This window comes from Ruegeria sp. H9, assembly GCF_056532915.1.
On the sequence record NZ_JBQFNX010000002.1, the window covers coordinates 109,086 to 165,030 of the forward strand.

Here is a 55,945-nt window from a genome sequence, read left to right on the forward strand (position 1 = left end):
TATGGATATGCGATCACGGGTGAACTCTGCCCTGAAGCAAGCTATGAAAGACAAAGCCGCCGAGCGTCTTTCGACACTGCGCCTGATCAATGCGGCGATCAAGGATCGTGATATTGCTTCGCGCGCCTCTGACAATGAAGAGACCAAAGGCTGCGGCGATGCCGAAGTGCTTGAAATTCTGGGTAAAATGACCAAGCAGCGCAAGGAAAGCGCACGCGCCTACGAAGAGGGTGGACGCCTTGATTTGGCCGAGCGGGAACTGCGCGAGGTTGAGGTGATTGAGGAATTCCTGCCCAAACAGCTGGACGACGACGAAGTTAGCAAGGCCATTCAGACCGCCATCACGTCTACTGGGGCGGGCTCAATCCGCGATATGGGCAAGGTGATGGGCGAGTTGAAGTCGCGCTATACCGGTCAGATGGATTTCGGCAAAGTAGGACCGATGGTCAAAGATCATCTTTGCGCTAACTCGAACGGCGCTTAATCACGTCGATTTGCGCAGTTTCTGACTCAGATCATCAAACAGCGCGATCCTCTCGTCTTCGGACAGGAACGCGCCGATCTCAACTTCGCGCCCATCGCCGATCAGCGTTACGTAGTGGGGTACCGGACCACCGCTGGTGTGCATTTCGGGACGGGCCCAATGGCGGTTGCAGGTCCATTCCTGATCGCCCTTGTCTGGGTGGTGGTGCACAAGGTGGGCTTGCGTCTGGCCTAAGGTCAGAACCTCGAACACGCTGCGCGCGCGATAGTTTGTCTGGATTGCCAACCAGAGGCCCAGAACCGTCAGCAGCAGGAACGGCAGCAGACCCCACAGGACGATCGAACCCAACATCGCCAGCAGCGGGATCAGTCCGAACAGGAACACCGACAAGATGACGGTCATTGCACCACGTGGTGGCAAGGAGTTGTGCGGCCAAAGCCGCAGTTCCTGTTCAGCGTCCGAGTTTTCTGTCCATTGATAAGGCATGGCGAGAACCTAGCTCAGACCGACGCAATGTCGAAGCAAAAATCAGTCAGACAACGTGGCCGACGCGGACCCATGACAGGGCATCGTCCAGCCGGTCATCGCCCCAGAACACTTCGTCGCGGACAACAAAGCTGGGTGCGCCGAAAACCCCCAGTTTGATGGCCTTGTTTGTCTCGTCCTCCAAGGCTGCAACAGCGTCCGGGCTGCGGGCACGGGCAAGCATCAGGCGTGGATCTTGTTGGCACCGAAGCAGGGCTTCGGAAATGGCGCTTTCGCTACCGGCTTCAATCCCGTCCTCGAACCAGATCCGATAAAGATTTTGCGTGAACCCCGCGCCCCAGCCGTCCTGCATGCCCAGCAAAGCCACCTGATTTGCCAGCGCCAGGTCAGAAATTGGATAGGGGGCGGGAAGTTTGGCGTGGATGTGATATTTCGCAGCGCGCCGCTCAATATCGCGCCACATATAGGCCGACTTCACCGGTTTGCCAGCGAAGGGAATATTTTGCTGTTCCGACATCACCGTGCGCACGTTGAACGGGCGCCAGGTTACCGTCGCATCGTTTTCTTCGCACCAGCCATCCAGGCGCGTGATGGTCAGAAAACTGTAAGTGCTGCCGATTGAATACCAAAAGTCGATCTCGGGCATAGCAAGGCTCCTGTCAAAAGGGGCTTTGCCAACCAGAATACCGCAAAACGGAGGTTTTTTCGATCTTTGCCCAATTTAAGTGGTCAAAGTAGCGCTTTATCGATGGGTTCTGTCGGCTGAGGGGCAGTGCCGCAGGAAGTCATCTGGCGCAGGTCGATTTCGATCATGCGGCAGATGGACGAGATCGGAACATCGGTTACGTCGCCTTCGAACGGGTCCTCCATCGAGGCGCTGACCCGCTCAGTCACGAAGAAAATCCAGCAAACCAACGCCCCGATCGGAGCAAAGACTGCCCAGTCAAGCAGAACGGATTTTGTTACCGAATAGCCCATCCCCGCGGTGATCGAGCGTTGGTCATTCAACGCCAGCGGTAACATGAAGATAAAAATATAGCTGAAGATGCGTCCGACCTCGGCGACCTGCCGTGGGAAGGGGGTATTCTTGATACGTTCGCTTTGGCCTTGCGCGTCTGCAAACCGTGCTAGCCGGTTCATCAGCGCCACATGCCAATAGGGGTCGATCTTGCCGGATTGCGCCAGTGATGAAAGCCGCTCACCCTGAAGAAACAACAGGTACGCGGCACGGTTGGATTTCCCTTCGAGCAGAGGCATATCAGCCGCCAGTTGGGTATCGCGCCAGCATTCGGGTTCCTGATGCAGCGCGATTTTGTCCACGACCGGTTTGTGTCCGAACATCCACGGGCGGCGGGCACGTCCATGCGTTGCGGGCTGGCGCAGTTGAAAGGCCAGCATGTTTAGCCAAGCGATATGACGCTCCAGCAACTCGCGGCGCATCTCGGGCGCAAGCGGCGTGCCGTCAGCCTGAACCAGATTGCTGATCGTATTGCCCCAATCGCGACTAGCGTTGACGATGTCCCCCCAAATCCTGCGGGCCTCGACCCAGCGGCCATAGGCCGAGGTGTTCTTGAAACCCAGAAAAAATGCCACTGCCAAACCCAGCATCGTGACCGGTGGGCTGGAGTTCGAGATCAACTCAAGCGGAGTTACTTCATCTACTAGTTCAAGCAGGAGTATCCAGGCCATGACGATGCAAATGAACCCGGCAGAGCCTTTGACCAGTTGCCGAAGTGTGATGCCGTGATGGAGAATCATGTGGCGCGCACCCGTCTTAGATTATGCTGTTTTCGCAAATACTAGCGGCCTGATCTTTGGTGCGTCTACGTGTTGGGTGCAGCAAGTTGCGGACTGGGGGCATAAAAAACACAAAGCCCCGCACGGGGCGGGGCTTTGCTGAGTTTGGTTTGGATGGCGGGATTAGTGCGCGTGGCCCTTGTCCCAGTCTTCCTGCTTGGGCAGCTGCTCGAACGTGTGTTCAGGCGGCGGCGTGGGCAGGGTCCATTCCAACGTATCCGCGTATTCGTTCCACGGGTTCGGGCGTGTCTCTTTCGCACCACGCAGCAGGGCGTAGATCACGATGCCGAAGAACAGCAGGAACGAGGCGAACGAGATGAACGCACCAATCGACGAAACGAAGTTCCACTGAGCAAACGCTTCAGGGTAGTCGATATAGCGGCGTGGCATGCCCTGACGGCCCAGGAAGTGCTGCGGGAAGAAGGTCAGGTTGGCGCCGATGAAGAACAGCCAGAAGTGAACCTTGCCCCAGAACTCGGAATACTGACGGCCCGTCATCTTCGAGAAGTAGAAGTACACGCCAGCGAAGATCGCGAAGACGGCACCCAAGCTCATCACGTAGTGGAAGTGCGCAACGACGTAGTAGGTGTCGTGATAGGCACGGTCCACGCCGGCCTGCGACAGCACAACGCCGGTCACACCACCAACGGTGAACAGGAACAGGAAGCCGAAGGCGAACAGCATCGGGGTTTTGAACTCGATCGAGCCGCCCCACATGGTCGCGATCCACGAGAAGACCTTAACGCCGGTCGGAACCGCGATGACCATCGTGGCCAGCATGAAGTAGGCCTGCTGGCGCAGCGACATGCCAACGGTGTACATGTGGTGCGCCCATACGACGAAGCCCAGCACACCGATCGCGATGATCGCCCAGACCATCGGCAGGTAGCCGAAGATTGGTTTGCGCGCGAAGGTCGCGATCACGTGGCTGATGATGCCAAAGCCGGGCAGGATCACAATGTACACTTCCGGGTGGCCAAAGAACCAAAGGATGTGCTGATACAGGATCGGATCACCACCACCAGCCGGATCAAAGAAGGTGAAGCCAAAGTTGCGGTCCATCAGCAGCATAGTGATTGCGCCTGCCAGAACCGGCAGCGACAGCAGAATCAGCCACGAAGTGACGAAGATCGACCAGCTGAACAGAGGCACCTTGAACAGTGTCATGCCCGGGGCACGCATGTTCAGGAAGGTGGTGATCATGTTGATCGCGCCGAGGATCGAGGAGGCGCCCGATACGTGCACGGCGAAGATCGCAAGGTCCATGGACATGCCGCCTTCGGTCGTCGACAGCGGTGGATACAGAACCCAGCCAACACCTGAACCAAGCTGGTCGTTACCACCGGGGCTGAGCAGCGAGGCGACGCCCAGCGAGGTGCCAGCGACATACAGCCAGAAGGACAGGTTGTTCATCCGCGGGAACGCCATATCCGGCGCACCGATCTGCAACGGCATGAAATAGTTGCCAAATCCGCCGAACAGGGCGGGGATGACAACGAAGAACATCATCAGAACACCGTGATAGGTGATCATCACGTTCCAGAGGTGACCGTTGGGGGTGCATGGATCGGCCATGAACCCTTCGAGGCACATATACTGAACACCGGGGTGCATCAGTTCGAGCCGCATATAGACAGTCATCAGAACCGAGATCAGACCGGCAAGGGCCGAAAAGACCAGGTAGAGAATCCCGATGTCCTTGTGGTTGGTCGACATGAACCAGCGGGTGAAAAAGCCGCGCTGATCTTCATGCTCGTGACCATGAATGGCTGCGTCTGCCATTAGGTGCCTCCTGTTGCAACTGTACCGCGCAGTCGGACCTCTCCAACGCGCGGGATTCATGCTGGTTTTAGATTGCGAAGGGGCGACCTTCAATGGTCGAGTTTGATCTGGATCAAGATTAATTGTCGCGGGCAGACTGTGCTGCGCGATAATCTGACCTCGGATGCGAGGGATTTGGGGATTCAGTCCGCGATTACAAGTGGTGACGGGGAAACCCGCTTGACCCGCATCAAGCGGCGGCTCAGAACAACGGGTAAGTCCAACACCGGAGGCCTGTAATGACCGCTTATGATCCCGAAAATGTCTTTGCCAAGATCCTGCGCGGAGAAATCCCGTCAAACCGTGTGTATGAAGACGACGACACCGTCGCGCTGATGGATATCATGCCCCGGGCGGACGGGCATTTGTTGGTGATCCCCAAAACCCCCTGTCGCAACATGCTGGATGCAACGCCCGAGCAACTGGCAGCGGTGATGGCGACGGTACAGAAGATGGCTCACGCTGTGAAAGAAGCGTTTGACGCTGATGGCGTCACCGTTCAGCAATTCAATGAGGCCGCAGGCGGGCAAGAGGTATTTCACCTTCATGTGCATGTATTGCCGCGCCACGAGGGCGTCTCGATACGCCCACCCGGTAAAATGGGCGATTTTGACCTGATTGCTCAACACGCCGACAAGATCCGCGCGGCACTGACCTGATCCACCTTCGAAGCGAGCTGTCGCAGGCGTCGTGATCACCAAACGCATGGAGCACGACACTTGCGTAACAGCGCTGCCCGTCGCAGACCTGAGGAATACGGATCAGTCTTGTTCCATTCATTTCATGCGTGCGATCCGGGCTCGTAAAACATCAGGCTGCTGTCCGGCGATTTCATTAGCCCGGTTCAAGTTTTTCCATTTGCACTTTCGAGTGTGAGCAAAGCCTCTAATTAGGCCAGCGGGTGGCCAGATCTTGGCCATGGCGTACGCATTGCAACCGCCGCAGCGCGGTTTCGTCATAGCGGCGCCGATTACCCGCAATAGGTTCGAACGGCGGTAGAAGTCCAGAACCGGATCGTAGGTGCTTTGAATCCAGTGCGAAATGAGGGAGCCCCGATTGCATTCATTTTCGAAAACACCCCCTTGAACCTCTAGTCACTAGAGGAATTATGTAGCATGGTGATTCAGTAAATAGGACACACTAAAATGGCTCATCAGCATTCCCACAAAGGGCACAGCCACGCGCATGTTGATCCGCAGGCCGGAGATGCGCGCGTTGCCTGGGCCATCGCGGTCAATATGTTCTTGACGCTGGCACAGATTGTGGGCGGGGTTATTTCAGGTTCGCTCGCCTTGATTGCGGACGCCTTGCACAACCTGTCAGATGCGATTGCGCTGGTCATCGCATTCTTTGCTCGCAAGATCGCTCGTCGACCCGCAAACGCGCGTATGAGTTTCGGGTATGGCCGGGCCGAGGTTGTAGCGGCGCTGGTTAACTACACAACACTGATCGTTCTGTCGGTCTATCTGCTGTACGAAGGCGTAATGCGGTTTGTCGAGCCCGAGCCGGTTAATGGCTGGATCGTTGTCTGGATCGCTGGGATCGCATTGGTCGTCGACCTTGTCACCGCTATGCTGACCTATTCCATGTCCAAGGACAGCATGAATATTCGTGCGGCATTCCTGCACAATGTGGCCGATGCATTGGGGTCCGTCGCCGTGATTGTCGCAGGTACCGCTGTAATTGTCTTCAACTGGACTTGGGTCGACCCAGCGGTCACCATCATGATCTCACTTTACATCCTTTGGCACGTCAAATCCGAGATCGGTGAAACCATACGCGTTCTGATGTTGGGCGCGCCAACAGAATTGGATCCGGAAGAGGTCGCCACAGCCATTGAAGGCGTATCGGGCGTGGCAGGAGTTCACCACATCCATCTGTGGAGCATGCAGGAGCGTGAGCCCGCGCTGTCGGCGCATCTGGTCATCAAACCCGACGCACAAGATAGTGCCGAGGATATCCGGGTGATGGTCAAGCAGGTTCTGCAGAACAAGTTTGGGCTTGGTCATGTTACGCTTGAAATCGAAGCCAGCGGGCACGCTTGCGTCGGATCAACCCGATTTGGGCATCAACAGATTTAGGGGCCTAAAACGAGAATTGCCGTTCCGATATGGGGTCGGAACGGCAGACTCGTAACCAAACACTTTCACGGATTTCGCAGGGCAGCCCTGAGATCACCGGTTAACACACCACTCACTCATGAACGGTCATTACATACTATGTGGTCAGATGGCGTTTGTAAGGAGAGGATGTGAAGAATCCCTGAATTTGAGGCGAATTGAGGCCATTCAAAGGAATTTTCTGAATGATTTTCGAAACAGAGTGCCCCAAATACTAGCATTGTCTTTTGCGTATTCTGGCCAGATCTATCCGAATACGTGGAATCACCTATAAACTAGGCGCCCTCGGTGGCGAAGACCTCATCAAAGGTCTTTTTTAGCGCAACATCGACGTCATCCATGGTCACCGGCAACCCAAGATCGACCAGTGAGGTCACCCCGTGTTCCTGAATTCCGCAGGGCACGATTCCGGTGAAATGTGACAGGTCCGGCTCGACATTGATTGAGATGCCGTGAAAGCTGATCCATTTCCGCAGGCGAATGCCGATGGCCGCGATCTTGTCCTCGGCTGGCTGGCCGGTGATCGTCAGCGGCTTGTCTTGCCGTTGCACCCAGACGCCCACGCGGCCGTCGCGGATCTCACCGGTGACATTGAACTCGGCCAGAGCCGCAATCACCCATGCCTCAAGCTGCTGCACAAAGCGGCGCACATCATGACCGCGTTTGCCCACATCAAGCATGACGTAAACAACGCGCTGACCGGGGCCGTGATAGGTGTACTGTCCACCGCGCTTGCTTTCATAGACCGGAAAGCGATCCGGATCGGTCAGATCTTCTCGCTTGGCAGAAGTCCCAGCGGTATAAAGCGGAGGGTGTTCCAACAGCCAAATGCATTCGTCCGCCTCACCCGCTGCAATCGCGGCAACGCGCGCCTCCATGAAGGCAGTGGCCTCGTCGTAGTCGATTAGCCCGTCGGTAGTCTTCCATTCCATGCTCGTTCCTTAGACCGTCTGCGGGGCAGGGGGAAGGGGTCAGGCGGCCTCGGCCAGGCAGCGTTGCAGGACTTGCGCATAAGTGTCCGTGCCCTGTGCGCCGGTCAGCAGATATTTCCCTCCAAACACCATCGAAGGCACGCCCGAGATGCCTCGGCTGGTCCAGAAATCTTGTTTTTCACGCACCGGTTGGGCATGCGCACCTGATTCAAGTGCGGTTCGCGCCGCCTCCGGGTCGAACCCGGCCGTCTCGACCGCGCCCATCAACACTTCGACGTCAGAGACATCCTGTTGCTTGGTGAAATAGGTTTCGAACAGGGTCAGTTTCAGCGGATGCTGACGCCCCTGTGTTTCCGCCCAGTCAAGCAGTTGATGCGCGGCAAAGGTGTTCACGATTCTGCTGTCATCAGTGAAATTGAAGGTGAACCCAAGTTCAGTGCCCAACGCAGTCAACCGCTCGCGCGCCTGCTGGCTTTGTTCGGGCGTCGAGCCATATTTCTCGGCAATATGCTCCCTCAGATTCTGTCCCTCTGGCCCCATGTTGGGGTTCAGTTCGAACGGATGCCAGCGCAATCTGGCCAGCACATTCTCTTGCTTCAGTGCGGCATCGAGTTGACGAAAGCCGACAATACACCACGGACAGACCACATCCGAGACGACATCAATCTGCACTGTAGGGCGGGGATCGGGCGAGGGCATGGCTGCTCCAGATTGCATTGTATCGCGGTTAGATATGGCTAAAGCACGTGATTTCAATCGGCTGTGTTTTTGCCTCTTCACATCGCGCGGCTCAGCGTCTATACGCCCCTCTACCAAGTCATTGGCAGTGCGGTCGTGGCGGAATTGGTAGACGCGCAGCGTTGAGGTCGCTGTGGGGTAACACCCGTGGAAGTTCGAGTCTTCTCGACCGCACCAACATCCTGAGATCTTTACCCGAAATTGTCAGGTGAGACGGGCGCCCTGTTGGTTGAAGCGATAGGTTCGATCATGGGCGTAGCCGAAATGGACGGATTCACCAGCGTTGACCTGATGCTGGCCGAACAGGCGCGCGGTTATCTGGTGGTCTTGCATCATCGCGATCACGTTTGTGTCTCCACCCAGATGCTCAACATGGGTCACGTTTGCGGTCAGGGGGCCTTCGTCGGATAAGTACAAGTCCTCTGGGCGGATGCCCAATGTTGTGTCCGCGCTGTCGCCGATTACGCTGGCGGGGAAGAAATTCATCGACGGAGCGCCAAGGAAACCCGCGACGAACTGGTTGGCGGGGTTATTATATAGCTCCATCGGGCTGCCAACCTGTTCAACGCGCCCGTCGCGCAGGACGACGATCTTGTCGGCGAGTGTCATCGCCTCGGTCTGGTCGTGGGTGACGTAGATCATCGATGCATCGAGCTGCTGATGCAGGTTGGCGATTTCCAGTCGCGTATTCATACGCAGGGCGGCGTCCAGATTGGATAAAGGTTCGTCAAACAGAAACAGTTTGGGTTCACGCACGATGGCACGCCCGATGGCGACACGTTGGCGCTGGCCGCCTGACAGTTCTGAGGGGTAACGGTCGATATAGGGCTCAAGGTTCAGCATCTTGCTGGCCTTGGCGACGCGTTCTTCGATGACCTGCTTGCTCTGGCCTTCCTGTTTCAGTGCCAGCGACATGTTCTTGCGCACATTCAGGTGGGGATAGAGTGCATAGCTTTGGAACACCATCGCGATGCCGCGTTTCGAGGGGGGCGTAAGGTTCATCACCTCTTCGCCAATGCGCACTTCGCCCGAGGTCACGTCCTCCAGCCCCGCGATCACGCGTAGCAGGGTGGACTTGCCGCAACCCGAGGGGCCGACGAAAACGACGAACTCGCCATCTTCCACTTCGATGTTGATATCCTTAAGGACTTCGACTGTTCCGAAGGACTTGTTCACGTTTGTCAGCGTCAGGGCGGTCATGTGCGTGCCTCTTTCAGCGAAATGGGTTGGCCAGTGCGGATGCTTTCATCGGCAGCTAGACAGATGGCCAGCGATTGCACGGCGTCGTTCATATGGCGGGTCAGGTCGATGTCTTCAGTGATCGCACGCAACATATAGGCTTGCTCGGCGTCACAGAGTTCCTGATGGCCGGGTTCATCGGGCATGTCGATTGTCTGATCGCCTTCAGGGCGGTGAACCAGAAGGCCGCCGACCTTGGTGTGTCCGTCGATATCGGCGGATGCGCCCTTGTTTCCATCGGTGATCGAGACCGAGCCGTTGGGCGACACGATGTCTTTCACGAAGAACGCAGTTTCGGACATCATCGGGCCCCAACCAGCCTCATACCAGCCGACCGAGCCGTCCTCGAAGACCACCTGAAACTGGCCGTAGTTGTACATGTCTTCGGCGATCTCATCGCTTAGGCGCAGGCCCATGCCGTGGACTCGCACGGGGTCGGAGTCAGTGATCTGACACATCACGTCGACATAATGCACACCGCAATCGACGATGGGCGAGGTGGTCTGCATCAGAGCTTTGTGTGTTTCCCACTCGGCCCCGCTGCTTTGTTGGTTGAGATTCAGTCGGAAGACGTAAGGCCCGCCAAGGTCGCGCGCCTCGGCGATCAGGCGCATCCACGAAGGATGGTGGCGCAGGATGTAACCGATCACCAGTTTGCGGTCGGTTTCAATGGCCTTTTCGACAACGCGCTTGGCATCTGCCACAGTGGTCGCTAGCGGCTTTTCGACAAATACATGCGCCCCGGCCTCCATCGCCGCGCAGGCGAAATCGGCGTGGCTGTCGGAGTAGGTCGCCACGACCACCAGATCGGGCTTGGTCTCTGCCAGAGCGGTGTGAAAATCCGAATAGGCCGGATAGATCGACAGATCTGGATGATCCACGCGACCGGATCGGTTCACCAACCCAACAATCTGCGCGTCCGGGTGATGATGGTGGGCCAAAGCGTGGCTCAGCCCCATATTGCCGAGGCCAGCGATCAGAACTTTGGTCATTTGACTGCTCCTGAAGTAATGCCGCGGATCAGCTGGCGCGAGAAGATGACGTAGAGCACTAGTACCGGCAGGATTGCCATGCTGAGTGCCGACAGAACCGCGTTCCAGTCAGTGACGAACTGGCCGATGAAGACCTGGCTGCCCAGTGTCAGGGTTTTAGTCTCCTCAGCGGGCGCGAGGATCAGCGGGAACCAGAGGTCGTTCCAGATGGGGATCATGTTGAAAACGGCGACCGTTGCCATGGCGGGGCGGACCAGCGGCAGAACCAACCGGAAGAAGATGGTGTATTCGGACAGCCCATCGACGCGGCCTGCGTTCTTCAGGTCGTCTGAGACCTGTCGCATGAATTCGGACAGTATGAACACGGCTAGCGGCAGCCCTTGTGCAGTATAGACAAGGATCAGCGCCCAGAGGGTGTTCACCAACCCGGTGGCAACCATCATCTCAAGTATCGCAACAGTGCCGATGCGGATCGGGATCATGATCCCAAGGGCCAGATAGAGGCCCATCAGGGTGTTGCCTTTGAACTTGTACTCGCTCAGGGCAAAGGCAGCCATGGCGCCAAATAGCAGAACGAAGGCCAGCGACACCACGGTCACGATCAGCGAGTTCTGGAAATAAAGGAAGAAATCCCCTTGTTTCATCACCGTCTGGTAACCGATCAGCGAGAAGCTTTCGGCATCGGGCAGGGCGAGTGGCTCGCGGAAAATCGAGCGTCGGGTTTTGAAGCTGTTGATGATGATCACGAAGACCGGGAAGAGGGCAATCAACGTGTAGAGGATCAGCGCCCCGTGCATGGCGGCCGTGTTCAGCGGGTTATGGCGTGCTTTGTTCATGCGTTCACCCTCACAGCTGATACCGGCGCATCCGGGTCTGGATGCCGAAGAGGTAGATGCAGACACCCACAAGGATGATCGCGAACATGGCGCCAGCGATGGCGGAGCCCATATGCGGGTCGCCCAGTTGCAGTTGGAAGCCAAAGAAGGTGCGGTACATGAAGGTGCCTAGGATATCGGTTGAGAAATCCGGCCCTGCCAGCGCACCTTGCGAGACGTAGATCAGGTCGAACGCGTTGAAATTGCCGACGAATGTCAGGATCGAGATGATGCCAATCGAGGGAATGATCAACGGCAGCTTGATCTTCCAGAACGCCGAAGCGCCAGTGATGCCGTCTATTTCTCCAGCTTCAAGGATCTCTTCGGGGATCGACAGCAGGGCGGCGTAGATCAACATCATCGGGATGCCGACGAATTGCCAGACCGAGACAAGTGCCAGTGTCGTCAGCGCGTATTCTTCCTTGCCCAGCCATGGTGCAAACAGCGACTTCAGACCAATGGCGTCCAGCATTGAAGGTGCGATGCCCCAAAGCGGGGACAATATCAGCTTCCACGCGAAACCGACGATCACAAAGCTCAGAATGGTCGGAATGAAGATCGCGGACCGATAGAGCGCGGCAAACCGCAAGCGTGGATGCGACAGAAGCGCGGCCAAAGCGATGCCGATGGGGTTCTGAACCAGCATGTGGATCAGGAAGAACCAGAAGTTGTTGCCCAAAGCGTTCCAGAACTGCTCGGACCAGATCGGATCGAAGAACAGGGTGCGGAAATTCTGCAAGCCCACGTAGATACGTGTCTGATCAACCTCGGAGAACAGTGCGAGGCGCAGTGTGTTGAACAAGGGGAAGATCATCACTGCCGTGTAGACCAGCACCGCAGGGGCGAGGAAAACGGCAATGTGCCAGCGTATGCGGCGGGTCTGCATGGGAATCTCCGGGGGAAAGGTCCGGACGCGACGCGGTAGCCGCGTCCGGTGTGAGTGGCCTAGTTGTTACTGATGCGGTGCGTACCAGCTGGCCAGACCGTCTTGCAGTTGCTGACCCAGCGCTTCGGGTGTCTCGGCACCCTTGATGGCTGCAACGGATGCACCCCAAGTCTCGTTTTCTAGGTTCGGTGTGCCGCGCGACAGGATTTGGTAGGTCGAGCGGATTGTGCTTTCGCACTCATCCCGCCAACCGACGATTTCCTTGGCCAGTGGGTCTTCCAACTCGACCGGAGTGCTGGACAGCGGGAAGAAGCCGGGTAGGGCGTTACCGAAGATGCTGGCGAACTCCGGGCTTGCGACCCAAGCCAGGAAGGTGCGCGCAGCTTCCTGGTTCTCGCTCGCCGCGTTCATGCCGATGCCGATATCGGTGTGGTCCGAAATATAGCAGGTGTCGCCCGCGTTCTGGACCGGTGGCTTAAAGGCGCCCATTTCGAAATCGGCCTGCGTGTTGAAGCCCGAGATTTCCCAGCTGCCTGCTGGATAGACCGCTGCACGACCCAGCGTGAACAGGTTCTGGCTGTCGGGATAGGTTTGCGCTTCATACCCGTCGCCGAGATAGTCGGCCCACTTGGCCAGTGTCGCATACGGGGCGACCCACTGGGGGTCGGTCAGCTTCTGCTCGCCCTTGATCAGCGCCTGACGGCCTTCTTCACCTTTCCAGTAGTTCGGGCCGATATTGTTATAGCCCATCGTTGCGGCTTCCCACTGGTCATTGGTGCCCATCGCCATCGGGATATAGGTACCGTCTTCCTTGATCTTATCGAGGGCGGCAAAGAACTCAGCTTCGGTAGTTGGAACTTCGATGCCCAACTCATTGAACGCATCCTTGTTGTAGATGAAGCCGTGAATCACTGACGCCATCGGGACGCAGAAACTGGCCGAACCGTCATCGGTTTGCCACGCAGATTTGGCCACGTCCGAGAAATTTCCCATGGCCTCAAGATCAGACAGATCGGTCAGGTGCCCCGACTCGTATAGCGCAAGCGAGGCATCAAACGGACGGCAGGTAATCAGATCGCCAGCCGAACCGGCCTCGAGCTTCGAGTTCAAGACAGCGTTGTATTCTGCCGGTGCTGAGGGCGAGAAGATCACTTTGATGCCGGGATTCTCGGCCTCGAACGCTGGAATGATCTTTTCCTGCCACAACGCCAGATCGTCGTTTCGCCAACTTTCGATGGTCAAAGTGGCCTCTTGCGCATAGGCGCTTGTGACCAGCGCCGTGCTCATCAAGGCAAGGCTAAGAACTTTGCGTGTCATTTGATATCTCCCAGGTTGATGGTTTCTTGGTTTTGTTTCATCCGCTCCAGCGCAGGGCGGAGGTGATCGTCGGTGTTGTTTAGCATTGCTTGCGCCGCGTCCAGGGACCCTGCGCCTACAGCCAAAAGGGCCGCGCATTTGAGGTTGCCCTCTGCCGCAGTCAACGCCTTTGTAGCCTGCGCCGAGGAAACGCCGGTCAACTGACAGACGATCCCGTTGGCTCGGGCGCGTAGCTTGTCATTGTCAGCGCGCAAATTGATCATCATGCCGTCCTGAATATGCCCCAGCTCCATCGCCATCAGCGTCGAAAGCATGTTCAGTGCGATTTTCTGCGCTGTACCAGCACCCATGCGGGTAGAGCCCGAGATCAGTTCAGGTGGTGTCGAAAGCAGGATTGGATGGTCAGAAAGCTGCAACAGTTCGGTGCCCCCGTTATTGGCAATGCCGATAACTGTGGCGCCTCTGTCCCGCGCGATCCGCGCTGCTGCGGTTGTGTACGGTGTGGTTCCGCTGGCCGAGACGGTGATCAAGGTGTCTTTGGCAGAAAGATCGGCCAGGTCTCGGGCAAGGCTGTCGGTGGCATCTTCGACATCTCCCGGCATCTCAACTCCTGAGGGCAATCCACCTGCCATGTGGATGCGAATCTGGCGGGCTGGTATCGAAAAAGTTCCCCCGAGTTCCAGCGCATCCGAGGCGGCCATCAAGCCGGAAGAGCCTGCCGCCAAATAGCGCAAAACCCCGCCCGATCGGATGGATTGCGCCATAGCTTTTGCGCCTGCGCAGAGGGTGGGCAGCGAGGAAAGCGGGGCAGCGGCAGCGTCGGCTTGCGAGCGGGCCAGCAGCTCGGCCACTTCAGTCAGCGGTCGGGCGTCAAGTCCGATCGCGTCTTGATGTAGCTGTTCGGTAACTGGCTTGGTCACGTGATTCTCCCCCGAGATTTTGAATATCATACCTTTTAGATACCATTAGTCTACCATTTTATTTTTACGCCCACTATTTTCAAGATTTAGATGAATATTACTGCGTTATAGCGTAATTTGGTCTTCAAAATTAGAAATAGGTATTATAAAGGTATCTCCATGAGTCGTCCTTCTGATACCATTGTGCTGGCCGCTGATGGCGGTGGAACACGCTGCCGTCTTGCTGTTTCAGACGGCTCTGCGGTTCAGTGTGTCGAGGTTGGTGCGGCAAATGTATCAACCGATTTTGACGCAGCCTGCGCTGAGTTGATGCAAGGAATTGCTGCTTTGGCCCGACGTGCCGGACTAGAGGCAACTCAAATCGCTCGTGCGCCAGCCTACTTGGGGCTGGCCGGTATCACGGGGCGCGCGCTGGCTGATCGGCTGGCAGAAAAGCTGCCATTTGACCATGTTCTGATTGAAGATGACAGGCCCGCCGCATTACGTGGTGCGTTGGGTTCGAAAGACGGTTTCGTAGCGCATTGCGGAACGGGTTCTTTTCTGGCGGTCCAGAATGGGGATCGCAGGTCATTTGCCGGGGGCTGGGGACCTGTTCTCGGAGATCAGGCCTCGGCGCAATGGGTTGGGCGGCAGGCTTTGGCCCGTACGCTTGACTGTGTGGACGCTCTGAAGCCTGCGTCTGAATTGGCGGACAGCCTGTTGTCGCGTTTTGATGGCGCTGCTGGGATTGTCAGGGCCGCCTCCAAGATGTCGCCTACCGAGTTCGGAGCGCTGGCGCCTGTTGTCACGCAACACGCAAAGCAAGGGGATGCGCTTGCGCTGTCGATCATGGAGGATAGTGCGCAGTATTTGGCGGATCAGATGTTGGCGATGGGCTGGTTGCCCGGCCTTTCGATCTGCCTGACCGGCGGCATCGGCCCGCAATATGCGGAATTTCTGCCTGCGCCAATGCAACTGGAATTGACCGCCCCACTAGGTGATCCGTTATCCGGTGCCATCGCGTTGGCCCACGCCTTTCAAAAGGAGACCCGACATGAGCGTTGCTGACTTCCTGCGGCCCGAGGGTTGGCTGGGTCAGACTGCCGGTCCGCGTTACGTGCAGTTGCGGCAGCGGCTGGAGCAGGGGATCGAAGAGGGTATTCTGGCCCCGAACAGTTCGCTTCCGCCCGAGCGCGAGATTGCCGAACTGACGGACCTGTCGCGGGTGACGGTCCGCAAGGCGATTCAGGAACTTGTGCGCAAAGGCGCGATTGAACAGCGGCAAGGCTCGGGGTCATTCGTGCGTCAAGCGGTTGCACGGGTTGAGCAGTCGCTGTCGCACCTGACCTCGTTTACCGAAGACATGGAGAGGCGCGGTTTTGAAACGACATCAACCTGGTTGGAGCGCGGAATATTCCTGCCGTCACCTGATGAAATGCTGGCGCTGGGCCTATCGGCGAGTGATCAGGTCGCCCGCATTCATCGTCTGCGCGCGGCTGGCGGGCGACCGATGGCGCTGGAACGCGCGGCGTTGCCGCTGGATATATTACCTAACCCGACTGAGGTTACCGGATCGCTCTACGCCTTTCTCGAACACTCGGGCAATCGCCCGGTGCGTGCGATCCAGAAAATCTCGGCCATCAATCTCGAAGCAACCGAGGCTGGATTGCTGGACGTTGCTGAAGGTACGGCGGGGCTGCGCATTCAGCGGACCTCGTATCTAGAAAGCGGGCGCGTTGCTGAACTGACCCGATCCATCTATCACGGCGATGCCTACGATTTCGTAGCAGAGCTGCGTCTGTCAACCTGAAAGGCGGGGCTCATGTCCAGCGATACAACTCAAATGCGGCAGGAAATCAATGAGATACCTTTTGCCGTTGATCGGCTTCTCACTGATGGGACCACGGCGATTACAAAGACCGCAAGCGCGATCCGCGCGCACGATCCCGGCTTCCTGATTTCGGTTGCGCGAGGTTCGTCGGACCATGCCTGCAGCTATCTGAAATACGCTTCGGAACTGCTGCTGGGCCTGCCCATGGCCTCGGTTGGGCCGAGCGTGAAATCGATCTACGGGGTCGATATGCGATGCCCCGGGGCGCTGTGTATTTCGGTATCCCAATCGGGTCAAAGCCCCGATATCGTACAGCTGACGAAGTCCCTGACAGAAGGCGGCGCGTATTCGGTGGCGATCACGAACGATACCACGTCTGCACTGGCCCAGAACGCCACCTCGGCTCTGCCCATCCTTGCAGGCCCCGAGCTTAGCGTGGCTGCCACCAAGACTTTCGTCACCTCTCTGGTCGCCGGGCTTTGGTTGCTGGCCGAGGTCAAGGGCGACGATACCTTGCTGGCTGCAATTCACAAATTGCCGGAAGATTTATCGCGGGCGATCACCTGCGATTGGAGCGCGGTGGTCGAGGCAGTCGATGGCCAATCCCTGTTCACTTTGGGACGTGGGATGTCCTGGGCAATTTCGAATGAGGCGGCGCTGAAATTCAAGGAAACCTGCCAGATTCATGCGGAAAGCTATTCCTCGGCCGAAGTTCTGCATGGCCCGGTTTCGATCGTGGATCAGGGCTTTCCGGTGATTGCGTTCTCGTCCGGAGACGCGGCTGAGGCCAACATCGCCGAAATCGCCGATGCGCTCGCAGCCAAGGGCGCAAAAGTCTTCGCAACGACCAATCAGGTGTCTGATGCCGTGAGGCTACCACATGTCCGCACCACGCACTGGATGACAGATCCGGTAGCCTCAATCGCTTCGTTCTACGGTATGGTCGAAACTGTGGCCACGCGCCGGGGCATCAATCCCGATGCACCGCGTCACCTGCGGAAAGTGACGGAGACGGTATGACCGATGCGACGATCACCTTCGCGGGCGGGCCTATCTTTGATGGTAAAACCCTGAAGGACGGCCACGCCGCCCGTTTCGTCGGCGGGCTGCTCGACAGTATTTTGCCCGAAGCCGAGTTGCCTTCGGATGAGATGGTTCAGGATCTGTCGGGCGATATTTTAAGCCCCGGCTATGTAGATTTGCAGGTGAATGGCGGCGGAGGCGTTATGTTCAACGACGATCCATCGGTCGAGACATTACAGCGTATTGCGGCGGCTCATCGCAAGCTTGGCGCGACGTCGATCCTTCCGACGCTGATCACGGACACGCCCGAAAAGACAACGGCTGCCATTTCTGCTGCTTCTCAGGCCATTCAGCGCGGAGTTCAGGGGATTGTCGGCTTGCATCTTGAGGGGCCGCATCTCTCGGTGCGACGCAAGGGCGCGCATGACGGCGGGCTGATCCGCCGGATGCAGGACGCTGATCTTGCACAGCTGATAGAAGCGGCAGGGGCGTTGCCTGCATTGATGGTTACGCTTGCGCCTGAAAGTGTCACGATTGCTCAGGTCGAAACGCTCAGCAAGGCGGGGGTCATCGTGTCGTTGGGGCACAGTGATGCCGAGTTTCAGACCTGCGTGGCTTACGCACAGGCGGGCGCGCACTGCGCCACCCATTTGTTTAACGCGATGAGTCAGTTGGGCAACCGCGAACCGGGGCTGGTTGGCGCAGTCTTGTCCAGCGGTGCGATGTCTGCCGGGTTGATAGCGGATGCAATCCATGTTCACCCGCAGACGATGCGCGCCGCCTTTGCAGCTAAACAGGGGCCGGGGCATCTGTTTCTGGTGAGCGACGCGATGGCCGTTGCTGGAACGGATCTGCAGGAATTCAAGTTGGAAGGGCGTGTCATCCAACGTGAAAACAGCAGGCTGACCTTACCGGATGGAACCCTGGCCGGGGCCGATCTGAACCTGACCACCGCGCTGCGCGTGTTGACAACGGATGTCGGCGTTTCACTGACGGACGCCTTGGCAGCGGCCACACGCATTCCGGCGGATATCATTTCCCAGCGCTCAATCGCGCGCCTGAACTTGATCTCGCAGGCCATTCGCATTTCTCCGGATTTGTCGCAGGCCCGTCCGGCGGTTGCTTAACCTTGTGTTGCAACAAATTGCGAAACACCGCGTTTTTCACATCTCGCCTCAACTGTAGCGGTTGTGTAAGACCTTAGGCGAACGTGGTTTGGGAATGTCTGTATGTATCAGATAATTGGAATAGTTGGCAGGGCATCGACCACCCGGATCGCGCAATGATCCAAACGCGTGGCGTTTTCATTGGTCAGCGTACGGATTGTTTGGGCGCGCGCCTGCTGATGATCCTGACCTGTATCCGTCTGGCCGAAGACTTTGGGACAGACTACCGGGTGAATTGGTTCCCGCAAGGCGCCGATGCGCCGGAGTTGGATCATCCCGAGGAGTTATTCACCAAAGACTGGATGGATGCGCATTTCCTTGATCAGGCAGAGTTCGACGCGATAAGCGCGACCGCTCTGCCAATTTGGGCCTTCCAGAACGATCCATCGCCCGAGCGGCTGATCGACCATTTGGCGTCTGGCCGTTCGGTTCTGGTCGAAGAAGCGAGCGAGATATTGGCCTTCCTGTGGGAAGAGATCGAAACCATCCGTCCCCGCTATCGCGATTTCATACATAGCGTAGGATTTGTGGATGAGGTTCGTCAGATCATGGATCGCGCGGATCAGAAGCTCTCGGGGCAGGGGGGTTCGGCTTACCACATTCGGCGCGGAGAAATCCTGAACGGATTACCATGGAAGCATTCGATCTGGCCCGCCAAGATCGAACCTGACGAGTTTTACGAGGCCCATCTGGAGAAATCCAAGGGCCAGACGGCGATCATGTTTTCGGATCAGCCAGAGGTGATAGACCGTTTCAAGCAACGGTTTCCGGAGCTCATGCAGATGTCGGATATCGCTGATCTGTCGGCTCTGACCCGGGCGCAGCGGGACTTTCTGGAGCTTTTTGCGATGTCACGGGCGGATCAGGTGATCGCGCCACACATATCTGGCTTTTCAATGGCTTCAGCCCGGATTTCGGGGCAGCAGCGTAAAGTGTTCCGCGATGTATTGTCCAAGGATGAGATGCAAGCGGCCAATGCGCGGTTCATCGAACGGGTTGCGAAGGGGCCATCGGTCTTTCCAAATCCCTCAGAGGCGGCGCATATCTATTCAAAGGCGGTGCAATATCTGTCAGCGCAGGATCGCTGCGAAGAGGCGTATGATAATGCGAAACCTATTCTGGACGCCGGGGCCGACAACGCCTTTATGCCACTTCTGCAATCCCTGAACTGTTTTTACCTGTCGAAGTGGCAGGAAAGCGAGGCACTTGCCAAAGAGGGATTGCAGAACCCGCATCTCTGGCCCGAAGACTATTCTGTTTTGTGCGCCTTGCGTGGCGCTGTTCTCGGCATGCAAGGCAAGCGTGTTGCGGCGACGCTGCACTTTGCTAAAGCGTTCTGGTCCAAACCCTTACGGCCGGATGTTGTGGTGCTGGGGTCCAGAATGCTCTACCGCGCCCAACTTGCGCTTAGGCTAATGCCGCCTGTGGATTGGTCGTTGCAGAAGGTCGTTCGGCAACGCCGATTTCCACCGTTCAATAACCTGTATCTGGTTCAGCGCAATGTTGTTGTCAGGCGTCCTTGCAACTTCGATTTCATACTCTTGGATTGGGCCGAGTTGGCGCTGGATCAACGCGCAAGTCGTATCTTTGATCACCAACAAAGATTGGAAGCGCTTTCTACCTCACTCGATGAGGTTCACGACGTACCAGCAGACGACCCGCGATTCTTGGGCGCCAGGGTGATACTACAGAGACATCTGGGGGAATTGTCCGGGGCCCAAGCCATTGATAAAACCCGCCAGATCGTAGCTGGTGTGCCGGAAAGTGCCTTGTACCAAAAGCGGCTGTCCGAACTTTACGAAGCAGAAGGCGATACCGTAGCTGCGCATCGAACGATGTCAGAGGCGCTAGCTTGTGACCCGGAAAGCCCGTTTCTTCTGTTTGCCATGGGGCGCTTGCTAGAGCGGACGGGCAAGATCGGGCAGGGCGAGAAGCTTATTCTGAAAGCTGCCGATCTTGATGACGTGACCGTCGTTATTCAGGGCATGGCGGGCCAGATACACATGCGGCGCGGGAACAAGAACAAGGCACGTCCCTATCTTGAGAAAGCGCGCGATCTCTATCCGCCCCACAAGCGGTTTACCAATCAACTGAATCGACTTTCGGGTCAGGCGTAAACTAGTTCAGCGTAACCTCTTGGCGCAGTTTTCCGGTCGTCTTGTCGAAGATCAGAATGCGATTATCGTCGGTCACGATCGCATACCAGTTGTTGCCTATAGTCACGGCCTGGGCCTTTGCACCATCCGGCAGGTCTATCTGATCCGGCAGAGTCGGAGTTCGGTCCGATAGGCGGATGACAATCAAGGCGAATGTCACTAGAACCCCGCCAATCATTACCGCGGTCAACAGCATGACCATCCGCCGCAGCAGTCGAAGCTGCGGTGTTTCCTGCGGTTCCTGAGGTTCGGAAGGGACAGTCATGGGCACCCGCCTGATAGAGTTTCATATCGCGGCCGCTCCGCCGCCCCGCCTTGATAAGGCGCTTGCGCGGGATGTGCCAGCGGAAGTGAACCTGTCGCGCACCCGGCTGGCCCGACTGATCAATGAAGGGGCCGTGACTGTCGATGGTGCGGTAGTCGAAGACCCCAAAGCCAAGATTGCCGAAGGTGCGCAGATCGGGATCACCGTGGCCGAGGCTGAGGACAGCCACATCGGTCCCGAAGATATCCCGCTGGAGGTCGTCTATGAGGATGACGATCTGATCGTGATCAATAAACCTGCGGGAATGGTGGTGCATCCGGCACCGGGCTCGCCGAACGGGACGCTGGTCAATGCGTTGCTGCATCACTGTGGTGATGATCTTTCAGGCGTGGGCGGCGTCAAGCGTCCGGGCATCGTGCACCGGATCGATAAGGAGACCAGCGGATTGCTGGTGGTGGCCAAGTCAGATGCGGCGCATCACGGGCTGGCCGCTCAGTTCGAGGCGCATAGTGTCGAGCGTTATTATCGCGCGATTTGCTATGGCGTGCCTGATGCCAATGATCCACGTCTGCGCGGGATCAAGGGTGTCAGCTTTGAGCCGGGCAACATCATGCGTCTGACGACACAGCTGGCACGGCACAAGACCGATCGACAAAAGCAGGCTGTGTTGTTTCACGGTGGGCGCCATGCGGTAACGCGCGCACGGATTGTCGAGGTTTTTGGAACGCCGGGCAGCCTCTCTCTGATCGAATGCTGGCTTGAGACGGGCCGAACGCATCAAATCCGTGTCCATATGGCCCATGCCGGCCACGGGCTTGTCGGAGACCCGGTTTACGGCGGAAAGCGCAAACTGGCTGCGCGGTCATTCACGCCCGAGGCCGCCGAGGTGGTGCAGGCTTTCCCCCGCCAAGCTCTGCACGCAGCAGTGTTAGGCTTCGAACACCCGGTTTCGGGCCAGGCATTACGTTTTGAAGCCCCGCTGCCGCAGGATATGGCGGACCTGCTGGAAAATCTCAGAAAACCACTGAAATAAACTGCAAAGGCTTGTGAAAAAGGCCTTTTCAGCTTTCCTTTACATAGGGTTAATCTCAGACTGTTAACAGATCCTCTTGAATGTATTGGGTCTGGTACCCATATCCCATGTTAAGGGCTTAAACATTTGTCCAAGGGGCAGAAATAAATGGCAAATTACTCAAATCTTCCAGCGCCGACACCCGAGGGTGGGCTGAACCGCTATATGCAGGAGATTCGCAAGTTTCCTCTGCTGGAGCCGGAGGAAGAATATATGCTGGCCAAGCGCTGGGTCGAGGAACAGGATACCGAGGCCGCGCATAAAATGGTCACGTCACACCTGCGTCTGGCGGCCAAGATCGCCATGGGATATCGCGGTTATGGCCTGCCGCAGGCAGAGGTGATTTCCGAAGCCAATGTGGGCTTGATGCAGGCGGTCAAGAAATTTGACCCCGAAAAAGGCTTCCGGCTGGCGACCTATGCCATGTGGTGGATCCGCGCTTCGATCCAGGAATACGTCCTTCGGTCGTGGTCGATGGTGAAACTGGGTACAACATCGGCGCAGAAAAAGCTGTTCTTCAACCTGCGTAAAGCAAAGGCACGCATTGGCGCGCTGGAAGAGGGTGATTTGCGTCCTGAAAACGTGGCCAAGATTGCAGAAGACCTCGGAGTGACCGAGGAAGAAGTGATCAGCATGAACCGTCGGATGTCCGGTGGCGATGCGTCGCTGAACGCGACCGTGGGGTCCGAAGGCGAAGGCACCATGCAGTGGCAGGATTGGCTGGAAGATGAAGATGCCGATCAGGCTGGTGACTACGAGGCGCGCGATGAATTGGAAGCCCGGCGCGAATTGCTCGCTGCTGCGCTGGATGTTCTGAACGATCGCGAGAAAGACATCCTGACTCAGCGCCGTCTGATGGACCAGGCTGTTACGCTGGAAGAGCTGAGCACGCAGTACAATGTCAGCCGTGAACGTATTCGTCAGATCGAAGTGCGCGCGTTTGAGAAGCTGCAAAAGAAGATGCGAGAGCTTGCGCGCGAAAAAGGTATGCTGGCTTCAAACTAACCCCAAACTGATATCAGCCCGCCATATGAGCGGGCTGATTTTTTTTGTTATGCGAAAATGAAATCGGACTCGGACAGGTGGCTTGCCCAGACGCCTGATAGATAGATGCTGTCTCCGTCGTCCAACTCGATCTTGGTCCCGAAGAACTTTCCGTCGATATCGTCTTCGATGTCCTCAAAGCTGGTGATGCCATCGTATTCGGACAGGTCGATCTTGTCCTTGCCGACGCGGAAATCGACAATCCAGTCGTGACCGTCGCCTTCATCGAATACAAACGTATCCTTACCGCGCCCACCAAAGAGTTTGTCATTGCCTTCGCCACCGTCGATGATGTCTTTCCCTCGGCCTCCGAAGATTTTGTCATGGCCTTCATCGCCACGCAGAATATCCTTTCCGCGCCCCCCGAAGATTATGTCGTTCCCGGCACCGCCAAGCGCCACATCATTGCCCGAGCCGGTGTTGATCACGTCATTGCCACCATCACCGTGAACAAAGTCTTTGCCGCGTCCGGTAAAGATGAATTCATCGCTGCTGTCACCCAGGATAAAGTCCGTGTTCTTTTTGCCCAGAATGCCCGACACCGAGACGGGTAGAAGTACGCCGTCAAGTACGTGAATGATACCGTTTGACGCATCCACGTCGAACGCGATCAAGCCGGGATCGTCGATGCCCGGATCGGCATCGCCCAAACTGGGGGGATCGCTTTCAAGGTTCAGTTCGACTGACGACCCAAGCAGAGTTTGGATTTCAGCCCCGTCGCCTAGACCGACCACTGTGGTGCTGTCGAACTCACCATCGACCACGTGATACTTCAAAATGTTGGTTAGCAAAGGGATAGGGTCTCCGCCGCCAAGCAGGGTGAGCGCCTTGATGATGTGGCCCAAAGCCCCGGCCTCGTCATCCCCTTGATACCCAAGTGTTTGTGCCAGAGTAATAAAGGCAGCGTCATTTGGGGCAAAGACAGTCAGTTCTGCCTCAGGATTGTCCAGCGTTTCCGCCAGCCCGGCTGCAATAACCGCTTCGCGGAGAATGTCGAAATCCTGATTGTCGCTGTCAAACGTTCCGGGATCACCGCTTTTCAGTACTGTTCCTGTAATCGTATGTGTTGCTGGCATTTCAGTAAGCCTCCCACCCTGTTTGCCGTTGCTTCGGATATTGCCAGAGCTCGATCCGAGCATGATTCAGTCGATGTTTGAGCTACGGCGGCAGCATCAGACTGGATCAACAAAACTGATTTGCGAGGGCAGGATTGGCGCCGATCGGTTTTTGATTATCGATATAAAGTATAAGGTTATCGGGGTTTTTTAATCTCATCAAAAAATTTGCCGAGGCGTATGATATTCAAATAGATAGAGAAAGGACTGACTTATTGGCAGGTGGTTGATAGACAGATCAGGAACTGAATTACATAGAACTCGCCCTGGGCGGGTTACATCAATTTTTAGGGGGCGCGCATGCATAAACCGGTCAATTGGGGTGTTCTGGGTGCAGCCAGATTCGCACGACAACACATGGCGCCCGCCATCCATGCGGCAGAGGGCGCGCGGCTGGCGGGGTTGGCGACCTCGGATCCGGCTAAGGCCGAGCCCTTTGCCAGATATTGCCCTGATCTGAATGTCTACAACAGCTATGAGGCATTGCTAGCCGATCCTGAGATTGAGGCGGTGTACATCCCGCTGCCCAACCATCTTCATGTCGAATGGAGCCTGAAGGCGCTGGATGCGGGCAAGCATGTGCTGTGCGAAAAGCCGATGACCATGCGGGCTGATGAATTTGACGCGCTGATCGCAAAGAGGGACCAGACGGGTTTACTGGCTGCCGAAGCATATATGATCGTGCATCACCCTCAGTGGCATCTGACCCATAAACTGATCGCGGACGGAGCGATCGGCCGGCTGGTCCATGTCACCGGGGCGTTCAGCTATGACAACCGGGCGGACACGGGCAACATCCGCAACCGTGCGGAAACCGGTGGGGGCGGGCTGCGTGACATCGGGGTGTATGTTATCGGCAGCGCTCGGTTTGCGACTGGGCAAGAGCCGGTCTCGGTCAGCGGTGCGATCCGGTGGGAAAATGACGTGGATGTATTCACCGAGATACGCGCGCAGTTTCCCGAATTTACCTATTCCGCCTATGTCTCGACACGCATGCATCCACATCAGGAAATGGTGTTTCACGGAGAAGGTGGCATGATCCGTCTAACCGCTCCGTTCAATGCGCGCGTGTTCGGCGAGGCGCGGGTTGAACTGCACCGACCGGGCCTTGAAGTTCTGGTGCCCCGGTTTCCAGCGGACAACCACTATCAATTGCAGGTCGAAGCGTTCTGCCGATCGGTTCGCGAAGGGGTTGAATATCCCTGTTCGTTGGAATTCGTGAGGGGCACACAAGAGGTTATCGATCAGGTCTTTGACGCCGCCGTTTCGCTCTAGCTTGCCACGCCTGTGGTGTCTCGCGTATCCTGTCCCGACCGGATCAGGAGGGCTAAATGGCGGGCGGCTGGGCGCGCGATGGCGCGGTGAGTGAACAGATCGAAGCGTCGATTTCAGATGAACTGGCGCGGATGCAGGCGCAAAAGCGACCTGTGGGCGAAAGCCTGACCCATTGTGCCGAATGCGAAGAACCGATCCCCGAAAAACGCCGCCTTGCTCTGCCCGGCGTAAAGCTGTGCCTGGATTGCCAGCAAGAGCGTGACAGCAGCTTCAAGTCCCGCGGCGGGATCAATCGGCGGGGTTCGAAAGACAGTCAGTTGAAATAACGCGAGGAGCACCCGGTGAAGGATCAGCCGCAGAGATCAGTACTGCAAAACGGGTTGGTTCTTGGGTTCCTAGCCGCGTTTCTATGGGGCACGCACAGCGTTATCGTGCGATATTTGACTAGTGATCTCGGCGGGTTACAGATTGCCGTGTCTCGCCTGTTCATTGCTGCTTTTGCGATTTACTGCATGTTGCGGGTGATGGGCGCACGGGTTTCAATCCAGTACAGGGATTGGAACTTCCGGCTGGCGGTGTTGTCGACGGTGGTGAACTATATCCTGTTCCACATAGGTTTGGAACATACAGGTGCTGCTAATGCGATGGTGCTTGAGAATACCGCGCCGTTCTTCGTGTTGATATTTCTGTATTTCTTCGCGGATACCACCGTTGGCCGGACTGATGTATTGGCAACCCTGCTGGCGATCCTCGGTGTGTTTCTAACCGTCTATCGGGATTTTCAAGGCGGGGGAGAACCCCTGCTGGGCGATCTGATGGAAATCGGGGCGGGACTTAGCTGGGCGGTGTTCCTGATTTCCAGCAGCCGCGCGATGCAGTCATCGGAGACCACTGCCGAAAGGTTGAACTTCCTGTTTGGCATCTTTTTGTGTTCGGGCGTTTTGCTGGTGCCACTGGCGGCTTTTTCTATTCAGATGCCGACCGCTAACGACGTGATCTTCTTGATCCTTCTGGGCGTTTTGCCGACCGCGCTTGCCTATTATCTTTGGTACGAGGCCGCCGCCCGCGTGTCGACTTTGACGGCGACGTTGCTATTCGCCGCCTCGGTTGTGTTTACCTTTGTCAACTCGGCACTGTTTCTGGGCGCAACGATCACACCGCTTTCGATTGTTGGCGCGGTATTGATTGTCACGGCCATTTTCGTGACGACGATGAAATCAGCCAAAGAGAAATGAGGCAGCCATACAGGCTGCCTTTCAACTTTAGCTTTCCATCGCTTCCAGTTCGTCAATAAATCCCGAGATCATCGACAGGCCTTTGTCCCAGAACTCAGGGTCGCTGGCGTCCAGTCCGAACGGAGCCAGAAGCTCTTTATGGTGCTTGGAGCCACCGGCACGCAGCATTTCGAAATACTTGTCCTCGAACCCGTCTGCACCGCTTTCGTAGACCGAATAGAGCGCGTTCACGAGGCCATCACCGAAGGCATAGGCATAGACGTAGAACGGCGAGTGGACGAAGTGCGGGATATAGGCCCAGAAGGTCTCGTACCCGTCCATGAATTCGAATGCGGGGCCAAGGCTTTCAGCCTGAACGCTCATCCAAAGGGCGTTGATGTCGTCTGGTGTCAGCTCGCCCTCACGACGGGCGGCGTGCAGTTTGCATTCGAAGTCGTAGAAGGCGATCTGGCGGACGACTGTGTTGATCATGTCCTCGACCTTACCGGCCAGAAGCACCTTGCGCTGTTCCGCTGTCTCGGCCTGATCCAGCATTTTGCGGAAGGTCAGCATTTCACCAAAGACCGAAGCAGTTTCGGCCAAGGTCAGTGGGGTCGATGAAAGCATCTCGCCCTGATTGGCGGCCAATACCTGATGCACCCCGTGGCCCAATTCATGCGCCAAGGTCATCACATCGCGCGGTTTGCCCAGATAGTTGAGCATCACGTAGGGATGAACTTCGGTCACGGTGGGATGCGCAAAGGCGCCAGGCGCTTTGCCGGGCTTCACGGCCGCATCGATCCAACCCTTCGAGAAGAAGGGAGCTGCGATCTCACCCATCCGAGGATCAAACGCGTTATAGGCGTCCATCACCGTCTTCTCGGCCTCGGACCAATCGACGATGCGGGTGTCCTCCATCGGCAACGGAGCATTACGGTCCCACACTTGCATCACGTCCAGACCAAGCCATTTGCGTTTCAGTTCGTAGTAACGATGGCTCAGCTTGGGGTAGGCGGCCACAACGGCCTCGCGCAGGGCTTCGACCACTTCGGGCTCGACATCGTTCGACAGGTGGCGACCAGTCTGAGCAGTTGGCATGTTGCGCCAGCGGTCAACGATTTCTTTTTCCTTGGCCTGCGTATTGTGCACGCGCGCGAAGGTTTTGATATTGCTTTGGAAAACGCTGGCCAGTTCGCGCGCGGCAGCTTCACGTTTGGCACGATCCTGCTCGGTCAAATGGTTCAGCGTACCTTCGATATTCAACTCTTCGCCATCAACGGTAAAGGTCAGGCCCGCAATTGTCTCGTCGAACAGGCGCTCCCATGCATCGCCGACCACGCCGAGATCGTGCAGAAATTTCTCAAGCTCGTCGGATAGTTGATAAGGCTTCATCGCGCGGATACGGCGGAACACGGGCTCGTATCGCGCCAGATCGGCATTGGCGACAAAATGAGCAGCCAGCGCGTCATCGTCGATGCGATTCAGTTCCAGCGTGAAGAACACCAGAGGCGTGGTGAAGACGGTGATCTTCTCCTGCATGTCAGACAGGAACTTGGCGCGATCCGCGTCGGTGGTCAGTTGGTAATAGCGCAATCCGGCAAAGGACATGATCCGCCCGGCGATGGCGTTGATCTTTTCGTTGCGCAGCACGCAGGTCAGTAGTCCAGCTGCGTCCAATTCGGCCAGCTTACCCTCATAATCTGCGGCAAAGGACGCACATTCGCCCTCCAACCAGTCCAGATCGCGGGCCAGTTCGGGTGCATCTTCCGAGGCATAGAGGTCCGTCAGATCCCATTCCGGCAAATTGCCCAGATCATCGGCACCGCCGCCTGCATTTGCATCACGGACGGGAAAGGGAAGGTCGCGCATGGAACACCTCGAATAAACTGCGTTGGCAAACATTTAGGCGCGGCACGTCCGGATCACAAGCAAGCTGTCTGGTCAAACCTTAATGACAGGGCTCGGGTTTTGGTTTCGCCGCGGCTGCCGCGAAATGTGCAGCAAGTTGATCAAAGACCGGCCCGCGCACCTCGGGTGCCTCCATCAGAACTTCGTGTTCGCCGTCGGGGATCTCGATCAGAGTACCGCTAGGCCAGTTGGCCATACGTGCCCGAATGGCCTTGCGGTCCACGATCTGTTCGTGGCTGCCCAAGAAGGTCAGGGCAGGGATCTCGGGCGCGGTCTGTTCCATCAGCCAGGTGCATTCATCCAGCGCCTCGCGCAGCCAGATGGTAGACGGTGCGCCCAACGCAAGTTCAGGGTGTGCGGCCAACTGATCCTGCATCATTCGGTACATCGCCGGATCGCGTGTCAGCACGTTTCCTTCGAAGGGCTGTGAGGCCACATAGCTCTCCAGCGTGGTGGTGGGCGGTGTTTTCTCGCCCAAGCCCAAGCGTGGCCCCCAATAGGCAGTTAGCTGGCTGAGCGGCTTCATGATTGGTGTAAAGAAAATCCCCCACATCGGGCCCGTAAAGGCGCAGGCCGCAAAATCAGCCCCCTCCAGAACGGCGCGAAGCCCGATAGCCCCGCCCATGGAATGGCCTATGACGTACCAAGGCTTGGGCAACTCCAGTTTTTCGGCCAGTTTCAGTATTGAGCGAACGTCGTGCTGGTAATCGGTAAATTGTTCGACATGACCGATCCGCGGATCATCCAGCAGGCGATCTGCAAGCCCTTGCCCGCGCCAATCGACCGCGAGGCTTGCAAAGCCCCGGTTCACAAATTCCTTGGCGGTATCACCATATTTTTCGATGTATTCCGTGCGACCGGGGAACAGCATCACCGTGCCGCGCGCATCGCCGTCGGGCAGCCAATGTGCCACGCGGATACGTTTGCCATCTTCGGTGATCAGCCAATGCGCCGCACCATCGGCAGGGCCGCCGGCCACGTCTTCGAATAAGGGGGCCGGCGAAAACTCCATCAGGCCAGCACCGAGGCGAGTTTCATGGCGATACCCATGTCTCCGTCAACGCTCAGCTTGCCGGACATAAACGCGCCGGTTGGGTTCAGGTCGCCGCTGAGGATCTGTTCAAAGGTGTCCGCATCGGCGCTGAGGGTCACATCAGCATCTTCGTCGCTTACCCGCGCACCGCTTGCATCCAGAATGATAGAACCCAGATCGGCAATGGCAAATTTGGCTGACGCATCGAAATCGCCGCCCGACAGTTTCTCATTCAATGCCGCCGCGGCTTTTTCCAGAATATCGCTCATGGTCTTCCTCATATTGTTCATGCGCCGTGAATGGACATCCCCGGTCGCTACGCTACACTGACCATTGTTATGGGTATTGCAATCACCAATCTCAAACGTACCGTCGCGGCACTTGCCGTCATAGTCACGTTTTCCACCAGATGCATCGCGCAGCAGGCGGATTCGCGGGACGAGGCATCATTGTTGCAGCAACTGGCGCAATCGACGCCCGAACAGGCCATCGGATTGGATCGGCAGTTGCAGGCGCTGTGGTCACAATCAGGTTCGGCTTCAGCGGATTTGCTGTTGGAACGCGGACGCGATGCGCTGGATGACGGGGATGTCGAGGCAGCGCTTGATCATTTGACGGCGCTTACCGATCACGCACCCGAATTTGCCGAGGGTTGGCATGTGCGCGCTTCGGTTTTCTTCGGCATTGACAGGTTTGGCATGGCTGCGGCGGATCTTGAACAGGCATTGACGCTGAATCCGAACAACTACGACGCTATCTACGGCCTTGGCCTCATCTTTGAGATCGTGGGCAAGCCAGAACAAGCACTTGAGGCTTATTCACGTGCGCTGGCTATACATCCCCATCATGAAGAAGTAACCAATGCCGTGAATCGGCTGAAGCCTCAGGTTGAAGGCAAGGCGCTGTAAGTCTTAGGGCGCAGGGGGCAAAGGTGAGCGGGTCATCCCGAATCGTGGCCGTACTTGGCCCGACGAACACAGGTAAAACTCACTACGCGATTGAACGTATGCTGGGGTACCGGACCGGTGTCATCGGTCTGCCGCTGCGGCTGCTCGCGCGCGAAGTCTATGACAAGATTGTCGCTATTCGCGGTCCGTCTGTGGTGGCGCTGGTGACAGGCGAGGAACGGATCGTACCGCCGCGCACCCAATACTGGGTCTGTACAGTTGAGGCGATGCCAGAAGGCATGGGCACTGATTTTGTGGCGATTGACGAAATTCAGCTTTGCGTGGACCCCGAACGCGGCCATGTCTTTACTGACCGCCTGTTGCGGTCGCGCGGCACCAATGAAACGCTATTCCTCGGCTCTGACACCATGCGCGGCCCCATCGCGGCCCTTGTGCCCGAAGCGCAGTTCATCCGGCGTGAACGGATGTCTCAGCTGGTCTATTCCGGTTCGAAAAAGATCAGCCGAATGCCTGCGCGCAGTGCGATCGTCGGATTCTCGGTCGACAATGTCTATGCCATCGCCGAGCTGCTTCGTCGCCAAAAGGGCGGGGCGGCGGTCGTCATGGGGGCGCTTAGCCCTCGCACGCGGAATGCGCAGGTTGACCTCTATCAAAACGGTGAGGTTGATTATCTGGTGGCTACGGATGCCATCGGAATGGGGTTGAACCTGGATGTGAACCATGTGGCGTTCTCATCTCTGACCAAATTTGATGGCCGCCGAATGCGGCCTCTGGCCCCCAACGAGTTGGCCCAGATCGCAGGACGGGCCGGGCGCGGAATGTCGGATGGCACGTTTGGTGTGACGGGCGAGGCTCCGCCGCTGGATGAGGGCGTAGCCCAAGCCATTATGGACAGCCGGTTCACGCCTATGAAAAAGTTGAATTGGCGGAATGCCGCTTTGCGGTTCGGCTCAATCGACGCACTAATCGACTCGCTTGAGGTCAGCCCAGACAATGAGCACCTGATCAAAGCGCGGCCAGCTGACGATCTGAACGTCCTGAAATCTCTGTCCCAAGTCACCGAAGTCGTTGCCCGTGCCAGCGATGGACCGTCGATCCGTTTGCTATGGGATGTGTGCAGAATCCCCGATTTTCGTGGCATCAGCCATGCCGAACATGCCAGCCTGCTTGAGGTGATCTATGGCCATCTGCATGAGCGCGGAAGTATCCCCGATGATTTCATGGCGCGGCAAATCCGCCGTATCGACCAAACCCATGGCGACATTGATGCATTGTCCAAAAGGTTGGCATATATTCGCACTTGGACATATGTTGCGCAACGAAACGGTTGGGTGCGTGACGAATCCCATTGGCGCGAGGAAACGCGCACTGTAGAAGACAGGCTGTCGGACGCTCTTCACGACCGTTTGACTCAGCGATTTGTGGACCGGCGCACGTCAGTGTTGCTGCGCCGGCTCAAACAGAAGGAGGCCCTTTTGGCCGAAGTAAATGATAAGGGTGAAGTGACCGTCGAAGGCGAATTCGTCGGTCGTCTGGAAGGGTTCCGGTTTACCCCGGACAAAAGCGCGCAGGGGACTGAAGCGAAAGCCTTGAAGTCAGCCTCTCTGCAAGCACTCGCGCCGCAATTCCATCTGCGTGCAGATCGCTTCTACAATGCGCCCGATACCGAAATTGATTTCACCGATCAGGGTGGCCTGATGTGGGGCGAGTATGCCGTGGGCAAACTTGTTGCCGGTGCCGAGCCTCTCAAGCCTGTGGTCGAGGTTTTTGTCGATGAGGCCGCCGGGCCGGACGTGGAACAGAAGGTTCAGCGCCGCCTGCAGCATTTCATCGACCGCAAAGTGGCAGCCCTGTTCGAGCCGCTGCTGAACCTGTCGCGGGATGAGGAGCTGAGCGGTCTGGCCAAAGGTTTTGCCTTCCGCATGGTCGAGGCGCTGGGCGTTCTGCCGCGCGCGCAGGTCGCGCAAGAGGTCAAGGATCTGGATCAGGATGCCCGTGGTGCACTGCGTAAACATGGCATCCGGTTCGGTCAATTCACCATCTTCATGCCGCTGCTGCTGAAACCCGCGCCAACGCGCCTGCGTCTGGTACTTTGGGCATTGTCCGGTGGCTTGCAGGAGTTCCCCGAAGCACCACCTCCGGGTCTGGTTACCGTTCCGGTCGCCAAGGACGCGCCGCAGGGCTATGACACCATGTGCGGCTACCGCGATGCGGGCGAACGCTCGATCCGGATCGATATGCTGGAACGGTTGGCCGACATGCTGCGGTCCGAGGATAGCCGCGGTGGGTTCGAAGCCAAACCCGACATGTTGTCAATTACCGGCATGACCTTGGAACAGTTTGCAGACCTGATGCAGGGACTGGGTTACAAGGCCGAACGCGGCGAACGTGAGAAGGCCAAACCGGTCCCCACGGAGCAGCCTGTGGCGGAAGCTGAGGAACAACCCGTCGTCGATGAGACGCCGACCGCAAATGCCGAAGCGGATGACGTCGGTATAACAGCCGAGGCCACCGAAAGCACCGAGGCGGCAGCCGAGGCTCCGGCCACTGAGAAATCAGCAGAGTCCAAATCGGATGAGCCCGAAATTGAGGTGTTCTACACCTTCACTTGGGGCCGCCAACGTCAGCAAAACCGTGGTCCGCGTCGCGAGCAGGGGCAGGGCAAGGGCAAGCCGCGTGGTAAACCTCAGGGCAAGCCGCATGGCAAGAAGGGGGGCAAGCCTCAGGGCGCCAAGACCTTCTCGTCACGGCCACCCAAAAAGGAAAAGGCAATCGATCCCGATAACCCATTTGCGGCAGCGTTGATGGGTCTGAAGGACGGCAACTGATCCGCGATGGCCGAGGCCAAGCTGCGGATCGACAAATGGTTGTGGCAGGCGCGGTTCTTCAAGACCCGTAGCCTGGCCGCCAAACAGGTCAGCGGCGGCCATGTGCGTCTGAACGGAAATCGGGTGCTGAAACCGGCGCAAGCCGTGGCACCCGGAGATGTCCTGACCTTTCCGCAGGGGCGTATTGTTCGGGTTGTACGTATCGAAGCGCTTGGCGTGCGTCGCGGCCCGGCCCCCGAGGCGCAAGCTTTGTACTTCGATATGACCGAAAAGCAGGACGTATCGCCCAAGAATCCAGCGTTTGAGGGAAAAGGTCGTCCAACCAAGAAAGAAAGACGCGCGCTTGATCTTTCTCGCATCCCAAAGGGGTGATCTGACCTTGAAGCGGCGGTCAGACTGGATTAGCTAGTCGCCAAAGCGCAAACGGGAAATCCAACATGACCTACGTTGTCACCGAAAACTGCATTGGCTGCAAATACACCGACTGTGTCGAGGTTTGTCCGGTGGATTGTTTCTACGAAGGTGAAAACACATTGGTCATTCACCCCGACGAATGCATTGACTGCGGTGTCTGCGAACCCGAATGCCCCGCCGACGCCATCCGCCCGGACACCGAGCCGGGGATGGAGCAATGGGTCGAGTTCAACCGGAAATACTCGGAAATGTGGCCGGTGATCGTGACCAAAAAAGACCCCTTGCCCGAGGCCGAGGAACGCGACGGCGAAGAAGGCAAGATGGAGAAATATTTCTCGGAAGCCCCCGGCGAGGGCGGTTGACCGATTCGGCAGCCGGTTACCGTTCATTTGGCATCAATCTGTGCATTAATTAGTTGAGGTAGAAAGGGAATTTCCCATTTACCTTGGCGCGGTCTTTTGAGTGTCGCAAATTTGTGATATACTAGGGACCGAATGATGACTGTGATTGGGATGTGCTCCGTAAGTATGCTCGCTTTGGAGTTCTGAATTTATGACAAATAAGCCGCCTGACGGGGCCATGCAGGGCCTCGGCTGTGGTGCTTTTGTCGTCTCATATCCGGATCAGTAATGAAGGATGAATATGAATGTCGAAATCGAAAAAGCTTGAGTTCCGCCCGAACGATTATGTCGTCTACCCGGCTCATGGCGTAGGTCAGATCGTGTCAATCGAAGAGCAGGAAGTTGCAGGCTTCTCGCTTGAGCTGTTCGTGATTTCTTTTGAAAAAGACAAGATGACCCTGCGGGTGCCAACCAACAAGGTCACCGAATCCGGTCTTCGGTCGCTCAGCTCACCGGATGTGATCAGCCAGGCAATGAAGACGCTGAAGGGCAAAGCCAAGGTCAAGCGTGCCATGTGGTCGCGCCGGGCGCAGGAATACGAGCAAAAGATCAACTCGGGCGACTTGATCTCGATCGCCGAAGTGGTCCGCGACCTGCACCGCACCGACGACCAGCGCGAGCAGAGTTATTCCGAGCGTCAGCTGTACGAAGCCGCGCTGGAACGTCTGACACGCGAAGTGGCCGCAGTTTCTGGCGCCGATGAGATTTCGGCTGCCAAACAGGTCGATGAGGTTCTGACCTCACGCGCAGCCTGATCGCGTTCAAGCCAATTTAAGGGTCGTCCCGATATCCGGGGCGGCCCTATTTCGTGACTAGGCGCTTGGTCTTGTGGTGTGTGTCGGGTATTTTTCTGTAACTGCAGGAAGATACGGGGACATGATGAAGCAAACTGTCAAGTTTCTCTACATCAGCCACGAGCCGATCTCGGTCTGGTTTCGCTATGGGCTGATCCTGTTCGATATCGCCTCGATCATCTTTTTTGTCTCCACGGCGAATATCCCGCACGGGCCTGGGCTGACGGCGGCAAGTTTGGGTGTCGGGCTGATCATCCTAATGGATTTCTCCGCGCGGATGTGGATTTCCAAAGACCGCTGGAAACTGCTGCGCCAGATTTACACGATGGCAGACATCGTTGTGATCGTGTCGCTGCTGCTTGACCCGTTCCTGACCGGCAATCTCGCGTTCCTTCGGATATTGCGCGCGTTGCGGCTGATCCATTCCTATCATCTGCTGCGGGATTTGCGCCGAGATAGTCCTTTCTTCCGAACCCACGAGGACGCGGTGATTGCGGCGATCAATCTGATGGTCTTTGTTTTTGCAACCTCGACTGCAGTACTGGTCTTTTTCGTCCCCGAAGATGCGCAGACCCCCTATATCGACGCACTTTATTTCACTATGGCGACCCTGACGACAACGGGGTTCGGAGATATCACGCTGGGCACACCAGCGGGAAAGCTGTTTTCCGTTTTCATCATGGTTGTTGGCGTGGCGTTGTTTGTCCGTCTGGCGCAGGCGATCTTCATGCCGCAGAAAGTGCGCTACAAATGCCCAAGCTGCGGCCTGTTCCGGCACGATCCGGATGCTGTGCATTGCAAACACTGTGGCGCGACGCTGCGCATTGAAACCGGTGGGGCGTCTTAGATTGAGGCTGTCAGCGCCAGGAGGAAGGTGATTTCCGAGGTCTGCTGCGTGGCCCCCAGAATATCACCGGTTTGGCCACCGATCTTGGTCTTGGCGATGCGAGCGACAAAAGCCGCTGCAAGCAGGGCGCAGAGCATCGGCGTGATGGCTGATCCACCCAGCAGCAATAGCGACAGGACGATAGCCAACACGATACCGGCCAGCACCGCAGACAAGGGGGGCGCACCAACCGAATGGCTCAGCCCCGATTTGCGAGCGTTGGGTAGCGCGCGCATCAGCACGGGCATCACGGCGCGTGAGAACAGGCAGGCGGCCAATATGCCCGTCAACAGACCCGCACCGATCAGTGCCATGACAGCAGCAATTCGAAGCAGTTGGCCCAGCAACAGGGCCAGTACGCCGTAAGTGCCGATATGGCTGTCCTTCATGATCTCCAGTCGACGTTCGGTTGTGAAGCCGCCCCAAAGCCCGTCGGCCGTATCGGCTAGCCCGTCTTCGTGCATCGCTCCGGTTGCGATGATCAACGTGGCGACCAGTAGGGCGGCGGTGGCAAGGGTTGGCAGCTGCGCCCAGATTGCAATCCAGGCGACGCCGCAAGCCAGCGCCCCCACAACAAGCCCGGCAAGGGGATAGGCCCAAGCCGCACGCGACTGGCGGGTGAACGCTTGATCGGGCAGGGGTGGCAGGGGCAGGCGCGTCAAAAGGACCAGAGCCAGTGGGATATCCCACAGGGAAAACGGGGCGGTGTCGTTTTTGGTCACTCCCAGGCCTTTCCGGGTCTTGTTGCTTTGCCAGCATTGGTTAAACACACACAACCACTCTGATGCAACGAGGCTTTCCATGCTGCCCGAACTCAATGACCTGAACAGTTTCCGCAATGCGCTGACCGGCGCACCCGGTCCGGACACCGCTGCCAAGCAGGGCGCGGAAGAGCGCAACGGTCAACTAACCAAACCGCCCGGCGCGTTGGGGCGGCTTGAGGATCTAGCGATCTGGTATGCAGGTTGGCGCGGGGATGCGCGGCCTCAGATCAACGCGCCACAGGTCATCGTGTTTGCGGGCAACCATGGCGTAACTGCTCAAGGTGTCTCGGCGTTCCCGCCCGAAGTGACGGTGCAGATGGTCATGAATTTCGAACATGGCGGCGCGGCGATCAACCAGTTGGCAAAGGCTGCGGGCGCGAAGATGGACGTGCACGCGCTGGAGCTGGACCGTCCGACCGCAGATTTTACCCAAACCCCCGCGATGAGCGAAGAGGAATTTCTAAGCGCACTGCGCACAGGATGGCAGGCGGTTGATCCGCAGGCCGATCTGCTGGTTGTTGGAGAGATGGGGATCGGAAATACCACGCCGGCTGCAGCCATCGCTTGCGCGCTGTTTGGCGGGGATGCTGCCGACTGGACTGGCCGCGGGACCGGTGTGGATGATGCAGGTCTGGCGAACAAAACCCGGGTTGTTGCGGAAGGCGTCGCCCTGCATGGTCAGGGCGATGGACTTCATATTCTAAGGTGCCTCGGCGGACGCGAGATTGCGGCTATGGCTGGTGCGATAGCCGCCGCGCGCGTATTGCGGATACCGGTCATTTTGGATGGATTCATCTGCACCGCAGCTGCAGCCTGTCTGGCGCAGATTTCGGAAACAGCGCTGGATCACACCATCGCGGGCCACCAAAGCGCCGAGGGCGCGCATGCCGCGATGCTGGGCAAGCTCGGCAAGGAGCCATTGCTGACCCTCGGCCTGCGCCTGGGCGAAGGCTCGGGCGGGGCGTTGGCGATCAACATTCTGAAAAGCGCGGTTGCTTGCCATTCCGGCATGGCGACATTCGCTGAAGCGGGTGTGTCGGATGGTTAAGCCGACTTCTTGGCGTGTTCCTCGGCCAGTTCCAACAGCGCGGTTTCCAGATCTTTTTCCAGTTGCCGCGCACGCTCGATGTATTTCTTGTTTTCGGCTGTCGGCATGCCGGGGATCCACAGTTCTGCAAGCTCGCGCACCGATCCCCGATCGTGGTGATAGAAGGTCTGCTCGGCCTGTGCGGCCTCGTATTCACTGAGGCCGATATTCTCCAAAACATAGCGGCCCGCGCGTAACGATCCGTCGAACATCTCGCGGACAATGTCGTTGGCCCCGGCCTGATAGAGTTCATAGACGTGGTTGCGGTCGCGGGCGCGGGCGATGATGTGCAGATCGGGCCGCTGGCGGCGGGCATATCCGACGAGACGTGTGACCTGTTTGTAGTCATCCATGGCCGCGACAAGGACCGCTGCCTTTTCGATTCCAGCAGCACGCAGCAATTCGGGGCGAGTGGGGTCGCCAAGGAAGCCTTTGACACCGAACCGTCGCATCAGCTGGATCGTTTCGATATCGTGGTCCAGAACAACTGTTTTAAACCCACTTGCCTGTACCAGCCGGTTGACGATCTGCCCAAAGCGACCGATCCCGGCGATGATGACAGGGCCTTTTTCGTCGATCTGATCGGGTTCAACCTGCGGATTGCTCTCGCCGAGAAAGCGCGAAAGTACGTCGTAGACGATAAACAGAAGCGGTGTGATCAACATGGTCAGCGCAATGATCATCAACAGTTTTTGCGACAAACCCGGTGGAATCACGTTCTGCTGCGTAGAAAACGCCAACAAGACAAAGCCGAATTCGCCGGCCTGGGCCAAACCCAGCGTGAACAGCCAGTGATCGCGCCCGCGCAGCTTGAAGGCGCGCCCGACGATGAACAGGATGATCCCCTTGGCCAGTATGACCAGCAAGGCCAAACCGATCAGGTCAAACGGGTCGGCGAAGAAATACCCGATATCGATCCCAGCGCCCACGGTGATGAAGAACAGGCCCAGCAACAGCCCCTTGAACGGCTCAAGGTCGCTTTCCATTTCGTGTCGGAACTCCGAACTGGCCAGAACCACTCCGGCGAGAAACGCGCCAAGAGCGGGCGACAGGCCCACAAGGGTCATCAGGAACGAGATGCCGACCACGATCATTAGCGCCAGTGCCGTATACATCTCGCGCAGGTGGGTGGCGTGGATGAAACGGAACAGTGGGCGGGTCAGGTAGATGCCGGCCAATACGACAAACGCGACAGCGCCAATGGTGACAAGCGTAACGGCCCAGCCGGGCAGTCCTTCGACCAGCGAGAGTTTGGCGTGATAGTCCGCGTCTTTGGCTATGCCTACGCCACGGCTGATGGAGCCGTCATCTTCGATATGGATACTTGCGGGCAGGGCAAGCAGCGGCAGAAAAGCTAGGATCGGGATTACGGCAATGTCCTGCGTCAGCAGGACCGAGAAGGTTGCTCGACCTCCGTTGGTTTGCATCAGGCCCTTTTCGGACAGGGTCTGCAGCACGATTGCCGTGGAAGAAAGTGACAAGGTTAATCCAACCGCCAGCGCCACCGACCATTGATGACCAGCATAAAACGCCACAGCTGCGATTGCTGCGGTCGACAGGCCGACCTGCAGCCCGCCCAAGCCTAACAATTTGTCCCGCATATCCCACAAGGCACGGGGCTCAAGCTCGAGCCCGATCAGGAACAGCATCATCACGACGCCGAATTCGGCCACATGCTGCAGGCTTTCCGTCTCGGCCCCGACAAGGCCCAAAATGGGACCAATCGCGATGCCTGCGGCCAGATAACCCAGCACCGATCCCAGACCCAAACGGGCGGAAAGCGGCACCGCGATCACCGCAGCTGCCAGATAGATCGATGCCTGATAAAGGAACTCGTTCATTATTGTCCTCTTAAATCCGCTCAGGTCGGGAGCGGCGCGTCGCGTTTCAATTGGTCCATCACGATCTGGCTTTGCACCCGTGCAACTGCAGGATGCGGCAGGATCACTTCGTGAAGCAAGGTATTGAGTGCGGATAAGTCTTCACAATAGACATGAAGCAGGTAATCTGCCTCACCTGTCATCGTCCAGGCGCTGGTGATCTCGGGGCGGGTGTTGACCATGCGGGCGAAGCCTGCGGATTGTTCGGGGCCATGAGTGCCCAGATGCACCTGAATGAACCCCTGAACCTGTAGCCCCAGCCTCAGCGGGTCCAGTCGTGCGGTGTACCCAGTGATATAACCCTCGGCCTCAAGGCGCTGTCGGCGACGGCCCGCCTGACTGGCGGATAGATTCAGCACATCACCCAATTGCTGCGACGTCAGATGCGCGTCGCGCTGCAAAGCTGCGAGTATTCCGATATCAATCCGATCCAGCACGTGCGGCGTTTCCCCAAAATTTGCAATCAATATGCGGAAAGTACGCATCTAAACTTAGTTTATACGAAAACAATGCGCAGAAACAGCACTCATTAAGGCGTATTTTTGAATCAGCAAAGAAATTCCTGTTTTCCGAGGAGACGCGCCATGGGTCCTTTCCCGCATAACGCCCCGAAATCTGTCATCAGCGAAGAAAACCCAGCCGGTACCGACGGGTTTGAGTTTGTTGAATTCGCACACCCCGAGCCGCAAGAGCTGCGAGACCTGTTTGCGCGAATGGGCTTCGACTATGTCGGCTATCACCGCAACACCCCCAAGGTTGAGCTTTGGCAACAGGGTGATGTAACCTACATCCTGAACGCGGATCCTGACAGTTTTGCAGCCAAATTCGTGGCCGAGCACGGCCCCTGCGCCCCTGCCATGGGCTGGCGCGTTGTTGATGCTCAGAAGGCCTATGAGCACGCGATCGCCAAAGGGGCTGAGCCTTATGATGGCGCAGACAAGACCATGAATGTTCCGGCGATCAAGGGCATTGGTGGTTCGCTGATCTACTTCATCGATCAGTATTATGACACCTCGCCCTACAACGAGGAATTTGAATGGCTGGAGCAGTCAAAACCGCGCGGCGATGGGTTCTACTATCTCGATCACCTGACCCACAACGTGTTCAAGGGCAACATGGACAAGTGGTTCAAATTCTACGGCGACCTGTTCAACTTCCGTGAAATCCGCTTTTTCGACATTCAAGGTAAGTTCACCGGGCTTTACAGTCGCGCGTTGACTTCACCTTGTGGTCGCATCCGAATTCCGATCAATGAAGATCGTGGCGAGACCGGACAGATCGTCTCCTACCTGAAGAAGTACAATGGCGAAGGCATCCAGCATATCGCGGTGGGCAGCGACGACATCTACGCCTCGACCGATGCCATTGCCGAGAAGGGTCTGAAGTTCATGCCCGGTCCGAACGAGGCCTATTATGACATGTCTTACGACCGTGTGTCCGGCCATGATGAGCCCAAGCATCGGATGATGAAGCACGGCATTCTGATCGACGGCGAAGGTGTAGTTGATGGCGGTGAGACCAAGATTCTGCTGCAGATCTTTTCGAAAACAGTCATTGGCCCGATCTTCTTTGAGTTCATTCAGCGTAAAGGGGATGACGGGTTTGGTGAGGGCAACTTCAAAGCCCTGTTTGAATCGATCGAACGCGAGCAGATCGAGTCGGGTGAAATCTCGGCAGCCTAAACATGAATCAATGAAATCAACCGAGCGCCGTGTCTGACCGACATGGCGCTTTTTCTTTACCCGCGCGGCATCTTGAGCGTGATGTTCTTGCCGCGCTTCTGATAGCGCAACTCGCTGTCGCCGATGGCGATGACATTACCTCCGTCGATGCGATCGCCCACCTTCAGCTTTTTGTAGCGTCCGCTGGGCAGGCGGACCAAAGCACGGCGGTTTGCCGGGGTGCCGTACACGCCGATTAGGTTCAACTTGCGCAGGTTAATCGCGTTGTCGATGGTTGCTTGTCGCGCAACTGACGCGGAAGACGGAATTTTGGGATTGACCGTTCTGGGTTGGAACGAACCAACTTCATCGGCATTACTGGCCACATTTGCGGTCGAGGCCAGCGCTGCACTCCCAGAACTAGGTTGCCGTGTCGCGCGCGCCGTGATGCTGGCAGGCCTGATTTTTGGACGGGGTACCCGTACAACAGCCAGCGCAGTCGGGGTTTCATCGACCTGCGGAGGGGTTTGCAGAGACTCGGGCCGCAGCTTGGGCCGGACCGAGGCCAGTTCTTGCCGGGATCGACCGCCAAGTTGCTGGCGTTCGAATTGATCCACCAGATTTTCCGGGCGTGGCCGTGGGCGAAACGCCGCGAGTCTCTCATCGAACTCTTCTATGACAACGGGTTCTGTTTCGAACCTGGTTGGGGGTTCGGGGGGCACGGACGCGGGACGACCCAGATAAACCATTACACCGGCCGGGTTCAGCGTGCCTTCGGCACTTGGCGTCACAAGTCCGCGTTCATCCAGGTTGAACCGCTGCCCCGCTTGGCCTGGCAAAGAGATCGACTCAAAAGACGCATCTGTGTCGAGGCTGGCAAGTTCGGGTAGTGCGACGGAATCGGTCGACAGGTCCGAGCGATCGACCGATGTGAGATATTGATTATCCACGCCAGCCACAGGCGCTGGCTCCAGTTCTGAAGGTTCAACAGGGGCGGTGCCGGTAAACTCACGAAACTCGGTTCTGCTCTCTGGCAGATCAGCGATGTCTTCGACCGGCTCCGGTTCAATCTTCAGTGCTTCGAGAATGGCCTCGTCCGTGGGGGTGAGCACCGGTTCTTCCTCTGCCACTTCAGGTTCTTGTGGGAGGCTTGCGATCTCGGTTTCCTGAGGTTCGGGTTGTGCCTGCGGTTCTGCAGTTGCAATTTCTGGCTCTGGCTGCAGCTCGGGCTCTAACGGTTCGGCCACTTCGACAATTTCGGGGTCAGAGCTGTTGTAAGACCAGACACCCAGCAACATTCCAACCACAACCGACGCTGCGATCGCAGGAATTGCAAAGCGTTTCAGATCCGTTCCTGTCTTGGCAGACGAGGGCAGTGCTTTGGTAGCAGGCTCAAATGCAGGGGGGGCTGCATCTTCAGCGATGGCGTGAACCGGTATGTCCGGCGTATCAACGGGTTTGGGGGCCGCAATCACAGCGTCCTCATCCACAATGATCGGCAGTTCCAGAAATGGCGCGTCCAGAGCATCGTTGCCGGTTGCGCTGACCCAGAATGCCTCGGGGATAAAGCCATGATCGGTGGCAAATGCGCTGGCTTCGTCCAGCGTTTGCTGGGCCACAGCGGCAACCGGGGTCTCAGTCCCCGCGTTGCCCGCGACATAAGCCAGCTCTGATAGCTCATAGGGCGTGGCTGCGGCCAACGTATCCTTGACCTTTTTCGCCGCTGCATCGGTGTCCAAACCATCGGTGTCGACAACCAAGAGGCGCACCTGATCGGATGGAATAACAAGCTTGCAACTCAGGTCATTTTCCAGCGCGAATCCCTGATCCCGAAGGGCCTGCATCTGGTCCGCGAAATCCGACGCATCTAACGGAACGGTTCCAATGCAGTACCAGTCTCCATCCGACTGATGATGCAAGGAAATGCCGTTTTCAGAAAATGACAGCGCAAAGGCGGGTTTCATAATCGCGATGAACCATAATTGTCGGCTTTTATGCAAACGCTTAGATGTCTGCCCGCCGAGATTAGAGCAGGAACTCGCCGAGGGAAAGAAAAAGGCACGTTTCCCCCTTGCCGTGTACGGGCCCGACCACCCATCTTGAGAGCAAGCATCAAGGAGGGATCATCTTGAAGACACTTGCTTTTTTGGCCGCCATGGCCGCTGCCACCGCGACTCTGCCCGCCCATGCGGAAGAACGTCGCATCTCGGTCAGCGGGACCGGTACGGCTCTGGTTGCACCCGATATGGCAACGATAACACTGGGCGTGACCAATCAGGATGCGCAGGCATCGGTAGCGATGCAGGCGACCTCGGACGCGGTGACGCAGATCCTCAAACGACTGGACGAAATGGGATTGGAGGCGCGCGATGTTCAGACGCGCGATCTTTCGCTTTCACCGGTCTGGTCGGGGCGCAGCAATTCCAGAAATGAGCCACCCAAGATCACTGGGTTCACCGCGTCCAACCGCGTTTCGGTACGCGTGCGGGATCTGGATAATCTGGGCCAGATCATGGATGCGGTCATCAAGGACGGTGCCAATGATTTCGGCGGTCTGAGCTTTGGCGTGCAAGAGCCCAAACCGCTTGAGGCTGAAGCACGGGCCAAAGCTGTGGCAGATGCGACCGAGAAGGCGCAGCAACTGGCGCAGGCGTCCGGAGTTACCCTGGGTCCCGTCCTATCGATCAACGACCACGGCGGAGGTGTTCGCCCGATGGCTCAGATGCGCGAGATGGCGATGTCGGACGCCGGTGGCGTGCCGGTCGCAGGCGGAGAGATTTCCGTTTCGGTCAATATCGCGATGGAGTTCGAAATCGCGGAGTAAGCTACGATCCAACGCGGGCTTGCAGCGGTTGGCGCTGCTGGCCCGATGCTTCGAAATTCCCCGGCGCAAGCCAGTTCTCGAATGCCGCGCGAATGCGCGGCCACTCGCTGTCGATAATCGAAAACCACGCCGTATCCCGGTTGCGTCCTTTGTAATGTGTCGCCTGCCGGAAGACGCCCTCGAACGTGAAACCCAAACGTTCAGCTGCGCGTTTTGATGGCGCGTTCAGCGCATCGCATTTCCATTCGTAGCGGCGATAGCCAAGCTCATCGAATACCCGGCGCATCATCAGATACATCACTTCGGTCGATTGCGGTTTACGCTGCAGCAGAGGTGAGAAATGGATGTGGCCCACTTCGATCGCACCCGCGGCTGGTTCGACTCGAAGGTACGAGGCCATCCCGACGGGTACCTCATCCGCGTCGAGCACTGTATGGAACATCGGGTCCGCATCCATGCAGTTTGACTGCGCCCATGCGGTGAAATCCGCCTCAGAGTCGAACGGGCCGTAGGGCAGATAAGTCCAATTGTGGCCGTCCATGTCATTGGCAAACGCCCGGTACAAGCCGGGCGCGTGCCTGTTTACATCCAATGGCACAACGGAACAGAACCGGCCCTGCATCGGTGTGTAAGGTGGCGTGGGGCGAGGGAACTCGCCCGTGACCGAAAAACCGATGGGTTGACCCAGTTCATTTGTGTTGTGCCCGGTCATCGGATCAGGCGCTGGCTTTGGACAGAGCCTGATCGAGATCAGCGATCAGATCGTCTGCATCCTCGATCCCGATGGACACGCGCACCACTCCAGGGCCTGCGCCTGCAGCTTCCTGCTGCTCGGGCGTCAACTGACGGTGTGTGGTCGAGGCCGAGTGGATGATCAGCGACCGTGCGTCGCCAAGGTTGGCCACGTGGCTGAAGATCTCAAGCGCGTTCACCAGCTTTACGCAGGCGTCATAGCCGCCCTTGACCGCAAAGGTGAACAGGGCGCCCGCGCCGCGCGGGTAGTGCTTTTTTACCCTGTCGCTATAAGGCGAGGATGGCAGGCCAGCATATGTCACGTAATCCACACGGTCGTCTGCCTCGAGCCACGCTGCTATCTTCTGCGCGTTTTCGACATGGCGCTCCATCCGTAGCGATAGCGTTTCTATCCCCATCAGTGTGTAATGCGCCGCCTGAGGGTTCATCGTCATGCCCAGATCGCGTAGACCGATCGCGATGCCGTGGAATGTAAAGGCGAGCGGGCCGAAGGTCTCGTGGAATTTCAGGCCGTGATAGGCGGATTCGGGTTCGCTGAGCGAGGGGAACTTGTCATTCGCCGACCAGTCGAACTTGCCCGAATCCACGATGCAGCCGCCGGTCACGGTGCCGTTGCCGGTCAGGTACTTGGTGGTCGAGTGAACGACCAGAGTCGCGCCGTGTTCAATCGGGCGGCACAGGTAGGGCGTGGCCGAGGTGTTGTCGACGATCAGCGGAATGCCTGCTGCGTCCGCCACATCCGCCAGCGCACGGATATCGGTGACATAACCGCCCGGGTTGGCGATGGATTCGCAGAACACCGCGCGGGTGTTTTCGTCGATAGCGTCCTTGACGGCGTCCAGATCATCGGTGTCGACAAACTTGGCCGACCAGCCAAAGCGTTTGATCGTCTGGCTGAACTGCGTGACCGTGCCGCCGTACAGACGGGTCGAAGCCACCACGTTGCAGCCCGGTCCCATCAGCGGGAACAGCGCCATGATCTGCGCCGCGTGACCCGAGGAACAGCACACCGCGCCAACGCCGCCCTCAAGCGTCGCCACACGTTCCTGCAGCACGGCAACCGTCGGGTTGGTCAGGCGGGAATAGATGAACCCCACTTCCTGCAGATTGAACAGCGCGGCGGCGTGGTCAGCGTCGCGGAAGACATAAGCGGTGGTCTGGTAGATCGGTGTCTGGCGCGCGCCTGTGGCAGGGTCGGGGCGGGCCCCGGCGTGAATTTGCAGCGTGTCAAAACCGTAGGTGGGTCCGTCAGACATCGAGGAAATCTCCTGTTGGAATGTGTGTTGCTGAATCTCTAGGACATTGGCTCGCCTGGCACAATGTCCGCGTCACCGCAGCCAAAGCCCCTTGGACTTGATCGTTTTGCGAATGACCTGTTCGCGTGCGGGCAGGTTGTTTCGGTCGAACAATGCCCGGATCTTCGCACCCTTGCGCTGTATCACCAGCTTCTTCAGTGGATCATAGCCTTTGAGCACTTTTTTGATCTTGTTCGGGGCCACGACGGTTTCCAATATCTCGACCACATGATCGCTTTCGCGGGCGTAGAGCATCGGGAACAGGCGATAGTGGCAGCTGACAGACCCATCCAGCAGGCCCTCGGGCAGGGCATCCCGTCCGCCACCGAAGGAATGGATGACCAGCGGCAAGGCGATCTGATCTAGCCACGGGTTCAGAACTTGCCCGGTCAGTTCGGGGATTTCCTCGTCGCGAATGGTGCGGGCATAGCCCATAAACCGCTCACCAAATTGGCGGGGGCATTTGTAGAAGAAATAGCCGGCGTTAAAATACAGGTAGCGCCGCCAATAACCCTCGGGCTGGCTGGGATCGAGAGAGCTTTCGAAATCCAGCCCGAACCGGTCATACAGTGCGCGCCAGATACCCTCATATCCTGGGCCGTAGAGCGTGGGTTTGGGCCATGTTCCCTCGACCCGAAGTGAGGCGCCGGGCTGTTCGAAATCGAACGGGACGTCGGAAATTTCGCCGGTGATCAGAGTGTCGGAGTCGAAAAAGACAAAGGGCTCACCCTCTGGCATCGCCAGCAAAGCTTCGATCTTGTTGCCATTGGGATAGCTCGAGCCAAAAGCATGAGATTCAAAAGGCAGAATCTCGGCACCCAGATGCTGCAGGGCTTCAAGAACTTCGGCATCCTGAATGCTGGGGTTCTGAGGCCAAAGAGGGCCGGGCTGTGGCACCCCCACGAACAGCCGACCTTTGAACCCTGATGAGCTGTGGCGCAGCGAGGCGGCGAAAAGCAATGCCTCGTATTGCAGCCGGTTGTTTTGCCCGATGATGAGGATGTTGAATGTCGCCGGGCTTGCCTGCATCGTGTTGCGCTTTCTGATCGGGCCGGTATTCGGCCGCTGCCTCAACCGGAAGTACAACAAGCTGTGAAGGGCGTCAAAACCCCAAACATGACCGGTTTGCAAATCCGGCTCGTGCTCCCATCTAATGTGACAGCAACGCATGAGGATTGCAGATGCGGGTCAATGCAGATTTCACACAGCGGGTCGCCGTTCACTTTGATCAGACCGAATGGGTCGCGTCACCGGCTGCTGGCGTCGAACGCAAGATGCTGGACCGCATTGGCGAGGAAGTGGCGCGTGCCACAACCATCGTGCGCTTTGCCCCCGGCAGCGCGTTTTCGGCGCATACTCATGACGGGGGTGAGGAATATCTGGTGCTGGACGGAGTGTTCCAGGATGAAACCGGAGATTTCCCTGTCGGCAGCTATGTACGCAATCCCCCGACGTCCTCCCATACACCTTCGGCCAGCGAAGGCGCGACTATTCTGGTCAAATTGCATCAGTTCGACCCCGACGACCGCACCGAGGTTCGGCGCTCGATCAACGGGGGCGGAGATATCGATTTGTTCAAGGACGTGCATGAGGATGTCCAGGTGCAAACCTGGGGCGCTGGCGAACATATTGAATTGGACGCCGATAAGGGGTTTGAGGTCTTTGTTATCGAAGGTGGCTTTGCCGAGGCGGGCGAAGAATTTGGCACTTGGGACTGGTTGCGCTTGCCGCCTGGATCACGCTTTGCTGCTGTAGCAGGAGAGGGCGGAGCCCGTGTTTGGATCAAATCCGGCCACCTGGGTGGGATGGTCTGAGCCGCCGCTGCCAACAAAATAGGCAATTTCTGACTGAATCCGGACCATTCCGCCCGGATTTTTCATTTTTTGACCATTTGGCAAATTTTACCAATTGATAAAAAATCAGATTGTGGCAAGCTGGGGTCCATAACAAACATATCTACAGGGAGTAGAGTGATGGCACAGGGCCAGATGGCACCCGGGATCGTCTCCGGGCGGCTTTCCAGCGATGAGCTGACCTCGAATTTCACCGATCTGCATCCGCCACTGGCCCCGCACGAGGCCGCTGTGGCCGCCGATCGATGCTATTTCTGCTATGACGCGCCATGTGTGACGGCCTGTCCTACGGATATCGATATTCCGTTGTTCATTCGCCAGATTCAGGCCGGGCAACCGCAGGCGGCAGGGCAGACCATTCTGGAGCAGAACATTCTGGGCGGCATGTGTGCCCGGGTTTGTCCGACCGAAACTTTGTGTGAAGAGGCTTGCGTGCGTGAGACGGCCGAAGGCAAGCCGGTCGAGATCGGACGCCTGCAGCGTTATGCAACCGATGATGTGATGGCCTCGGGTGCGCATCCGTTCGAGCGCGCCACAGCAACCGGCAAGACAATTGCCGTAGTTGGGGCAGGGCCCGCCGGTCTGGCCTGTGCGCATCGTCTGGCGATGCTGGGGCACGATGTGGTGATCCACGAAGGCAAGCCCAAGCCAGGCGGTCTGAACGAATACGGGATTGCGGCGTATAAATCTACCAATGATTTTGCACAGGCCGAGGTCGATTGGCTGCTTAAAATAGGCGGGATCGCGATCGAGACCGGTTCGATTCTGGGAGAGACGATTTCTCTGGAAGGGTTGCAGGAGAACTATGACGCTGTTTTCCTGTCAATAGGACTTGCGGGGGTGAACGCACTGCGGGCTGATGGGGTCGATAAAGACGGGGTGCGCCCGGCGGTCGACTTTATCTCGGATGTGCGACAGGCCAGCGATCTGGTTGATCTACCTGTGGGTCGCAATGTCGTTGTGATTGGCGGTGGTATGACTGCCGTAGATGCGGCAGTGAAATCGAAACTGCTAGGCGCTGAGCACGTCACCATCGCCTATCGCCGAGGTCGCGACGCGATGGGTGCAAGCCGGTACGAACAGGATTTGGCGGCGTCGCATGGTGTTCGGATTCTCTGCAATGTTCAGCCGGTGGCTATTCACGGAAATGGTGCCGCAGCAGAGATCGAATTGGAGTATACTGCGAGCCATGATGGTCGACTGACCGGAACGGGTGAATCTGTCCGTGTGCCGGCCGATCAGGTTCTTAAGGCCATCGGTCAGACGCTTGACGGTGCGCCGGAAGGCCTAACGCTGGATGGCAATAAGATTGCCGTGACCGGGGCGGGACGCACTTCAATGACCGGTGTGTGGGCTGGCGGAGACTGTGCGGCAGGAGGCGAAGACCTGACCGTGACCGCCGTAGCCGAAGGTCGCGATGCCGCGATGGATATCCACGCTGCTCTGAGCGCGTGAAACTCAAAGACAAAGATGCAGCGCTGCATCAGGGAGGCCGGATAAATGGCTGATTTAACATCAAACTTTCTTGGAATATCTAGCCCGAACCCGTATTGGCTGGCCTCCGCGCCACCGACGGATAAGGAGTACAATGTTCGCCGCGCCTTCGAGGCCGGATGGGGCGGCGTAGTGTGGAAGACCTTGGGGGCCGAGGGGCCTCCGGTCGTGAATGTGAACGGCCCACGCTATGGCGCGATTTATGGCGCGGACCGCCGGTTGTTGGGACTCAACAACATCGAACTGATCACAGATCGGCCGCTTGAGGTGAACCTTGAGGAAATGGCCCGCGTAAAGGCGGATTATCCAGATCGCGCCCTGATCGCCTCGATCATGGTGCCCTGTGAGGAGGCTGCTTGGAAGGCCATTCTGCCGCGTGTGGCTGAAACCGGTGCGGACGGGATCGAGCTGAATTTTGGCTGTCCGCACGGGATGAGCGAGCGGGGTATGGGGTCTGCCGTCGGGCAGGTGCCGGAATACATCGAAATGGTGACCCGTTGGTGCAAACAGTATTACGACCGCCCAGTTATCGTGAAGCTAACGCCGAACATTACGGATATCCGCAAACCTGCGGCGGCGGCGAAGAATGGGGGCGCGGATGCGGTATCGCTGATCAATACGATCAACTCGATCACCAGTGTCAATCTGGACACGTTCAGCCCCGAACCCTCGATTGACGGTAAAGGCAGCCATGGTGGCTACTGCGGACCGGCGGTGAAACCAATCGCGTTGTCGATGGTGTCCGAGATTGCGCGGGCTGAAGCCACGCATGGGCTACCGATCTCAGGCATCGGTGGCGTCACCACTTGGCGCGATGCAGCAGAGTTTATCTCGCTGGGTTGCGGCAATGTTCAGGTCTGCACTGCAGCGATGACCTATGGGTTCAAAATCATCGATGAATTGACGGCTGGCTTATCAGAATGGATGGATGAGAAAGGCTATGCCAATATCGACGAAGTGATCGGACGCGCAGTGCCCAATGTGACGGATTGGCAATATCTGAACCTCAACTACATCGCCAAAGCGAAGATCGATCAGGATCAGTGCATCAAATGCGGTCGCTGTTTTGCAGCCTGTGAAGATACCAGCCATCAGGCGATTTCGATGTCGGCGGATCGGGTGTTCGAGGTTATCGACGAGGAATGCGTGGCCTGCAATCTTTGCGTGGATGTGTGCCCTGTAGAGGGGTGTATTTCCATGGAGCCGATGGCCGCCGGAGCGGTTGATCCGCGCACAGGCAAGGTCGTTGATCCTGAATATGCCAATTGGACGACACACCCCAACAACCCCATGGCGAAAGCGGCGGAGTAGTCAGAGATATTTCGTCAAAAATCTTGGCGGAGAAAATTCGGCGAATTTTCTCAGAACAGAATGTCGATGGGTCCGTTGTGGCAGATGATGACATGTTGATTGGCGGTGCGGATCAAATGGTATCCGCGCCGTTTCACTTCAGCCTGAAAAGCCGCGTGACCAACCTCGCGTTCGACCCAAGCAACTAAGCGTCGCACAACAGCTCCCGTTCGAGCAGATCGGGACGAGAAAAGCTGGGTGATCCAAGGCTCGGGATCTGAGCGATACGTCATCATGCTCCGAGCTTTTCTCAATAGGGTTAAGTGTCTCTTAAGGTGTAAGCAGTTTTCGATAGAGCGTTTCCACGAACGGAACTGCGCCTTCGAATGGGTCTTCTTCCCCAAGAATTGCCCGGACTTGAACATCGAAATCCGCATAATGCTGTGTCAGTGCCCAGATCGAGAAAATCAGATGATAGGGATGGACTCGTGCAATTTTGCCCTGAGCCATCCAGCTTGTCAGAATCGTGGTTTTTTCATCGACCAGTTTTTTGAGATCGCTGGACAAAGCTTCATGAATGCGCGGCGCGCCCTGAACAAGTTCATTGGCAAAGAGGCGGCTCTCGCGCGGCAGGTCGCGGCTCATCTCAAGTTTGCGTTGGATATAAGACAGTATTTCTTCCAGCGGGTCGCCATCCTCATTCAACGCGTGCAGGGGAGCGAGCCAGACTTCAAGCAGACCCGACAACAGGGCTGTATGGATCGCTTCTTTCGATGGAAAATAATAGAGCAGGTTGGGCTTGCTCAGCCCCGCCTCGGCTGCAATTTGGTCGACGGTTGCGCCGCGAAAACCGTGGGCTGAGAACACATTCAGGGCCGCCTCGAGAATCGCTGCTCGGTTCTTTTGCTGAATCCGGGTTGGGGCGCGGTCTTTGGGCATGTTCACCTGTTGTCCTTTTTTCGGCCAGTTGGGCGTCAATTATGTCGAAAATTCCGGCAGGCCACTGCAATTTCTTGACTGATGTCGAACCCGTGATAGCGTGAGTTTGACCAGATGGTCAAATCAAGACACCAAAAGCGAGCCAAATCGCAAGCAACAGGGAAGAACATGATGGCAGCTCCGGCGCAGAATCTCAGGATCAATGGCGACAGGTTATGGGACAGCCTGATGGAGATGGCCAAGATCGGCCCAGGCGTCGCGGGTGGCAACAACCGTCAGACGCTAACGGACGAGGACGCCGAAGGGCGCGCGTTGTTTCAGAAATGGTGCGAGGATGCCGGTTGCTCGATGGGGCTGGACCAGATGGGCAACATGTTTGCCCGACGAGAGGGAGCGGACCCCGAGGCACTGCCGGTTTATGTAGGGTCGCATTTGGATACGCAGCCCACAGGTGGCAAGTATGATGGCGTTCTTGGCGTGCTTGGTGGGCTGGAGATCATTCGCACGCTGAATGACCTGGGCATCAAGACCAAGCACCCTATTGTGGCCACCAATTGGACCAACGAAGAAGGGACGCGGTATGCCCCGGCGATGTTGTCTTCGGGGGTGTTTGCCGGAATGCACACTCAGGACTGGGCTTATGCACGTGAGGATGCCGAAGGAAGGAAGTTCGGAGATGAGCTGAACCGCATCGGTTGGCGCGGCGATGAAGAGGTTGGTGCGCGCAAGATGCACGCTTTCTTTGAGTTGCACATTGAACAGGGCCCGATTCTGGAAGCTGAGGGTAAGGATATTGGCGTTGTTACCCATGGTCAGGGTTTGAGCTGGACCCAGGTTACCGTGACCGGCAAGGATGCGCATACTGGGTCTACGCCGATGCCGATGCGTAAGAATGCCGGGCTGGCGATGGCGCGTATTCTTGAGAAAGTGGACGAGATTGCATGGTCGCATGCACCTCATGCCGTGGGTGCGGCGGGGCATATCGATGTCTATCCGAACTCACGCAATGTGATCCCCGGAAAGGCAGTGTTCACGATCGATTTTCGCTCGCCCGAGTTGGACGTTATCACTGATATGGAGAACCGTCTGCGAGTCGCAGCTGAAGATATCGTCGAAGAGATGGGGCTGCAGATCGAATTCGAGAAAGTGGGCGGTTTTGATCCGGTGAAGTTTGATGAAGGTTGCGTGGCGGCGGTGCGCGATGCGGCTGAGCGGTTGGGGTATTCGCATACGGATATCATCTCGGGCGCCGGTCATGATGCCTGCTGGATCAACCGGGTGGCGCCAACAGCGATGGTGATGTGCCCATGCGTTGATGGGTTGAGCCATAATGAAGCTGAGGAGATCAGCAAGGATTGGGCTGCAGCTGGGGCGGATGTTCTGTTGCATGCGGTCGTTGAGACAGCAGAGATTGTGGAATAGGGGGCTCTGCCCCCGTCGCCCGATGGGCGGCTCCCCCGGGATATTTTTAGCCAGATGAAGCAAGCGGCGTAGACCGCATCAGGGAGTTTAACATGAGCACTGTGATCAAGAACGGAACCGTTGTGACCGCTGATCTGACCTATAAGGCGGATGTAAAGGTCGAAGGTGGTGTGATTACTGAGATTGGGCCGGACCTGCGAGGTGATAAGGAACTTGATGCATCGGGCTGTTATGTCATGCCCGGAGGGATCGACCCGCACACACATCTGGAAATGCCGTTTATGGGTACCTATTCCAGCGATGATTTCGAAAGCGGAACACGCGCAGCGCTGGCAGGCGGGACCACTATGGTTGTGGATTTCGCGTTGCCCAATCCGGGCGAAAGCCTGTTGGACGCCCTGAAGCGTTGGGACAACAAGTCAACGCGCGCGAATTGTGATTATTCGTTCCATATGGCGGTGACCTGGTGGGGCGAGCAGGTGTTTGATGACATCAAAACCGTCATCGAGACGCGTGGCATCAACACCTTCAAGCATTTCATGGCCTATAAAGGCGCGCTGATGGTGAACGACGATGAGCTGTTTGCTTCGTTCAAGCGTCTGGCCGAGTTGGGTGGCACCGCGATGGTCCATGCCGAGAATGGCGATGTGGTCGCTGAACTGAGCGCGAAGTTGTTGGCCGAAGGAAACACAGGGCCAGAGGCGCATGCCTATTCCCGCCCACCACAGGTGGAAGGCGAGGCAACCAACCGCGCGATCATGATCGCGGATATGGCGGGTGTGCCGCTCTATGTGGTGCATACTTCCTGTGAGGAGGCGCACGAGGCTATTCGACGCGCCAAGATGCAGGGCAAACGGGTTTGGGGCGAACCTTTGATCCAACACCTGACATTGGATGAGAGTGAATACTTTCACCACGATTGGGAGCATGCGGCACGGCGGGTCATGAGCCCTCCGTTCCGGAACAAACAGCATCAGGATAGCTTGTGGAACGGTTTGCAATCCGGAACACTGAGTGTGGTGGCCACGGATCACTGTGCCTTTACGACCGAGCAGAAACGCTATGGCGTTGGGGATTTCACCAAGATCCCGAACGGCACCGGCGGGTTGGAGGACCGGATGCCGATGCTTTGGACGCATGGGGTGAACACAGGTAGGTTGACACCGAATGAGTTCGTGGCCGTGACTTCAACTAATATCGCCAAGATATTGAATTGTTATCCGAAAAAAGGTGCGGTTCTCGTGGGAGCGGATGCTGATCTGGTGGTTTGGGATCCGGATAAGGCCAAGGTGATCTCGGCCGATACGCAGCAGTCGTCGATCGATTACAACGTGTTCGAAGGCAAGGAAGTGCGCGGGTTGCCCCGGTTCACGCTAACTCGTGGGGCGGTGGCCGTACATGATGGCGAGATTCAGACTCAGGAAGGGCACGGGAAGTTCGTGGCACGTGAGGCCAATACCCATGTGAACAAGGCGCTGAGCACCTGGAAAGAGTTGACAGCGCCCCGGCCTGTTGAGCGGACAGGTATACCGGCAACGGGTGTATAAACCCCTTGGGTCGCCTTTCTGGCGACCCGGGTCTGAGCTTCTTCAAGGCAATCGAATGAATACAGAAAATACTACTCAGCCCGTTATTGAGGCAAGGCAGCTGGATCTTACATTTCAGACGAATGATGGGCCTATTCATGCGCTGAAAGATGTGAACTTGTCGATTGGCAAGGGGGAGTTCGTTAGTTTTATCGGCCCCTCGGGCTGCGGCAAGACGACGTTCCTGCGCTGTATCGCAGCGCTGGAAACACCGACCGGCGGGACCCTGACCGTGAATGGCATGACGCCTGACGAAGCACGGCGAAAGCGCGCTTATGGGTATGTGTTTCAGGCGGCCGGGCTCTACCCGTGGCGGACCATTGCAAAGAACATCAAGCTGCCGCTTGAGATCATGGGCTATTCCTCCTCCGAGCAGGAGGAACGCGTTAGAAAGGTTCTGGAACTTGTTGATCTTGATGGATTTGGCGGTAAGTTCCCCTGGCAGCTCTCGGGCGGGATGCAACAGCGGGCCAGTATCGCGCGGGCCTTGGCATTTGATGCGGATATTCTGCTGATGGACGAGCCGTTCGGTGCGCTCGATGAGATCGTGCGCGACCATCTGAACGAACAGCTTCTGGCATTATGGGCGCGCACCGAGAAGACCATCGGTTTCGTGACACATTCGATCCCCGAAGCGGTGTATCTCAGCACCAAAATCGTGGTAATGAGCCCTCGGCCCGGCCGGATCACGGATGTGATCGATAGCCCTCTGCCGAAAGAGCGGCCTTTGGATATCCGTGATACGCCCGAGTTTATCGAAGTCGCCCACCGCGTGCGAGAAGGATTGCGAGCGGGTCATGGGGATGATGTGTGATGGCGGATAAAGGCATCAGGCGGGCATCCCGCGAAGATGTGGGGGATTGCGCGCGCATCATCGCGACCTGGGCCGCCCAGACCGATTGGATACCCGAGGAATTGCCAGAAGAAAAGCTGGCGGATCTGATTCTTGAGGCGTTTCCGAACAGGGACATCTGGATCGCAGGTGATCCGATTGATTGCTATATGTCTGTCGATCCGGTCGAACATAAGGTTGGTGCGCTGTATTGTTTGCGCACTGGGCAGGGCATCGGCAAGCAATTGCTGGATAAGGCGAAGGAGGGGCGCGACCATCTTTGGCTGACCACACATGTGCCAAATGTCGACGCGCAACGGTTTTATCGGCGCGAGGGCTTTGTTGA

The 55,945-nt window shown here is 57.4% G+C and carries 55 protein-coding genes and 1 tRNA gene (1 of these 56 running past the window's edge); 30 read left to right on the forward strand and 26 right to left on the reverse strand.

The features are described from left to right. The first annotated feature begins 1 nt into the window (after window position 1). The gene (locus tag ACR0CZ_RS09115) at window positions 2-484 is read left to right on the forward strand and encodes a GatB/YqeY domain-containing protein (RefSeq protein WP_170393469.1); all 483 of its coding nucleotides are present in this window, start codon (window positions 2-4) and stop codon (window positions 482-484) included. Here ACR0CZ_RS09115 and ACR0CZ_RS09120 read toward each other — a convergent pair whose 3' ends face one another. The 4 genes from ACR0CZ_RS09120 to ctaD all read right to left on the reverse strand — a co-directional run bounded on the left by ACR0CZ_RS09120 (window position 485) and on the right by ctaD (window position 4,549). Beyond that, complete coding sequence (locus ACR0CZ_RS09120) at window positions 485-970, reverse strand: DUF2244 domain-containing protein (protein WP_170393467.1); 486 nt, start codon at window positions 968-970, stop codon at window positions 485-487. It lies immediately after the preceding gene. Window positions 971-1,016: 46 nt separating this feature from the next. Continuing rightward, window positions 1,017-1,616 (reverse strand): 2-hydroxychromene-2-carboxylate isomerase, encoded by a 600-nt coding sequence (locus ACR0CZ_RS09125; RefSeq protein ID WP_170393465.1) that lies wholly within the window; start codon window positions 1,614-1,616, stop codon window positions 1,017-1,019. 83 nt (window positions 1,617-1,699) lie between these two features. Continuing rightward, entirely contained in the window at window positions 1,700-2,659 is a 960-nt protein-coding gene (locus ACR0CZ_RS09130) for a bestrophin family protein (RefSeq protein ID WP_480536962.1), read from the reverse strand. Window positions 2,660-2,890: 231 nt separating this feature from the next. Next, window positions 2,891-4,549: a cytochrome c oxidase subunit I gene (gene ctaD / locus ACR0CZ_RS09135; protein WP_170393460.1), complete on the reverse strand. Its 1,659-nt coding sequence runs from the start codon at window positions 4,547-4,549 to the stop codon at window positions 2,891-2,893. A 278-nt stretch (window positions 4,550-4,827) separates the two neighbouring features. On the opposite strand from ctaD, the gene ACR0CZ_RS09140 reads away from it, so the two are divergent. Together ACR0CZ_RS09140 and ACR0CZ_RS09145 are read left to right on the forward strand one after the other, a co-directional pair. Next, window positions 4,828-5,247: an HIT family protein gene (locus tag ACR0CZ_RS09140; protein ID WP_170393458.1), complete on the forward strand. Its 420-nt coding sequence runs from the start codon at window positions 4,828-4,830 to the stop codon at window positions 5,245-5,247. 486 nt (window positions 5,248-5,733) lie between these two features. Continuing rightward, on the forward strand, window positions 5,734-6,669 hold the full coding sequence (locus ACR0CZ_RS09145; protein ID WP_170393456.1) for a cation diffusion facilitator family transporter: 936 nt from the start codon (window positions 5,734-5,736) through the stop codon (window positions 6,667-6,669). A 314-nt stretch (window positions 6,670-6,983) separates the two neighbouring features. Here the strand turns inward: ACR0CZ_RS09145 and lipB are convergent, their stop codons facing one another. After that, window positions 6,984-7,640, reverse strand: a complete 657-nt coding sequence (gene lipB, locus ACR0CZ_RS09150) for a lipoyl(octanoyl) transferase LipB (protein WP_170393453.1) — start codon at window positions 7,638-7,640, stop codon at window positions 6,984-6,986. A gap of 39 nt (window positions 7,641-7,679) precedes the next feature. Beyond that, on the reverse strand, window positions 7,680-8,339 hold the full coding sequence (locus tag ACR0CZ_RS09155) for a DsbA family oxidoreductase (protein WP_170393451.1): 660 nt from the start codon (window positions 8,337-8,339) through the stop codon (window positions 7,680-7,682). Between the two features lie 129 nt (window positions 8,340-8,468). Here ACR0CZ_RS09155 and ACR0CZ_RS09160 point away from each other — a divergent pair. Beyond that, a tRNA-Leu gene (locus ACR0CZ_RS09160) sits at window positions 8,469-8,555 on the forward strand. 27 nt (window positions 8,556-8,582) lie between these two features. On the opposite strand, the gene ACR0CZ_RS09165 is transcribed toward ACR0CZ_RS09160, so the two are convergent. The 6 genes from ACR0CZ_RS09165 to ACR0CZ_RS09190 all read right to left on the reverse strand — a co-directional run bounded on the left by ACR0CZ_RS09165 (window position 8,583) and on the right by ACR0CZ_RS09190 (window position 14,607). Further along, window positions 8,583-9,578: an ABC transporter ATP-binding protein gene (locus ACR0CZ_RS09165; RefSeq protein ID WP_170393449.1), complete on the reverse strand. Its 996-nt coding sequence runs from the start codon at window positions 9,576-9,578 to the stop codon at window positions 8,583-8,585. Next, window positions 9,575-10,609 (reverse strand): Gfo/Idh/MocA family protein, encoded by a 1,035-nt coding sequence (locus ACR0CZ_RS09170; protein WP_170393447.1) that lies wholly within the window; start codon window positions 10,607-10,609, stop codon window positions 9,575-9,577. The genes ACR0CZ_RS09165 and ACR0CZ_RS09170 overlap by 4 nt, the downstream gene beginning before the upstream one ends. Then, the gene (locus ACR0CZ_RS09175; protein ID WP_170393445.1) at window positions 10,606-11,445 is read right to left on the reverse strand and encodes a carbohydrate ABC transporter permease; all 840 of its coding nucleotides are present in this window, start codon (window positions 11,443-11,445) and stop codon (window positions 10,606-10,608) included. Before ACR0CZ_RS09175 ends, ACR0CZ_RS09170 begins: the two co-directional genes overlap by 4 nt. A 10-nt stretch (window positions 11,446-11,455) precedes the next feature. Continuing rightward, the gene (locus ACR0CZ_RS09180; RefSeq protein WP_170393443.1) at window positions 11,456-12,370 is read right to left on the reverse strand and encodes a carbohydrate ABC transporter permease; all 915 of its coding nucleotides are present in this window, start codon (window positions 12,368-12,370) and stop codon (window positions 11,456-11,458) included. Window positions 12,371-12,436: 66 nt separating this feature from the next. Next, entirely contained in the window at window positions 12,437-13,687 is a 1,251-nt protein-coding gene (locus ACR0CZ_RS09185; protein WP_170393441.1) for an ABC transporter substrate-binding protein, read from the reverse strand. Further along, window positions 13,684-14,607 (reverse strand): N-acetylmuramic acid 6-phosphate etherase, encoded by a 924-nt coding sequence (locus ACR0CZ_RS09190; protein WP_170393438.1) that lies wholly within the window; start codon window positions 14,605-14,607, stop codon window positions 13,684-13,686. The genes ACR0CZ_RS09185 and ACR0CZ_RS09190 overlap by 4 nt, the downstream gene beginning before the upstream one ends. Window positions 14,608-14,766: 159 nt before the next feature. Between ACR0CZ_RS09190 and ACR0CZ_RS09195 the strand changes: the two genes are divergently transcribed. The 5 genes from ACR0CZ_RS09195 (at window position 14,767) to ACR0CZ_RS09215 (ending at window position 20,723) form a co-directional block, all read left to right on the forward strand. Continuing rightward, complete coding sequence (locus tag ACR0CZ_RS09195; RefSeq protein WP_170393436.1) at window positions 14,767-15,654, forward strand: BadF/BadG/BcrA/BcrD ATPase family protein; 888 nt, start codon at window positions 14,767-14,769, stop codon at window positions 15,652-15,654. Beyond that, entirely contained in the window at window positions 15,641-16,396 is a 756-nt protein-coding gene (locus ACR0CZ_RS09200; RefSeq protein ID WP_170393434.1) for a GntR family transcriptional regulator, read from the forward strand. The genes ACR0CZ_RS09195 and ACR0CZ_RS09200 overlap by 14 nt, the downstream gene beginning before the upstream one ends. Before the next feature lie 12 nt (window positions 16,397-16,408). Continuing rightward, the gene (locus tag ACR0CZ_RS09205) at window positions 16,409-17,437 is read left to right on the forward strand and encodes an SIS domain-containing protein (RefSeq protein ID WP_170393432.1); all 1,029 of its coding nucleotides are present in this window, start codon (window positions 16,409-16,411) and stop codon (window positions 17,435-17,437) included. Continuing rightward, window positions 17,434-18,567: an N-acetylglucosamine-6-phosphate deacetylase gene (gene nagA, locus ACR0CZ_RS09210; RefSeq protein ID WP_170393430.1), complete on the forward strand. Its 1,134-nt coding sequence runs from the start codon at window positions 17,434-17,436 to the stop codon at window positions 18,565-18,567. Before ACR0CZ_RS09205 ends, nagA begins: the two co-directional genes overlap by 4 nt. Window positions 18,568-18,722: 155 nt before the next feature. Continuing rightward, window positions 18,723-20,723, forward strand: a complete 2,001-nt coding sequence (locus ACR0CZ_RS09215) for a hypothetical protein (protein ID WP_170393429.1) — start codon at window positions 18,723-18,725, stop codon at window positions 20,721-20,723. Window position 20,724: 1 nt separating this feature from the next. On the opposite strand, the gene ACR0CZ_RS09220 is transcribed toward ACR0CZ_RS09215, so the two are convergent. Further along, window positions 20,725-21,027, reverse strand: a complete 303-nt coding sequence (locus ACR0CZ_RS09220; protein WP_170393427.1) for a DUF6476 family protein — start codon at window positions 21,025-21,027, stop codon at window positions 20,725-20,727. Here ACR0CZ_RS09220 and ACR0CZ_RS09225 point away from each other — a divergent pair. Together ACR0CZ_RS09225 and rpoH are read left to right on the forward strand one after the other, a co-directional pair. Beyond that, window positions 21,026-22,060 (forward strand): RluA family pseudouridine synthase, encoded by a 1,035-nt coding sequence (locus ACR0CZ_RS09225; protein ID WP_170393425.1) that lies wholly within the window; start codon window positions 21,026-21,028, stop codon window positions 22,058-22,060. The genes ACR0CZ_RS09220 and ACR0CZ_RS09225 overlap by 2 nt on opposite strands. 147 nt (window positions 22,061-22,207) lie before the next feature. Then, entirely contained in the window at window positions 22,208-23,104 is an 897-nt protein-coding gene (gene rpoH / locus ACR0CZ_RS09230; RefSeq protein WP_480536961.1) for an RNA polymerase sigma factor RpoH, read from the forward strand. 47 nt (window positions 23,105-23,151) lie between these two features. Here rpoH and ACR0CZ_RS09235 read toward each other — a convergent pair whose 3' ends face one another. Continuing rightward, on the reverse strand, window positions 23,152-24,219 hold the full coding sequence (locus ACR0CZ_RS09235) for a fasciclin domain-containing protein (protein ID WP_170393421.1): 1,068 nt from the start codon (window positions 24,217-24,219) through the stop codon (window positions 23,152-23,154). Between the two features lie 339 nt (window positions 24,220-24,558). On the opposite strand from ACR0CZ_RS09235, the gene ACR0CZ_RS09240 reads away from it, so the two are divergent. Genes ACR0CZ_RS09240 through ACR0CZ_RS09250 form a run of 3 tightly spaced genes read left to right on the forward strand, consistent with a single transcriptional unit; the run spans window position 24,559 to window position 26,768 of the window. After that, window positions 24,559-25,533 (forward strand): Gfo/Idh/MocA family protein, encoded by a 975-nt coding sequence (locus ACR0CZ_RS09240; protein ID WP_170393419.1) that lies wholly within the window; start codon window positions 24,559-24,561, stop codon window positions 25,531-25,533. Between the two features lie 56 nt (window positions 25,534-25,589). Next, window positions 25,590-25,859 carry a DksA/TraR family C4-type zinc finger protein gene (locus tag ACR0CZ_RS09245; RefSeq protein WP_170393417.1) on the forward strand — a complete coding sequence of 90 codons (270 nt, stop codon included), beginning with the start codon at window positions 25,590-25,592 and terminating at the stop codon, window positions 25,857-25,859. 15 nt (window positions 25,860-25,874) lie between these two features. Continuing rightward, the gene (locus ACR0CZ_RS09250; RefSeq protein ID WP_170393415.1) at window positions 25,875-26,768 is read left to right on the forward strand and encodes a DMT family transporter; all 894 of its coding nucleotides are present in this window, start codon (window positions 25,875-25,877) and stop codon (window positions 26,766-26,768) included. A 27-nt stretch (window positions 26,769-26,795) separates the two neighbouring features. Here the strand turns inward: ACR0CZ_RS09250 and ACR0CZ_RS09255 are convergent, their stop codons facing one another. The 3 genes from ACR0CZ_RS09255 to ACR0CZ_RS09265 all read right to left on the reverse strand — a co-directional run bounded on the left by ACR0CZ_RS09255 (window position 26,796) and on the right by ACR0CZ_RS09265 (window position 29,957). Continuing rightward, window positions 26,796-28,616: a M3 family oligoendopeptidase gene (locus tag ACR0CZ_RS09255; protein WP_170393413.1), complete on the reverse strand. Its 1,821-nt coding sequence runs from the start codon at window positions 28,614-28,616 to the stop codon at window positions 26,796-26,798. A gap of 79 nt (window positions 28,617-28,695) precedes the next feature. Further along, window positions 28,696-29,667 carry an alpha/beta hydrolase gene (locus ACR0CZ_RS09260; RefSeq protein ID WP_170393411.1) on the reverse strand — a complete coding sequence of 324 codons (972 nt, stop codon included), beginning with the start codon at window positions 29,665-29,667 and terminating at the stop codon, window positions 28,696-28,698. Continuing rightward, the gene (locus tag ACR0CZ_RS09265; RefSeq protein WP_170393409.1) at window positions 29,667-29,957 is read right to left on the reverse strand and encodes an SCP2 sterol-binding domain-containing protein; all 291 of its coding nucleotides are present in this window, start codon (window positions 29,955-29,957) and stop codon (window positions 29,667-29,669) included. Before ACR0CZ_RS09265 ends, ACR0CZ_RS09260 begins: the two co-directional genes overlap by 1 nt. A gap of 30 nt (window positions 29,958-29,987) precedes the next feature. On the opposite strand from ACR0CZ_RS09265, the gene ACR0CZ_RS09270 reads away from it, so the two are divergent. The 6 genes from ACR0CZ_RS09270 to ACR0CZ_RS09295 all read left to right on the forward strand — a co-directional run bounded on the left by ACR0CZ_RS09270 (window position 29,988) and on the right by ACR0CZ_RS09295 (window position 35,880). After that, on the forward strand, window positions 29,988-30,596 hold the full coding sequence (locus ACR0CZ_RS09270; RefSeq protein ID WP_170465477.1) for a tetratricopeptide repeat protein: 609 nt from the start codon (window positions 29,988-29,990) through the stop codon (window positions 30,594-30,596). A gap of 23 nt (window positions 30,597-30,619) precedes the next feature. After that, window positions 30,620-33,424: a helicase-related protein gene (locus ACR0CZ_RS09275; protein WP_170465475.1), complete on the forward strand. Its 2,805-nt coding sequence runs from the start codon at window positions 30,620-30,622 to the stop codon at window positions 33,422-33,424. Between the two features lie 6 nt (window positions 33,425-33,430). Beyond that, window positions 33,431-33,796 (forward strand): RNA-binding S4 domain-containing protein, encoded by a 366-nt coding sequence (locus ACR0CZ_RS09280; protein ID WP_170393403.1) that lies wholly within the window; start codon window positions 33,431-33,433, stop codon window positions 33,794-33,796. A gap of 65 nt (window positions 33,797-33,861) precedes the next feature. Continuing rightward, entirely contained in the window at window positions 33,862-34,200 is a 339-nt protein-coding gene (gene fdxA, locus ACR0CZ_RS09285) for a ferredoxin FdxA (RefSeq protein ID WP_010439399.1), read from the forward strand. Window positions 34,201-34,484: 284 nt separating this feature from the next. After that, window positions 34,485-34,994 (forward strand): CarD family transcriptional regulator, encoded by a 510-nt coding sequence (locus ACR0CZ_RS09290; RefSeq protein ID WP_010439402.1) that lies wholly within the window; start codon window positions 34,485-34,487, stop codon window positions 34,992-34,994. Window positions 34,995-35,118: 124 nt separating this feature from the next. Beyond that, entirely contained in the window at window positions 35,119-35,880 is a 762-nt protein-coding gene (locus ACR0CZ_RS09295; protein ID WP_170393718.1) for an ion channel, read from the forward strand. Here ACR0CZ_RS09295 and cobS read toward each other — a convergent pair. Then, entirely contained in the window at window positions 35,877-36,641 is a 765-nt protein-coding gene (gene cobS / locus ACR0CZ_RS09300) for an adenosylcobinamide-GDP ribazoletransferase (RefSeq protein ID WP_480503155.1), read from the reverse strand. The two genes, ACR0CZ_RS09295 and cobS, sit on opposite strands and share 4 nt — an antisense overlap. 79 nt (window positions 36,642-36,720) lie before the next feature. Here cobS and cobT point away from each other — a divergent pair, with 79 nt between their 5' ends. Beyond that, entirely contained in the window at window positions 36,721-37,731 is a 1,011-nt protein-coding gene (gene cobT / locus ACR0CZ_RS09305; RefSeq protein ID WP_170393399.1) for a nicotinate-nucleotide--dimethylbenzimidazole phosphoribosyltransferase, read from the forward strand. On the opposite strand, the gene ACR0CZ_RS09310 is transcribed toward cobT, so the two are convergent. Then, window positions 37,728-39,611 (reverse strand): monovalent cation:proton antiporter-2 (CPA2) family protein, encoded by a 1,884-nt coding sequence (locus ACR0CZ_RS09310; protein WP_170393396.1) that lies wholly within the window; start codon window positions 39,609-39,611, stop codon window positions 37,728-37,730. The two genes, cobT and ACR0CZ_RS09310, sit on opposite strands and share 4 nt — an antisense overlap. Window positions 39,612-39,631: 20 nt before the next feature. Continuing rightward, a complete protein-coding gene (locus ACR0CZ_RS09315; RefSeq protein ID WP_170393715.1) occupies window positions 39,632-40,087 on the reverse strand; it encodes an Lrp/AsnC family transcriptional regulator in 456 nt (151 codons plus the stop codon). 147 nt (window positions 40,088-40,234) lie between these two features. Between ACR0CZ_RS09315 and hppD the strand changes: the two genes are divergently transcribed. Then, the gene (gene hppD / locus ACR0CZ_RS09320) at window positions 40,235-41,332 is read left to right on the forward strand and encodes a 4-hydroxyphenylpyruvate dioxygenase (protein ID WP_170393394.1); all 1,098 of its coding nucleotides are present in this window, start codon (window positions 40,235-40,237) and stop codon (window positions 41,330-41,332) included. Between the two features lie 56 nt (window positions 41,333-41,388). Here hppD and ACR0CZ_RS09325 read toward each other — a convergent pair whose 3' ends face one another. Beyond that, window positions 41,389-43,275, reverse strand: coding sequence for a hypothetical protein (locus tag ACR0CZ_RS09325; RefSeq protein WP_170801161.1), 1,887 nt, complete (start codon window positions 43,273-43,275; stop codon window positions 41,389-41,391). Window positions 43,276-43,439: 164 nt separating this feature from the next. Between ACR0CZ_RS09325 and ACR0CZ_RS09330 the strand changes: the two genes are divergently transcribed. Next, window positions 43,440-44,135 carry an SIMPL domain-containing protein gene (locus tag ACR0CZ_RS09330; protein WP_170393390.1) on the forward strand — a complete coding sequence of 232 codons (696 nt, stop codon included), beginning with the start codon at window positions 43,440-43,442 and terminating at the stop codon, window positions 44,133-44,135. A 1-nt stretch (window position 44,136) separates the two neighbouring features. Here the strand turns inward: ACR0CZ_RS09330 and ACR0CZ_RS09335 are convergent, their stop codons facing one another. The 3 genes from ACR0CZ_RS09335 to ACR0CZ_RS09345 all read right to left on the reverse strand — a co-directional run bounded on the left by ACR0CZ_RS09335 (window position 44,137) and on the right by ACR0CZ_RS09345 (window position 47,212). Then, window positions 44,137-44,847: a GNAT family N-acetyltransferase gene (locus tag ACR0CZ_RS09335; protein ID WP_170393388.1), complete on the reverse strand. Its 711-nt coding sequence runs from the start codon at window positions 44,845-44,847 to the stop codon at window positions 44,137-44,139. Window positions 44,848-44,851: 4 nt separating this feature from the next. Continuing rightward, on the reverse strand, window positions 44,852-46,144 hold the full coding sequence (locus ACR0CZ_RS09340; protein ID WP_170393386.1) for an O-acetylhomoserine aminocarboxypropyltransferase/cysteine synthase family protein: 1,293 nt from the start codon (window positions 46,142-46,144) through the stop codon (window positions 44,852-44,854). 72 nt (window positions 46,145-46,216) lie between these two features. Beyond that, window positions 46,217-47,212, reverse strand: a complete 996-nt coding sequence (locus ACR0CZ_RS09345) for a hypothetical protein (RefSeq protein ID WP_170393384.1) — start codon at window positions 47,210-47,212, stop codon at window positions 46,217-46,219. A 152-nt stretch (window positions 47,213-47,364) separates the two neighbouring features. Here ACR0CZ_RS09345 and ACR0CZ_RS09350 point away from each other — a divergent pair, with 152 nt between their 5' ends. The 3 genes from ACR0CZ_RS09350 (at window position 47,365) to preA (ending at window position 50,841) form a co-directional block, all read left to right on the forward strand. After that, complete coding sequence (locus tag ACR0CZ_RS09350; RefSeq protein WP_170393382.1) at window positions 47,365-47,997, forward strand: cupin domain-containing protein; 633 nt, start codon at window positions 47,365-47,367, stop codon at window positions 47,995-47,997. A 159-nt stretch (window positions 47,998-48,156) separates the two neighbouring features. Beyond that, the gene (locus ACR0CZ_RS09355; protein WP_170393381.1) at window positions 48,157-49,491 is read left to right on the forward strand and encodes an NAD(P)-dependent oxidoreductase; all 1,335 of its coding nucleotides are present in this window, start codon (window positions 48,157-48,159) and stop codon (window positions 49,489-49,491) included. A gap of 45 nt (window positions 49,492-49,536) precedes the next feature. Continuing rightward, window positions 49,537-50,841 (forward strand): NAD-dependent dihydropyrimidine dehydrogenase subunit PreA, encoded by a 1,305-nt coding sequence (gene preA / locus ACR0CZ_RS09360; protein ID WP_170393380.1) that lies wholly within the window; start codon window positions 49,537-49,539, stop codon window positions 50,839-50,841. Window positions 50,842-50,891: 50 nt separating this feature from the next. Here the strand turns inward: preA and ACR0CZ_RS09365 are convergent, their stop codons facing one another. Both ACR0CZ_RS09365 and ACR0CZ_RS09370 read right to left on the reverse strand, forming a co-directional pair. Beyond that, window positions 50,892-51,038, reverse strand: a complete 147-nt coding sequence (locus ACR0CZ_RS09365) for a hypothetical protein (protein ID WP_480536959.1) — start codon at window positions 51,036-51,038, stop codon at window positions 50,892-50,894. A gap of 112 nt (window positions 51,039-51,150) precedes the next feature. Then, window positions 51,151-51,759, reverse strand: a complete 609-nt coding sequence (locus ACR0CZ_RS09370) for a TetR family transcriptional regulator C-terminal domain-containing protein (protein ID WP_170393378.1) — start codon at window positions 51,757-51,759, stop codon at window positions 51,151-51,153. 171 nt (window positions 51,760-51,930) lie between these two features. Between ACR0CZ_RS09370 and ACR0CZ_RS09375 the strand changes: the two genes are divergently transcribed. The 4 genes from ACR0CZ_RS09375 to ACR0CZ_RS09390 form a co-directional block, all read left to right on the forward strand. Further along, window positions 51,931-53,181 (forward strand): Zn-dependent hydrolase, encoded by a 1,251-nt coding sequence (locus ACR0CZ_RS09375; protein WP_170393713.1) that lies wholly within the window; start codon window positions 51,931-51,933, stop codon window positions 53,179-53,181. A gap of 92 nt (window positions 53,182-53,273) precedes the next feature. After that, on the forward strand, window positions 53,274-54,728 hold the full coding sequence (gene hydA, locus ACR0CZ_RS09380; RefSeq protein ID WP_170393377.1) for a dihydropyrimidinase: 1,455 nt from the start codon (window positions 53,274-53,276) through the stop codon (window positions 54,726-54,728). A 55-nt stretch (window positions 54,729-54,783) separates the two neighbouring features. Next, window positions 54,784-55,581, forward strand: coding sequence for an ABC transporter ATP-binding protein (locus ACR0CZ_RS09385; RefSeq protein WP_170393376.1), 798 nt, complete (start codon window positions 54,784-54,786; stop codon window positions 55,579-55,581). After that, window positions 55,581-55,945, forward strand: the 5' portion of a protein-coding gene (locus tag ACR0CZ_RS09390; RefSeq protein ID WP_170393374.1) for a GNAT family N-acetyltransferase. It continues 67 nt past the right edge of the window; only the first 365 of its 432 coding nucleotides appear in the window; it begins with the start codon at window positions 55,581-55,583; its stop codon lies beyond the right edge, outside the window. Before ACR0CZ_RS09385 ends, ACR0CZ_RS09390 begins: the two co-directional genes overlap by 1 nt.

Bases quoted from the DNA above. Each gene is read 5' to 3' on its own strand.
- ACR0CZ_RS09385 (WP_170393376.1), top strand. From the start codon at position 54,784: ATGAATACAGAAAATACTACTCAGCCCGTTATTGAGGCAAGGCAGCTG.
- ACR0CZ_RS09165 (WP_170393449.1), bottom strand. From the start codon at position 9,578: ATGACCGCCCTGACGCTGACAAACGTGAACAAGTCCTTCGGAACAGTC.
- ACR0CZ_RS09335 (WP_170393388.1), bottom strand. From the start codon at position 44,847: ATGACCGGGCACAACACAAATGAACTGGGTCAACCCATCGGTTTTTCG.
- ACR0CZ_RS09220 (WP_170393427.1), bottom strand. From the start codon at position 21,027: ATGACTGTCCCTTCCGAACCTCAGGAACCGCAGGAAACACCGCAGCTT.
- hydA (WP_170393377.1), top strand. From the start codon at position 53,274: ATGAGCACTGTGATCAAGAACGGAACCGTTGTGACCGCTGATCTGACC.
- ACR0CZ_RS09350 (WP_170393382.1), top strand. From the start codon at position 47,365: ATGCGGGTCAATGCAGATTTCACACAGCGGGTCGCCGTTCACTTTGAT.
- ACR0CZ_RS09145 (WP_170393456.1), top strand. From the start codon at position 5,734: ATGGCTCATCAGCATTCCCACAAAGGGCACAGCCACGCGCATGTTGAT.
- hppD (WP_170393394.1), top strand. From the start codon at position 40,235: ATGGGTCCTTTCCCGCATAACGCCCCGAAATCTGTCATCAGCGAAGAA.
- rpoH (WP_480536961.1), top strand. From the start codon at position 22,208: ATGGCAAATTACTCAAATCTTCCAGCGCCGACACCCGAGGGTGGGCTG.
- ACR0CZ_RS09295 (WP_170393718.1), top strand. From the start codon at position 35,119: ATGAAGCAAACTGTCAAGTTTCTCTACATCAGCCACGAGCCGATCTCG.
- ACR0CZ_RS09120 (WP_170393467.1), bottom strand. From the start codon at position 970: ATGCCTTATCAATGGACAGAAAACTCGGACGCTGAACAGGAACTGCGG.
- ACR0CZ_RS09260 (WP_170393411.1), bottom strand. From the start codon at position 29,667: ATGGAGTTTTCGCCGGCCCCCTTATTCGAAGACGTGGCCGGCGGCCCT.
- nagA (WP_170393430.1), top strand. From the start codon at position 17,434: ATGACCGATGCGACGATCACCTTCGCGGGCGGGCCTATCTTTGATGGT.
- ACR0CZ_RS09170 (WP_170393447.1), bottom strand. From the start codon at position 10,609: ATGACCAAAGTTCTGATCGCTGGCCTCGGCAATATGGGGCTGAGCCAC.
- ACR0CZ_RS09195 (WP_170393436.1), top strand. From the start codon at position 14,767: ATGAGTCGTCCTTCTGATACCATTGTGCTGGCCGCTGATGGCGGTGGA.
- ctaD (WP_170393460.1), bottom strand. From the start codon at position 4,549: ATGGCAGACGCAGCCATTCATGGTCACGAGCATGAAGATCAGCGCGGC.
- ACR0CZ_RS09265 (WP_170393409.1), bottom strand. From the start codon at position 29,957: ATGAGCGATATTCTGGAAAAAGCCGCGGCGGCATTGAATGAGAAACTG.
- ACR0CZ_RS09155 (WP_170393451.1), bottom strand. From the start codon at position 8,339: ATGCCCTCGCCCGATCCCCGCCCTACAGTGCAGATTGATGTCGTCTCG.
- preA (WP_170393380.1), top strand. From the start codon at position 49,537: ATGGCTGATTTAACATCAAACTTTCTTGGAATATCTAGCCCGAACCCG.
- ACR0CZ_RS09175 (WP_170393445.1), bottom strand. From the start codon at position 11,445: ATGAACAAAGCACGCCATAACCCGCTGAACACGGCCGCCATGCACGGG.
- ACR0CZ_RS09205 (WP_170393432.1), top strand. From the start codon at position 16,409: ATGTCCAGCGATACAACTCAAATGCGGCAGGAAATCAATGAGATACCT.
- ACR0CZ_RS09245 (WP_170393417.1), top strand. From the start codon at position 25,590: ATGGCGGGCGGCTGGGCGCGCGATGGCGCGGTGAGTGAACAGATCGAA.
- ACR0CZ_RS09125 (WP_170393465.1), bottom strand. From the start codon at position 1,616: ATGCCCGAGATCGACTTTTGGTATTCAATCGGCAGCACTTACAGTTTT.
- ACR0CZ_RS09180 (WP_170393443.1), bottom strand. From the start codon at position 12,370: ATGCAGACCCGCCGCATACGCTGGCACATTGCCGTTTTCCTCGCCCCT.
- ACR0CZ_RS09290 (WP_010439402.1), top strand. From the start codon at position 34,485: ATGTCGAAATCGAAAAAGCTTGAGTTCCGCCCGAACGATTATGTCGTC.
- ACR0CZ_RS09345 (WP_170393384.1), bottom strand. From the start codon at position 47,212: ATGCAGGCAAGCCCGGCGACATTCAACATCCTCATCATCGGGCAAAAC.
- ACR0CZ_RS09280 (WP_170393403.1), top strand. From the start codon at position 33,431: ATGGCCGAGGCCAAGCTGCGGATCGACAAATGGTTGTGGCAGGCGCGG.
- ACR0CZ_RS09325 (WP_170801161.1), bottom strand. From the start codon at position 43,275: ATGAAACCCGCCTTTGCGCTGTCATTTTCTGAAAACGGCATTTCCTTG.
- ACR0CZ_RS09215 (WP_170393429.1), top strand. From the start codon at position 18,723: ATGATCCAAACGCGTGGCGTTTTCATTGGTCAGCGTACGGATTGTTTG.
- lipB (WP_170393453.1), bottom strand. From the start codon at position 7,640: ATGGAATGGAAGACTACCGACGGGCTAATCGACTACGACGAGGCCACT.
- ACR0CZ_RS09310 (WP_170393396.1), bottom strand. From the start codon at position 39,611: ATGAACGAGTTCCTTTATCAGGCATCGATCTATCTGGCAGCTGCGGTG.
- ACR0CZ_RS09270 (WP_170465477.1), top strand. From the start codon at position 29,988: ATGGACATCCCCGGTCGCTACGCTACACTGACCATTGTTATGGGTATT.
- ACR0CZ_RS09255 (WP_170393413.1), bottom strand. From the start codon at position 28,616: ATGCGCGACCTTCCCTTTCCCGTCCGTGATGCAAATGCAGGCGGCGGT.
- ACR0CZ_RS09235 (WP_170393421.1), bottom strand. From the start codon at position 24,219: ATGCCAGCAACACATACGATTACAGGAACAGTACTGAAAAGCGGTGAT.
- cobT (WP_170393399.1), top strand. From the start codon at position 36,721: ATGCTGCCCGAACTCAATGACCTGAACAGTTTCCGCAATGCGCTGACC.
- ACR0CZ_RS09240 (WP_170393419.1), top strand. From the start codon at position 24,559: ATGCATAAACCGGTCAATTGGGGTGTTCTGGGTGCAGCCAGATTCGCA.
- ACR0CZ_RS09140 (WP_170393458.1), top strand. From the start codon at position 4,828: ATGACCGCTTATGATCCCGAAAATGTCTTTGCCAAGATCCTGCGCGGA.
- ACR0CZ_RS09370 (WP_170393378.1), bottom strand. From the start codon at position 51,759: ATGCCCAAAGACCGCGCCCCAACCCGGATTCAGCAAAAGAACCGAGCA.
- fdxA (WP_010439399.1), top strand. From the start codon at position 33,862: ATGACCTACGTTGTCACCGAAAACTGCATTGGCTGCAAATACACCGAC.
- ACR0CZ_RS09200 (WP_170393434.1), top strand. From the start codon at position 15,641: ATGAGCGTTGCTGACTTCCTGCGGCCCGAGGGTTGGCTGGGTCAGACT.
- ACR0CZ_RS09375 (WP_170393713.1), top strand. From the start codon at position 51,931: ATGGCAGCTCCGGCGCAGAATCTCAGGATCAATGGCGACAGGTTATGG.
- ACR0CZ_RS09340 (WP_170393386.1), bottom strand. From the start codon at position 46,144: ATGTCTGACGGACCCACCTACGGTTTTGACACGCTGCAAATTCACGCC.
- ACR0CZ_RS09185 (WP_170393441.1), bottom strand. From the start codon at position 13,687: ATGACACGCAAAGTTCTTAGCCTTGCCTTGATGAGCACGGCGCTGGTC.
- ACR0CZ_RS09225 (WP_170393425.1), top strand. From the start codon at position 21,026: ATGGGCACCCGCCTGATAGAGTTTCATATCGCGGCCGCTCCGCCGCCC.
- ACR0CZ_RS09115 (WP_170393469.1), top strand. From the start codon at position 2: ATGGATATGCGATCACGGGTGAACTCTGCCCTGAAGCAAGCTATGAAA.
- ACR0CZ_RS09355 (WP_170393381.1), top strand. From the start codon at position 48,157: ATGGCACAGGGCCAGATGGCACCCGGGATCGTCTCCGGGCGGCTTTCC.
- ACR0CZ_RS09130 (WP_480536962.1), bottom strand. From the start codon at position 2,659: ATGGCCTGGATACTCCTGCTTGAACTAGTAGATGAAGTAACTCCGCTT.